A 57,671-nucleotide genomic window follows, 5' to 3' on the forward strand; every position below is an offset into this window, starting at 1 on the left:
CGGCTAACCGCACGAAAACATTTCCCCCACATCAGCCAACCAAACACATAAACTGCCTGGCCGCGCTGACCCCCGAATACATTACACACACCCCACCAAAGACACAAAACCCCAGGTAGATGGATATGAACTAGCGTTTTGCCTGTGGAGTAGAACGATTCATTAGGACCGACAGTCCCCACACCGTGACGAAAGCCGGGAGCTTTCGCTCATCGCTACCACCTTTGTTTCGGCTTCTATGCTCCCTTTAAAACAACCAAAGCTCCGGACTGACCAAGAGTCAATGATTCTGAAATCATCAATCCCCTAGCCTGCCCGGAGCCCTAGCCCAGCTACCTAAAAGGAATCAAGCTGCATAAACACCAATTAATCGAGAGATTAGCAGCGCGCCTACACAAAGACCAACCAGCACCTACACGAACTTCACACCAGCGAAGTTCTTCTTACCGCGGCGCAGCACGATCCACTTGCCGTGCAGCAGGTCCTCGGCAGCTGGCTCCCACGCTTCGTCCTCGATGCGCTGGTTATTAGCGTACGCGCCACCTTCCTTAATGGTGCGGCGTGCCTCGCCCTTCGACTTGGCAAGACCCGCAGCGACGAGAAGGTCGACAACAGTTCGCGGCTCGCCCTCAGCGATCTCCGCAACCTCAGTCTCGGAGACGGCACCTGCCAGGGTGGCCTCGTCCAGCTCGGTCAGCTCAGCGCGGCCAAACAGGGCCTGCGCTGCCAGCTCAACAGCCTTGGTGGCCTCTTCGCCGTGGACCAGGTTGGTCATCTCCTGCGCCAGACGACGCTGCGCCTCACGCTTGAACGGACGCTCCGCAACAGCAACCTCGTACTCCGCGATTTCCTCCTGAGACAGGAAGGTGAACCAACGCAGGTAGTCAATAACAACCGAGTCACCAGCGTTGAGGAAGTACTGGTACCAGGAGTACGGCGAGGTCTTTTCAGCGTCCAGCCACAGCTTGCCGCCACCGGTGGACTTACCGAACTTCTGACCCTGCGCATCGGTCACCAGTGGCACGGTCAGGCCGTGCACCTTGGCGCCGTCGATACGCCTGTTCAAATCGACGCCAGAGACGATGTTGCCCCACTGATCGCCGCCGCCAATCTGCAGCACGCAATCGTAGTTGCGGCGCAGCTGCACGTAGTCGTTGGACTGCAGCAGCATGTAGGAAAACTCGGTGTAGGAGATACCGTCAGACTCGAGGCGACGCTTCACAGTGTCGCGATCGAGCATGGTGTTGAGGGAGAAGTTCTTGCCGACATCGCGAAGGAAGTCAATGACGGACATGTTCATAGTCCAGTCCGCATTATTGACCATTGTCGCCGGGGCATCGCCCTCAAAGTCAATAAAACGACGCAGCTGGCCCTTGATGGCCTCCAGGTTGTGCTCAATGGCGTCTTGGCTGAGCATCGAACGCTCACCGACATCACGCGGATCGCCGATGAAGCCCGTAGCACCGCCTGCCAGTGCAATTGGGTGGTGACCGGCCAGCTGGAAACGACGCAACATAATCATCGGAACCAGGTGGCCCGCGTGCAGCGAATCGCCCGTTGGGTCAAAACCGCAATACAGAGTAATGGGGCTTTCGCACGCCTCGCGCAGCGCGTCAACATCGGTGGACTGATTAATCAGGCCACGCCACTGTAGTTCGTCGATAATGTTCTGTTCAGTCACGTCCCCTATCGTAACGTCTCGCTTGCCGACGTTCACCGCGAGGGTGACCTAGAACTCCTCAACGGCCTTCTTGTGGCGACGATAGGCTGAGACGGAATCGTCCGGAAGCCACAGCCGCCACGGCCGATTCGCCGCTCGCCGAACGCCCACACGCGGGCCTGCGTGGACATCTTTATCCGGGTTGATGCTCTCTGGCTGCGCCACGAACACGCGTGACGACGGATCCAGCGCATCTGCCCCATAGTCATTTAAGTCAAGGCCAAGCGCCTGACCAACATTGCCCGGACCACGTCCGAGACCCGCAACTGCTGGCTTTTCACCGCGGCGACGGCGCACCGCATCCAGGCCCTGCTCAATGCGTACGGAACGGACCAATACTCCCCCGCCCGTGCCGTCCGTAGCGCTGGTGATATTGGCACAAAAGTGGATGCCGTAGGAGCGGTAGATATACCAATGTCCCGCCGGGCCAAACATGGCGCGATTGCGTGCGGTTGGCCCCATGAAGCAGTGCGCGGCCGGGTCGGGATAGCGCTGGTCAACTGGGCCACCATAGGCCTCGACCTCCGTGATGGTGGCGATAACATGCTCAGCGGGGATGACAATTACGCGGCCGAGCAGTGTCTTCGCAGCCTCAATGGGAGCTCCCGACAGCACAGTGCGGTCGAGGGCGCTGTAGCCGTCGGGAAGCGGGAAAGGCAATTACTTGTCCCAGGCGATAGCTTCGTCGGAAAGCATGACCGGAATGCCTTCGTCGATGCGGTAGGCGATCTTCAGGCGAGGATTGACCAGCACCTGCTCATCTTCGAGGTATTCAAGCGGCCCCTTGTCACGCGGGCAAGCGAGGATATCAAGGAGTTTCGGATCAAGGCTCATAGTCCACTACCTTACCGAACTGAATTGCCAGGGTGTCACGCTGACCTTCCAAAGCAATCAGGTTGTCCTGACCGATTGCATCCTGGATCTTCTGAACCGCGGAATGCAGCAGGTCGATGGATTCCCGAGCCGGATTCTCGGCTTTGTGACGCAGACGCTCCGGGACCGCGAGGTAGGAGTTGACTGTCTGCGGCAAGTACTCCTGGATAATGCCGCCGATGACCACCTTCTGCTCGGGATAATCTTTGAGATACTTCCACTCGCTCAGGACGGATTCCAGCGTCGCACCCAGGTCATTTGCGGCGTTGCCAAGAGCTTCGCCAGGCTGGGCATCGAAAAGCCTGCCCAATGTCCGGTGAAGATTCCTACGCAGCTCAGATGGATTGAGCGGGCGACGCTGTGGGATCTCAGGCTTCGGCGCCGAACTAACGGACTTCTGAGCCCCTTTGCTCTGCCTCGGCAACAAAGCAACCGACGCGCCCCAGGCGGCAATCGCAACAACCGGCCACAGGAAACCAAGCCCCACGGTCAGGTGCAGCAGCACGACGGCGATGGCAAGGATGAGCCCGACAATGTTGGCGGGACTGTTGAGAAAGCCACCGCCAGAGGAAGTTCCGGAGGATTTACTGGTAGCCACGAATCTCCTTGAACACATCAGCAAGCTCGGTCTCACGGGATTCAAAGACCTTACCACCAGTCAGGTTCGCAAGTTCCTGCATTTCTCCCGGATCCGCCTCTCCATAGCGGATGACGAATACCGGCGGCAGATTCCCGCCCTTGGACTGGTAGAAATCACGGAATTCCGCAAAGCTCTTGCCCGACGTCACCTGACCATCGGTCAACACCACGATAGACGGGATGGAGTTCTTATCCGAGCTGCCGAGAAGGTCGAAGGCCTGAATCAGTGCGTCGTAAAGCGCCGTCTCGCCCTCTGCGTACAGACCATCGACGGCGGCGGTGAGCTGCGCGCGCGATTCCGGGCCGTCAATTGTTGTGGTCGTGGGCTCGCCGACGGTCGTGCTGAACGGCAGAATCGTCGCGATCTCACGGTTTCGCAATCCCACGCTTCCCGTTTCGGTGCGTGCACTGCCGTCGACGATTGCGCGCATCGTCGCCTGTAGATCGGCGATGCGCTCCCCGAACATTGAACCGGAAGTGTCGAGAACAAAGACCGACTCTCCGGGCACGCGCAGGTCATTGTCGTACGCCTCGATGAGACGATCCGTGACTGCGCGATCACCCGGGAACGGCAGCTCGATAATGACGCTGTTGGTCATACTTTCCGGCAGGTTGGCGTCATCGGAGACCGGGCGAAGGAAGTGGTCGGCGAGAACCTGCGAGTTCGCTTCCAGCCACTGCCCGAGTGCCTCCGTCTGCCGCGCGGCGAGATCATTAGCGGGCTGTGCTAGTGGCGTCAGCGGGTAATCCGCACTGATGACACCGTCGCTCGGAACAACAACTTCCAGGTCAGCGCCCTCTTTATTCATCTGCTGCAACACAGCTTCATAGTTGATGAGCGCATCGACGGAGTCCGACTCATCCAGGAACTTGTCACGCAGCCACCCCGACGAACCCGAGGTCATCTTCTGCCCCTCGAAGAACTTCTGCAGTTCAGGCGTGGTGCGGTTGATATCCCCCGTAGTCAGCGCCGATCCGGTGTCGGCGAACGCGGTCGCAACCGACACCACACCGGAAAAGCCCGAGTTCGATTCCGCGGGGTTGGTCATGCCGTAGGTCAATTTGCCTGACGACGCAGCCTCCGCGATCTCAGCCCACGTCGGCTGCTTGGTATCCCAACCGAGCTCCCGAGCCTTCGCCGAATGGATACCAAAGGCTACCGGCGAGGTGGCGACTTTCTTGGCTTCGCCCAGCTTGTCAGCCCCACCGAGCAGATCAACGTACCGGTTGGTAGCAAACCAAGTGGCATCAAATTGGTTGTCGAATTCGTCTGCGACAAGGGCGTGGCTGTTCTTCACGGTGCCGTCGACAAGCTCGAGGTTAATCGTAAAACCGAGGTCGTCGGAGGCCTTTTGCATCAGTGGCTGGAGCTCTGCAAGCTCCGTGGCCCCGGCGATACGCATGGTCGAGCCCTTGAGGTCAGAATCGACGTCGACTTTGTTGGTCTTCTCCTCGTCGGAGCCCAGCGGCAGGTTCAGGCCACCGTCGGAGCAGGCCGCGACAGCGAAGATGCCGAGCACACCGACGAGGCCAAGAAGCATTTTGCGGAGGGCAGTTAGTGCCTTATACATGTTCATTCGGCTTTACCCCTCTTCCGTTTCCGGCCTCGGCGGGCTCTGGTATCCACGGGAAACACCCTCAATAAGCTGCTCGAGGATGTCGAAACTCGGCGGATCAATGGAGTCCACAAAATCGGTGGAAACCTCCTGGCCCGTCTTCAACTGCGTCTGGAATTCCTCCATCGCCTCAGGCTGGCTGGAGCGGTAACCGTGCTTGGCCGCCAGCTTCTGAAGCTCAGGGTCTTCGGCGAGGAGCCGTGCGACCGCAGCTCCATTGTCGTTAAAACCCAGCGCCACGTGAGTACTCAGAATCGTCGGCGATGGATACGCCAGGCGCATTTCCGGCTTCAACCGGCTGTTCGGGGCACTGTTCTCCCCCAGGAACTGCGACTCGTAAACCATCACCATTGGCTTCGAACCGACACCCTGCGAGAGGTAGTCCGAAAATGGACCAGCCGACGAGGATTCCGTGTACCCCTGGCCGGTGAACAGAGGGGTGAGCTCCGGCAAGACCGCATTGACCTGCCCATTGTCAGACACAATCCGGCCTTCATTGGTAATCCAAGACATGAGCGACAAGTACATTGCGGCCGAGTTCGACGAACGAATGTCCGTTGTGGACATCTGCACCGTGCGCGGCGACGGATAATCGCTCTCCGCGAAGTCACGCCAGCGGACATTGTCGTGCTGCATCGTGGCCAGCGCTGCCATATCTACCTGCCACGTAGTGCCCTGTTGGCGAGCAACATTTTCCCGCGCCAATGCCTGCAAGATGTTGTCGAAAGTAGCGATCGCCATCGGTGTGTAGAAGACGTCGTACCGCTCAGCGCCGCTCATTTTCTCGGCAATTTTCTCCGCTGCCGGTGCCGACGACGGGAATGCCAAGTCGAAGGAATCCAGATCCACATCCGTGGCCATCCGACGCGAACCCGCCGTCTTTACTTCCACCACATAGCCGTGAGAGGCAAGAGCCTTCTGGACCTCTTTGTCTTCGAAGAAGGGCTTTTTCTCAGAGCCAACAATCGCCTTGACGACGGTCTTTTCACCACCGAAGAAATCACGGTTTCCTCCGGAGCTGCCACCAGAAAAACCTGGAATACTACCGCCGCGACCGACATAGACTGCAACAGCCGCGATGACAATCAAAATGACTGCAAGAATTGCCCCCGGGCCCATGCACCCTTTCTTGCTACCACTCTGATTTTTATTTTTATCTCGTGAGCTGCGATTTCCACCGCTCGACCGCGTACTTTCCGCCATGAAATTATGGTAAGAGACCCGGCCAAACCTGGCAACAGATATAGAAATAATCAGTAATCTGCGTCACTTCGGGGGGGGGGCACCCTGGCATTACAAGGTTACTGGTGGCGTCGGATCGATCCGAGTTACTGACTGCGTTTATGACTGGCGGCGGCGGGTCGAGCCGAGTTACTGACTACGTTTATGACAAAAATGGCCCGAAAAATGGCCTGAAAGTGTCATAAACTTACACAGTTTCACATTTGCAGCCCGTATTCGCACGTGGAGCCCGTGATTTTTCGGGTGGCCAGTTATCGGGTTGATAGTTACCGGGTCATCAGTTGTCGGGTTGCTGGTTTTTCTACTCCCCCCCCCCGGGCTGTAAAAAATCGGCGTGCGGTCGATTGACCGCACACCGATTAATTAGCTGCGTTAGCTGGGCTAGCAGGTTTGCTAGCTCTAGCAGCTTTAGCCGCGAACCGGCTTTTCAGCCCACTGCTTCAGCTCGGTATTCTTCTCGTCAACGCGAGCGAGCTGCTCTGCAACACGGACACCCGCGGTGCCGCCGCGAGTATCGCGGGAAGCCACAGCGCCGTCGATAGTCAGCACTTCACGGACCTTCGGAGTCAGTGCCGGGTGGACACCGGCGAGGTCCTCGTCGGAAAGCTCGTCCAGACCGATACCGCCCTTGGACTCTGCGATGCGGACACACTGGCCGGATGCCTCGTGAGCGTCGCGGAACGGTACGCCCTCGCGGACCAGCCACTCAGCCAAGTCCGTGGCCAGGGTGTAGCCAGCCGGAGCGAGCTCGCGCAGACGGTCTTCGTGGAAGGTCAGCGTTGCCACTAGACCGGTCAAAGCCGGAAGCAGTAGGGTTAGCTGCTCGACCGAGTCCACCAGAGGCTCCTTGTCCTCCTGGAGGTCGCGGTTGTAGGCCAGCGGCTGAGCCTTCAGCGTGGCCATGAGCCCTGCAAGATTACCGATCAGGCGACCGGTCTTACCGCGGGTCAGCTCTGCCACGTCCGGGTTCTTCTTCTGCGGCATGATGGAGGATCCAGTCGACCAGGCATCAGCCAGAGTGACGTAACCGTACTCCGGGGTGGCCCAGTAGATGATTTCCTCTGCCAGGCGAGACATGTCCACGGCAATCTGGGCGAAGACGAATGCCGCCTCAGAGGCGAAGTCACGCGAAGAAGTGCCGTCAATGGAGTTGTCCGTGGCAGAGTCGAAGCCGAGCTCCTCCGCGATGGCCTCCGGATCCAGGTGCAGCGAAGATCCCGCGAGCGCACCGGAACCGTACGGGGACACAGCCAGTCGACGGTCGAGATCGCGGATGCGGTCCAGATCGCGCAGCAGCGGATGCGCGTGAGCCAGCAACTGGTGGGCCAGCAATACCGGCTGCGCTGCCTGGGAGTGGGTCTTGCCCGGCATGATGGCATCCGGATGTGCCTTGGACTGAGCCACCAGGGCGGCAACCAGGTCAGTGACATCCAGTGCAACGCCGCGCACGGCATCGCGCAGCCACATGCGGAACAGAGTTGCCACCTGGTCATTGCGGGAACGACCAGCGCGCAGGCGACCGCCGACCTCCGGGCCGACGCGATCAATCAGACCGCGCTCCATGGCACCGTGGACGTCCTCATCTGTCGGCTCTGGACCAAATTCGCCGGAGGCAACGTCGCGACCGAGCTGATCAAGGCCTTCGATCATGGTGTCAAAGTCGGCATCGCTGAGCAGCCCACGGGCATGCAGCACTCGGGCGTGGGCCTTGGACGCAAGAACGTCGTAAGGCGCGAGCACCCAGTCAAAATGGGTGGACTTGCTCAATGCGGCCATCGCCTCGGACGGGCCACCGGCAAAGCGGCCGCCCCACAGGGAGCCTTCGTTGGTACCGTGCTTTTCGACCATTGTCTTTTCCAATAGGCCTTTCGCTCTAGTCGCTCTGGAGAAGCTTTACAGTTTGAAGTCGCGCTTTGCGGCCATCTTCGAGGACAGGCCGTGCAGCTCGACAAAACCGCGAGCCAGGGTCTGGTCGAAGGTGTCGCCCTCGTCGTAGGTAGCCAGGTTGAAGTCGTACAGCGAGGTGTTCGAACGACGACCGTTGACGTTGCAGTGACCTGCGTGCATGACCATGCGGATGTCACCGGAAACGCCCTTCTGGGACTCCTCGATGAAGGCATCCAGCGCGCGCTTCAGCGGCGAGAACCACAGGCCGTCGTAGACCAGGTTGGCCCACTCGCCCTCGACCTGACGCTTGTAACGAGCCAGCTCACGCTCAACGGTGACGTCCTCGAGCGCTGCGTGTGCGGTCATGATGGCAATTGCGCCCGGAGCCTCGTAAATCTCGCGGGACTTAATGCCGACCAGGCGGTCTTCAACCATGTCCAGACGACCGATGCCCTGAGCACCAGCGCGGCGGTTCATCTCTTCGATGGCCTCAAGCACGGAAACCTTCTTGCCGTCGATGGCAGTCGGCTTACCGTCCTCGAAGGAGATGATGACCTCGTCCGGGGAGCTGAAGTTCAGGGTCGGATCCTCGGTGTACGCGTAGACATCCTTGGTTGGTGCGTTCCACAGGTCCTCCAGGTAGCCGGTCTCAATGGCGCGACCGAAGAGGTTCTGGTCAATGGAGAACGGAGAGGACTTGGACTGCTCAATTGGCAGACCCTTCTCCTCAGCGAAGGCAATAGCCTTGTCGCGGGTCCAAGCGAAGTCACGAGCCGGTGCAATAATCTTCAGATCCGGGGCGGTGTTGGCGAAACCAACCTCGAAACGGACCTGGTCATTGCCCTTACCGGTGCAGCCGTGTGCGACGTGAGTGCCACCGAACTCCTCTGCGGCCTTCGCCATGTGCTTAACAATCAGCGGGCGAGACAGTGCAGAAACCAGCGGGTACTGCTTCATGTAGAGACCATTGGCCTTAATGGTCGGCAGGCAGTACTCCTCGGCGAACTCGTCCTTAGCGTCGACAACGACAGCTTCGACAGCGCCGGCGTCCAGAGCGCGCTGACGCACGGACTCCATGTCCTCGCCGCCCTGTCCGACATCGATGGAAACTGCGACGACCTCGCCGTCGGTCATTTCCTTGAGGTACGGAATAGCAACGGTGGTGTCGAGGCCACCAGAGTAAGCAAGAATAACCCGGTTGGTCATAGGGTAAGCGCTCCTTTAATCGGTGCTTTAAAGCATTTCGTGGAATAGTTTACTGGTTCGTTCCGGCGGCTAGACGCTGGGCTAGGTCAGCGCCGGAAAGTGGTTCTCTAGCCAGGCACATTACGGTGTCATCTCCCGCAATTGTGCCAACGATTTCTTTGAGTCCCGCACGGTCAATCACACTGGCTAGATACTGTGCGGCTCCCGGTGGTGTACGCACAACCGCGATGGTGCCCGAATGATCAATGGAGACCAGCAGCTCGTCTAAAACGCGCCGCATCCTGGCCACTGCCCCGCTGGAGACAGCGAGTGCATCTTCGACGATGGAATACCGCGAACCGTTGGCTCCATCGCGAATCTTTCGGGCTCCCAGCTCATCGAGGTCTCTGGACAACGTCGCCTGCGCAATCTCAATGCCTTCGTCGGCAAGCAGCTCGACGAGCTGAACCTGACTGGACACGTGATGCTGCGCCAGCAGGTCAGCGATGCGCGTCTGCCTAGCTGTGCGAGAACCTGGTTGTGCTGCGGTCATGACCTTACTGCCTCTCCACCAGCCAGGTCAGCAACGCCTTCTGAGCGTGCATGCGGTTTTCCGCCTCGTCAAAGACTACCGACTGCGGGCCATCGATGACCTCGGCAGTAACTTCGTTGCCGCGGTATGCCGGCAGGCAGTGCAGGAAGATGGCATCCTCATTTGCCTTCGCCATCAGCTCAGCGTTGACCTGGTACGGCAGAAACGGAGTGCGACGATCCAGGCCGTCGTTCTCCTGCCCCATGCTGACCCAGGTATCGGTGATGACAACGTCGGCACCGGCAATGGCCTCATCGACGTCTGCGGTTACGGCCACGGCCGCACCGGTCTGCTCCGCGACCTTCTTGGCGCGGTCGACGTAGACCTGCTCCGGCTGGAAGTTCTCCGGTGCACAGATGGTGACGTCCAGCCCTGCGGTGGCGAAGCCTACTAGGTAGGAGTTGGCCATGTTGTTGGCACCATCGCCAAAGTAGACAGCCTTCTTGCCACGCAGTCCCGCCTGGCCTTCTTCCGGGCATTTGTGCTCGATGATGGTCTGCAGGTCAGCGAGAATCTGGCACGGGTGGAACTCGTCGGAAAGCGCGTTGACAATCGGCACCGTCGCGGTCTCAGACATGGCCTCCAGCCCTGACTGTGCGTAGGTACGCCAGACGATTGCCGAGACAAAACGGCTGAGCACAGCAGCGGTGTCCTGGTAGGTCTCACCCTTGCCCATCTGCGAGTTTCCGGTTTCAACCACAATCGCGTTGCCGCCCAGAGCCGCAATGCCAGCGTCGAAGGAGAAACGGGTACGAGTCGAGGTCTTGTCGAACAGCACCGCAACCGACTGCGGCCCCTCAAACGGCCGGCGGGAGTACGGCGCTGCCTTCAGCTCTGCAGCCAACTGCAGCACCTCAGCCTGCTCCTGTGGAGTCAGGTCATCATCGGCGAGAAAATGACGGAGCATCAGTTCCTAATTCCTTCCATTGTTGGCGACAGCCTCAACGGCGTCGTTCAGGCAGGCATCAATCAACTCGACGGCGCGGTTGACTTCCTCATCGCTGAGGTTCAACGGCGGCACAATACGCAGCACATTCGCCTGCGGAGCGTTCAGAATGACACCACGTTCATAACCGGCGTTAACCGCTTCCTTCGCCAGGTTCTCGCGCAGCACCAGTCCAAGCATGAAGCCGCGACCACGCACGTGATCGACATGGCTTAACGACGCGAGCTTGCGAGCCAGGACCTTGCCCTTCTCGGTGACTCGATTGAGCAGCTTTTCTTCTTCCAGCGTCTCGATGACGGCCAGGCCGGCAGCGGCACAGACCGGATTGCCACCAAAGGTGGTACCGTGCGCACCAGGAGTAAACAGTTCCGCTGCGCGGCCGTTGGCGATGACAGCACCGAGCGGCAGGCCGCCGCCGAGGCCCTTGGCCAACGTCATGACATCCGGCACGATGCCATCGTGCTGGTGGGCAAACCACTGGCCGGTACGGCCGATGCCGGTCTGTACTTCGTCGACAATCATGAGAACGTCGAAGCGCTTGGTCAGTTCGCGGACGGCAGCGAGGTATCCCTCTGGCGGTGCGACCACACCGGTCTCACCCTGAATTGGTTCCAGAATCACCGCAGCGACACCCAACGGATCGGATTCGATGGTCTTGGTGAGGAAGTCAATGTCACCGTACGGCACGAACTCGACTCCACCCGGCATCGGTTCGAACGGGGTGCGCTTGTCGGGCTGACCGGTCATGGCAAGTGCGCCCATGGTACGGCCGTGGAACCCGTGGTGGGTAGCGATAATGCGATTGCGCCCCGTCAACCGCGCCAGCTTGAACGCGGCTTCATTGGCCTCAGTGCCGGAGTTGCAGAACATAACTCGGGTGTCATCAGTGTCCCAGCCAGTGAGCTCAATGAGCTTCTCGCCCAGTGCCAACGGTGGCTCAGAGGCGAAGATGTTGGACACGTGCCCCATCGTGGAAATCTGCTTGGACACAGCTTCCACGATGGCCGGATGTGCGTGACCCAACGCGTTGACTGCAATACCGGCGAGCAGGTCCAGGTATTCCTTGCCCTCGGAATCCGTGACAATAGCGCCCTTACCCTGCACAAGCTCAATGCGCGGCGTGCCGTAATTGTTCATCATCGTGTGTTGCCACTGCTGCTTGAAGTCGCTCATGTCGTCTTTCGACCTGCCTAACATGTATGTCGGTAAATTCTTGTCCGTCTTTTCTGCCTTATCCGGGCTCTACCATTGTGCCGATACCGCCGGAAGTCATCAGCTCCAGCAGCACCGAGTGTGGCTGGCGGCCGTCGATAACGTGGGCCGCAGGCACTCCCTGATCCACTGCGTTCAGGCAGGACTCCATCTTCGGAATCATTCCGGAATCCAGCGTCGGGAGGATTTCTCGCAGATGCGAAGTGGAAATCCTTGACACCAGCGAATCGCGGTTCGGCCAATCCGTGTAGAGACCCTCGACATTAGTCAGAATCACCAAACGGTTCGCGTTAATTGCCGATGCCAGTGCACCTGCTGCCGTGTCGGCGTTGATGTTGTAGACCTCTTTGCCATCAGCGGACGGCGCAATCGTAGAGACCACCGGAATACGTCCGGCATCAATCAGGTCCAATAGCGTTTCCGAGTGCACCTCGGTGATATTGCCGACCAGCCCGATATCTGTTTCCTTGCCGCCGACGTTTACCGTTCGTCGAGTACCAGTGAACAGGCCACCGTCCTCACCAGAGGTACCCACTGCATAGGGGCCGTAGGCGTTGATGAGGTTCACCAGTTCGCGGCCGACCTGCCCGAAGAGCACCATGCGGACAATTTCCATGACCTCCGGAGTCGTGACACGGAAACCGCCTCGGAACTCTCCCTCCAGCCCCAGGCGCTTGAGCATCGACGAAATCTGAGGGCCGCCACCGTGGACAACCACCGGCTTCACCCCCACGGTGCGCAGAAAAACCATGTCCTGCGCGAAGGCCTTCTTCAGTTTCAGGTCGGTCATCGCGTTACCGCCGTACTTGACCACCACAATCTTGTCGCGGTGGTGCTGCAGCCACGGCAGTGCTTCCGCCAGCACATGTGCCCGCTGTTCGAAGGACAGCCCTTCGGTCAACTGGTGAACCATTGCAGAGTCTCCTCAAAACCTTTACGACGAATATGCCGAGTTGATGTGAACGTAGTCGTGGGAAAGGTCAGTCGTACGAATCGTGGCCTCTTCCGGATTACCAGTACCGAGGTCAACCTCCACGGCAATGTCCTTGCCGGAGAGATCCACTTCACGAGCATCAGGCGTGCCACCGGTATCGCGACAGACTACATGACCGTTGAAGGAAACAGTGATGTGCTCCGGATCCATATCCACCGGTGCAGTGCCGACAGCCGCCAGCACACGACCCCAGTTCGGGTCCGAACCGAACATCGCACACTTGAAGAGGTTGTCGCGGCCGATGATTCGAGCAGCTACCAGAGCATCTTCAGCACCACCGGTGCCACGCACGGTCACGGACACACGCTTGGTCACGCCTTCGGCGTCCGACTGCATCTGGCGCGCGATGGAATCACACACACTGAGCACTGCCTGGTCGAGCTCCTCCTGCGAGGGCTTCACACCAGAGGCACCGTTGGCCAAAATGATGACGGTGTCATTGGTGGATGTGGAGCCATCAATATCTAGGCGGTTAAACGTAACCTCGCTCGCCTTGGCAATAGCCTCGTGCGCCATTTCTGCGCTTACCGACGCATCCGTCGTAATCACACCGAGCATCGTGGCCATCGACGGGCTAATCATGCCAACACCCTTGCCCATAGCGCCGACAGTGAATCCGTCACCATGCGCAACGGCCTGCTTTGCCACCAAGTCAGTGGTCAAGATGGCTTCTGCTGCAGCCGTACCTGCGGCGGCATCGCTGCCCAGATTCTCACAAAGCTTCGGCACACCTGCCAGAACAATGTCCATCGGCAGCCGGTCACCAATCAAGCCGGTGGAGCAGGTACCAATCTCGGTAACATCGACGCCGAGCTCATCTGCGACCTTCTGACAGACTTCGAGGGCGTCGGAAATACCCGGCTGACCATTGCAGGCGTTGGCATTGCCCGAGTTCAGCACCACAGCGGACAGCTTGCCGTCAGCGATGTGCTTCTTGGATACCGTCACCGGCGCAGCCTGGACACGGTTGGTAGTAAAGACAGCCGCAGCAGTCTTCTCCGGCCCCTGGTTTACGATGAGCGCCATGTCCGGGTTTCCGCTGACCTTGATGCCTGCAATGACACCACTGGCCACGAACCCCTGAGGTGCACATACGCCGCCTTCGTCACCAGCGACGTTGACGAGACCTTCTTTTTCTTCCTTCATCATGGGGCAACTCCTACCAATGGAAGTCCTGCAGTTTCATTCTGTCCAGTAACCAAATTCATGCACTGAACTGCGGCACCACCGGTGCCCTTTGTCAGATTGTCAATCGCCGAGGTCAGCACCAGACGCTTGGCGCGTTCATCTACCTCAACCTGAATCTGAACCAAGTTAGAGCCAATTACCGACTGCGTCTGCGGCTGCAGCCCTTCGGCCAACACCTGCACAAACGGCTCACCCTTGTAGAACTCGAGGTAGGCCTCCCGTGCGGTTGCCTCCGTCACCCCGTCGACAAGCGGAGCGGTGATGGTGGTGAGAATGCCGCGCGACGTCGGAGCGAGCACCGGCGTGAAGCTGACGGTGAGAGCCTCTGCGTACGGCTTGAGGTTTTGTAGGAACTCTGCGGTGTGGCGGTGCTTGCCCGCAGTGTTGTAGGCGCGGAGATTGCCCATAACCTCGGACCCGAGCAGGGGCACAGCTGCCTTCTTGCCCGCACCGGAGGTACCGGTGACGGAAACAACGGACAGATCCGGCTTGACCAGACCCTTTGCAACTGCCGGCAGTGCCGTAATGGTACCGCCAGTGGGGAAACAACCCGGCACAGCAATACGCTTGGAAGCAGCCACTACTTCCCTGTTGCCCGGCAGCTCCGGAATACCGTAAGTCCAGGTACCGGCGTGCTCCGAGCCGTAGTAGTGCTCCCACTCATCGGCATCCTGCAGGCGGAAATCCGCGCCGCAGTCAATAATCACCGTGTCATCGCCCAACTGCTCTGCAATCGCAGCCGAATGACCGTGGGGCAGGCCGAGGAACACCACGTCATGCCCGGCAAGTGTGTCACCATTAGTCGGCTCAATACGACGATCAGCCAAAGGTGCCACATGAGGCATAATGTCGCCCACACGGGCACCCGCGTTGGATGCTCCCGTTAGTGCGCCGATGGTCAGTTCGCCGGAAAGATACGCCGGGTGCGACAACAGGAGGCGGAGGATCTCTCCTCCTGCGTAACCGGTCGCACCAGCAATGGCAACGGAAATACTCATGCCAAACATTCAACACTTTTATTCACTGCGTTGCAAGATATTCATAGAATTCGTTGCCAAAGTGCTGGAATTCTATCGATGTGACGTGAGTGAATTATGAATATAACGCCGTCGTCGGTACATACATCTGGTTCGCCGAGCCGGCCATTCAATCAGCGCGCCGGATTACTCAACGCCGGACTATTCAACTACGACGCTTGGCTCCTGGCTCATCACGCCATCTGCCCACTGCGCCACCGATGACGTCGTGGTGTAGAGATAGTAACCCGATTCCTCCGGTGCCACGCTGCCATCAAAAGCCACCGCGCCCGAGAACACCGCCGCTAGCTGGCCGTCGATAAAAAGCGGTCCGCCCGAATCGCCTACCTGCAACGCCGCGGGGCGCTCCATGCGCGCCAACACGGAGTCTTCCCGCACGCATTGTTGATACTTCACCGGACACATCGAAGCGGTGACGGTCGCCGACGGCAGCGAGCCATCCGCAACATCGCCGAGCAGCGATCGCCCATAGACCGTGCCTGCCGTTTCTTGCTCCGAAAACGCTTGACGACGTTCCATTGCGGGATACCCCGGAAGAGCTGCGTCGCCCGCAAGGTGAACAAGCGCTACGTCACCGGTGGGCGCAATTTCCCAGCTATCGATAGGAACACGGTGGGAATCCTGACCGAAACCGACCTCTACTTCCCCAGCCTGCTGCGGGACATCACGCACGCAGTGGGCGGCGGTCATTACCCACTGCGGGGCGATTGCAGTTCCCGTGCAAAAGTTTCCGGTATGGGGACTGGTCTGGACCATGATTGACACCACGGAGTCCGCCGCCACACTAGGCGCAGCAGCCTCCCCGCCAACCAGCGCAGCCGCACTCGGCGCGCCGGTGAGCAACAGACCTGCCGTGACAGCAGCTGCAGCCACAGTCGCCGCAGGCTTCGCGCTGCTCACCGCGCGCACTCCAACGCGCTGCTCTCGTGCCTCTGCGCTATTCAGCCTGTTGCCGCGGTGCCGCAAGATGCCAATCATGGGTATCTCTCCCTGTGGTCTCCCCTTTTAGCCACGCAGCTGAGCGCCGTGACGGGTAGTGGCCAGCTCAATGGCCGCCTCGCGAGCCGCGGAAGCTTCCTCTTCCTTCAGCGTACGGTCCGGTGCGCGGAAACGCAGGGAGTACGCCAGTGAACGAACGCCTTCGCCCATCTGCTCGGAACGGTAAACATCGAAGATACGAATGGATTCGAGGAGCTCACCAGCACCCTCCACCAGAGTCTTCTCCACCTCTGCGGCGGAGACCTCATCGCTGACAACAAGCGCGACGTCCTGGTGGACAGCCGGGAACGGGCTGAGTACCGGCGCCGGCAGGTGCTCCGTCACTGGCAGTGCATCGAGATTAATCTCCATCGCGCAGGTGCGCTCCGGCAGACCAGCGTCCTTGCACACCTTCGGGTGCAGCTCACCGGCGTGGCCGACGACCTCGCCGTCGACAAGCAGCTCAGCGCAGCGGCCCGGGTGCCACGGCAGCACCTCAGCGTTACGGATCTCCAGCTCGACGTTGGCAGCGCGGGCAACAATGCGCGCGGCTTCGATGGCGTCGGCGACGGTGTACGCGGCCTCGTCACCCCACGGGCTATCCAGGCGGATACGACCGCAGGCGACAGTGGCGACGTGCAGCGGCTGCTCCGGCAGCGACTCCAGCAGCTCGGCGCGCTCGGCCTCGCTCGGCAGACCCGCGGTAGACGGCATCGGCGAGACACCGTTACCGCGCTCGATGGATACCTGCTCCACACCGTAGAGCGACAGGTCGACCTGGCCGCGAGCAACATTGCGCTTCAGCGATTCAAGCATGGACGGCAGCAGAGTCGTGCCCAGCTGAGCGTGGTCGGACTCCAACGGGTTGATGACCTTGACGGTGTTACGACGCGGGTCATCAGCGTCCAGGCCCCAGACGTCGAAGACATCGTTGGCAATGAACGGTGTCGGCAGAATCTCCAGGTAGCCATTGTGAGCCAGCGCGTGGCCGACGAAGCGGCGACGCAGCTGACGCTCGGTCAGACCGCGACCGGCCGGGGCGATTGGGAGGATAACCGGAATGTCTTCCAGGCCCTCCAGACGTAGGATCTCCTCAACCAGGTCAGCGGACATGGTCAGGTCCGAGCGCCAGGTTGGCGGAGTGACAGCCAGGCGGTCACCGTTGTCGACGACCTCGCAACCGACCTCGCGCAGGCGTCCAATGACGGTCTCACGCGGGTAATCAACGCCCGCAACTTCGCTGGCGCGGTTGACAGCAAAGTCAATAGTCGGCATGGTGGCAACCTCACCGAGCAGGGTGCGACCAGTGTCGATAGTGCCGCCGGCGATGTCAGCGAGCAGCTGGCAGGCCAGATCCAGAGCCGGCTCGACCAGAGCGGTGTCCACGCCGCGCTCGAAACGTCGTGAAGCCTCGGAGCTCAGCTTGTGGCGGCGACCACTGCGGAAGACATGCAGCGGCGACCAGTTGGCGGCCTCGAAGACCACATCGGTGGTGTCGTCGGCGATCTCGGAGGTGAGACCACCCATGATGCCGGCCAGCGACTGAATACCATTGTCGTCGCAGATGACAACGTCTGCCGGGTCGAGCTTGCGGTCCACGTGGTCGAGGGTGGTCAGAGTCTCGCCGGCCTTAGCGTTGCGGATGTGCAGGCCACCAGCGATCTTGGAACCGTCGAAAGCGTGCATCGGCTGACCGAGCAGTAGCATCACATAGTTGGTGACGTCCGTGGCCACGTTGACCGGACGCTGACCAGCCAGCAGCAGGCGGCGACGCATCCACCACGGGGTCTCGGCGTTCGGGTCGATGCCGGTGACTCGGCGCAGACCAAAGCGGCGGGTGTCGGTGTCCTCGTCGATAGTGACGTTCAGGACCTCACCTTCGACCGGCAGCTCGTTGACCTTGGCTGGATCGGCGAAGTCGAGGTTGAAGGCGGAGCAGATCTCGCGGCCCAGACCGCGGGCCGACAGCGCGTAACCGCGGTCCGGGGTGATGTTGACCTCGAACTTCTCGTCATCGAGACCGATGAATTCCTTGGCGCACGAACCCAGCTCAGCTGGGGCCGACGGCAGCGTCAGAATACCGGCGGAGGAATCGGTCATACCCAGCTCAGCTTCGGAGCAGAGCATGCCGTTGGAAATCTTGCCGTAAGTCTTCCGTGCGGAAATCTCGAACCCACCCGGCAGCACGCAGCCCGGCAGTGCGACGATAACAATGGAGCCCTCTTCAAAGTTGCGGGCACCACAGATGATCTCCTGCAGCTCGCCGGTGCCATTGACATCACCGACATTGACCTGACAGAAGCGAATTGGCTTCTTAAAGCCCTCGAGCTCCTCAATGTGGTCGACGCGACCGAAAACCAGCGGCCCCTCGACCTTCTCCAGCGGCTCGTGCCCCTCGGTTTCAAAACCAACGCGGACAAAGCCCTCATCCAACTCGTCCGGGGTAACGGACCAGTCCGGGTTGATGGTGTTCTCTGGGCCGCGAACGATTTCAGTGACCCACGACTGTGGAATGAACATGTAAGTAAAACTCCTATCTGTAGGTCAGTGAATTAGCCGCGGATACCGAACGGCTGCGTGAAGCGGACGTCGCCTTCGACCATGTCGCGCATGTCGGTCAGGCCGTTGCGGAACTGCAGGGTGCGCTCCAGGCCCATGCCGAACGCGAAGCCCGAGTACACCTCCGGGTCAATACCGGAGGCACGCAGCACGTTCGGGTTGACCATGCCGCAGCCACCCCACTCGATCCAGCCTGCGCCGCCCTTCTTATTCGGGAACCAGACGTCAACCTCAGCGGACGGCTCAGTGAACGGGAAGTAGTTGGTGCGCATGCGGGTCTTGGTCTCCGGACCGAACAGCGCCTTTGCCATGTGATCCAGCGTGCCGCGCAGGTGCCCCATGGTCAGCCCCTTGTCCACAGCGAGTCCCTCCACCTGGTGGAAGACCGGGGTGTGGGTGGCGTCGAGCTCATCGGTGCGGAAGGTACGGCCCGGGCAGATAACGTAAATCGGCAGGTCACGTGACTGCAGAGTGCGAACCTGGACCGGCGAGGTGTGCGTACGCAGCACCTGCTTGGATCCTTCCGGCGCAATGTGGAAAGTATCCTGCAGAGTACGAGCCGGGTGATCCGGCAGGAAGTTCAGCGCGTCAAAGTTGAAGTATTCGGCTTCCACCTCTGGGCCCTCGGCGATTTCCCAGCCCATGCCCACGAAGATGTCACCAATCTGCTCGGACAGGATGGTAATTGGGTGCATACCGCCACGCTGGCCCCGCGTGGTGTCCACCGACACGTCGATACGCTCCGCGACCAGACGACGCGCGTTTTCCTCTTCCTCCAGCACTGCAAGACGCTCAGCATAGTGCTTTTCGACGGCTCCGCGAACAACATTTACGCGACGACCAGCATCCTTGCGCTCAGCCTTCGGAATGGAGCCCAGCGCGCGGCGAGCCTGCGGAATGTAGCCTTCATCCCCCAAGTGCTCACGGCGGGCGGCAGAAAGCTCATCCAGGTTGCCGGCAGCATCAAAGGCATCCGTGGCCTTCTGCGCAGCCGCCTGGAGGGCGTCCTCGGAAAGATCGATAGGATTTGGCGAATCGCTCACGTGTCAACCACTTCTATATAGGACTATCAGTTCTTGTGATGGAACAATCATAGTCGAGGATAACTGCACACGTGCATGCACCTCACCATCGAGGTTTCCTACTTACCCCGGACTGTCTCCCACAGGCACATGGCCGCTGCGGTGGCGAGGTTCAACGACTCTGCCTCGCCCTTAATCGGGATGGACACATTTGCCCCCGCCGAGGCCGTAATCTCCTCCAACAGGCCATGGGCTTCGTTGCCGAAAAGCCAGGCGACGGGACCGTCGGGAAGCGTATCAACGCCGAGCGTGAGAGCGCCATCCATCGCCGTGGCGAGGGTGGTAAAGCCCGCTTCCCTAACTTTCTCCATAACGACGTCAATATCGCGCTCGCGTGCGACAGGGGTATGAAAAACAGAACCTGCCGAGGAACGCACGGCCTTAGAATTCAACGGGTCAACCGAATCGCCAGCAAGGATAACCGCGCCAGCGCCGAGAGCATCAGTCATACGCACAATCGTGCCGACATTACCCGGGTCATTGCACTCCACCGGAATCACCAAACAGCCGGACTGCTTTCCAACCTCAATGGCCTCTTCCAACGAAGTGGACACCGCATTGGTGTCGCAGACGGCGAAGAGTCCGGTGGTGGTGACAGTTTCGCTCAAAGAGCGGGCGGCGGAGTCGTCGATAAGCGAAACAGACTTACGCTGCGTCCCAGATTCGAGATACCCCGTGAGCAGCTCACGGAACTGCTCGGCGGCGGCTGCCGTGACGAAAACTTCCACGACAGCCTCTGCGCGGATAGCTGCATCGACGGAATTGAAGCCCTCAATGAGGAAGCGACCGGTCTTCTTCCGCTTGGCCGCACGGTGGAGCTGAATAGCCGCCGAGACTCGCGGAGTGCGAGGAGTAAACGGCTCGTCATTGAAGTACAGCGCAGAGTTCATAGTGATTAATCCTAGTGATGCGGCTCGAGATTCGTAACCGCCAGTGCGAACACGAAAAACCACCGCCGGGGTTATTCATAAACCCAATCGACGGTGGTTTTTCAAAGATGTTGGCAGGCGCACTGCCAGTAAGCAGACGCTCGCCGACGCTACGTACGAGTTACCTCGTAGCTGCTTTATTTAGCAGCAGGAGCGTTGACGTCCTCCGGCAGAGCGTCCTTAGCGACCTTGACCAGAGCAGCGAATGCCTGCGGGTCGTTGACAGCCAGCTCAGCCAGGTTCTTACGGTCAACCTCAACGCCAGCCAGGTTTAGGCCCTGGACGAAGCGGTTGTAGGTGATGTCGTTAGCGCGGGCAGCAGCGTTGATGCGCTGAATCCACAGACGACGGAACTGACCCTTACGGTGGCGGCGATCGCGGAACTCGTAGGTCTTGGAGTGGAGCATCTGCTCCTTGGCCTTGCGGTACAGGCGGGAGCGCTGACCACGGTAGCCCTTTGCGGAATCGAGAACTTCGCGACGCTTCTTCTTAGCGTTAACAGACCGCTTCACACGTGCCACGGTGATACTTCCTTTTCGTTGTCTTTAAGAACTAGTGAAATTAAGAGGGCGATTGCCCTGGGACGAGGCTTGAAAAATTAAGCCTTGCCCAGCAGACGCTTGACGCGCTTGACGTCCGACTTAGCAACGTCCGTGGTGCCCTTCAGGCGACGGGTACGAGTGGACGGCTTGCCCTCCAGGAGGTGGCGGCGGTTAGCCTGCTCGCGGCGCAGCTTGCCGGAACCGGTAACCTTGATGCGCTTTGCGGTGCCCTTGTGGGTCTTCTGCTTCATGTTAAAACTCTCCCCTACCGATCTTTGACGCTCGTGGCGCAAAGATCTCGTTTACAACCATTTCTGGTCAGGTCGGTTACTTCTTACCCTTATTCCGAACCGGCCCCAGGACCATAGTCATGTTGCGACCGTCCTGCTTCGGGCGAGACTCGACAATGCCGTACTCTTCGACATCGGCGGCCAGACGCTCCAACAGGCGGAATCCCAGTTCTGGACGAGACTGTTCGCGGCCACGGAACATAATCGTGACCTTGACCTTCGAACCCTTTTCCAAGAAACGAACAACGTTGTTCTTCTTGGTTTCGTAGTCGTGGTCATCAATCTTCGGACGGAACTTCTGCTCCTTGACCACAGTCTGCTGCTGGTTCTTTCGAGCCTCGCGTGCCTTCTGGGCTTGTTCGTACTTGAACTTGCCGTAGTCCATAATCTTGGCGACCGGCGGCTTTGCTCGCGGAGCAACCTCAACCAGATCAAGGTCTGCTTCGTAAGCGAGCTTGAGTGCGTCACCGGTGCGGACAACGCCCACCTGCTCACCATTCGGTCCTACAAGGCGGACTTCCGGTACTCGAATATCCTCGTTAATACGAGCTTCAGCGCTGATGTGGCCTCCTAGGTTGAACCTGAACAATCTTCGTTTCAAACCGCGATAGCAAGCGGGAAAGGAAGAAAAGCCACGCGTCTACAGCGGATTACTACACACTGTATAAGGACGCCTTCCAATCGTGCGATGTGACATCACCGATTAGGGTGGACCCCGGCGCTACCGTAATTCTTTGGCGCACCTAGGGTGGGACTTAAATCCTCTTCGCTGCCGAATGCAACTAAATACTCCCCGAAGGCAGCAAGCATCGCATTCTGGCGGTCGTAGACGAGATGTTAACACAGCTGTTCTCGCATACCAAAACCGGCTCTCACTCCGGGTTATTCACCATCGGCACCCCGGCGCGAAACCGAGCGCTAAAAAGTGCAATCCGAATTGTAATCAGATTGGTAGATTCTCTCCATAGTTTTTAGGCCAAAACCGATTAAAGTCGTCACCATGAATACTGGCTCCAACGGCTTTGGCCCTAAAGCCGAGAACACCAATCCTAATCAGCATTCCGCCCGATACGGCAAGCCACCGACCGGCGATTTTGTCCTGACCGGCGACTCCGTCTCAGAGCTTTCCCATGCTCTGGCAGATTTGGAGGCTAGCTCGCTTCGGCTGGCTCAGCTCACCCGTACTTGGCAGGTACGCCTCTCGCAGGCAAGCGAGCAGGCGCCGGCCGTACCGCACGCGCCTCACACTACGGGAGCGGAATCTGCGCCGGTACCTCAAGCGCCGCCCCATGCTGCACCTCAAGGGGCACATCAACACAATCCGCAACCGCCGCCAGCGCCCAGTCCGCCACTAGAGCAGGCACCTCCTCCCCGTTGGGAACCGCAGGCTGAGCAGACGCTCGCCACACCGCAGTATCCCCAGCAGTCTCAGCAGATACAGGTGCCACCACCGCCAACACAAGCGGACTGGCGGAATCAACCAGCTCCCCTGCCACAGAGCGACGCAGCTGCGCAGCCGATGTTTGGCTTCCCCTCTGCCCACCAATGGCGGCGGGATTCGAAGTCGCCGCAGTCTTCTCCCTCGCCACAGTCTTCTCCCACAGACTCCACCCCGCCACCGAAGCTGCCAGAGGCACCGCGTGAACCTCGCGAGCCCTGGTGGCGCAACGAGAAGGCAATCATCAGAATCATCGCCATCTTCGGCGGTCTCATCACCGCTGCCGGTATCGCATTTTTCGTCGCGGTCGCAATCCAATCCGGCCTGATCGGACCGGCCGGTCGTGTGGTCCTGGCTTACTTGTTGGCCGCCGTGCTCGCGGTCGCAGCTGTGCGAGCGCACCGTCGTCAAGCACCGCCTGCTGGCGTGACGGCGTTGATTGCGACATCACTAGCCGCTGCGCACCTGACAACGATGTCGATGTCCTACCTCCTCGACTGGATTCCGGTGGCGGCGACGCTGGTCATTATGTTGCCTTTCGCTGCAGTCGGTCTATACGGCGCGCGGTGGACGAAGTCGAGTGCAACCGCGGCGTGGACAATCACAATCAACACCGGATTAATGCTGTGGGCGACGATCGGCCTCGACTTCCACGCCCGCCCGCTGAGCTCCTCGCTCGCGCAAATCACCCTTCAACTGATGGTCATCGCCGCTATCGTCTGCCTCCTGAACGTCCCCTTCCGGAAGTACGTAGTCGCATTCCTGCTCGGCGCAAACGTTCTCATCGGCGTAATCACGACCAACAATGCACTGGTGATGCCCGCAATCGCCGCACTCACCATTGCCCTTTTCGTGTTTGCCCAGTTCGGCCCGCTGGCGATGGCTCGCCAACTCACTCCCGAGCTTGACGACGAGCCTTCGGAAACCAGCACCTGGGAAGACGATCTGGTCACCATCACGTCAGTAGTTGCCTTCTCGACTCCGGTTGTAGCTGCAGTCCCAACGGTCAACGCCACACAGTCCACCTCCAGCCTCTGGTTGCTGTTCTACGGCGGATTCGTGCTGTTCATCGCAATTGCTGCAGTATTCCTTTGGAACCGTGCCATCTTCCGCTATCTCGCACCATTGGCCTTGGCCACGGCAATTCTGCCCTGGCTAGCGCTCGCGGTGGCGGGCCCGGAAAGGAGCTCAGGAGCCGATACTGGAACCCACGCTTGGGGTCTCATCCCAATCTCCATCGGTGCCGCGCTCTTTGTCTGGGCGCTGGCCACAGCACCGAAGCACGGCGCAATTGGCGCACGACTACAGGCTCCTGAACCAACCCGGGATGCCGTCGCACCATATACAAAGATTGCGGCACTGACCTGGCTGCTCGGCGCAACGGTAGTACACCTCTACATCCTGCCCGCAGCGTTGAATGCCGGTGCTGCAGCTGATTACTCGGCAACGTGGGCAGAAATGCTTTCGCTGTTGTTCCTGCTGTGCGCCGACGTCGGCCTGGCCGTGACGGCAGCGAGGTCGCAGCTACCGCCAGCTTTTGCACTGATTGGCCTGGCTGCACTGGGTATGCCATTTATCGTGCTGCTCACGACTATTGGCGTGAGCTTCAACGTCGCACACATGTTGCTGAGTATTTTCTGGGCCACGATTGCCGGCATGCTGGTGCTATCGAAGAGGTTCCACCACATTCCGGCGCGACTGGCAGCGGGTTTGACGATTGCGGCGCTGTCTATCGTCAAGCTGATCTTCTACGACATGGCAACGCTCGATGGCGTTATCCGCGCCTTGGCGTTCCTCGGCTGTGGTCTGATTCTGCTGGCCATGGCGGTCTCCGGGGCGAAGCAGAAGAGTGCCGAGGAGCCGGCGGCACCGGAGCGTGACGGCACCGCCAGCGATACTGACGCTGCCGGCGCTGCTGCCGACGCTGCCGGTGCGAGCGGCGCAGCAGATGCCGACCCCGCTGCTGACAGAATGGAAGGCATCACCCGCACCGACGGTCCTGGAATTTCCGACGGAAACGAGCCGACTACCTAAGCTACTTAAGCAGCGGCTTCAGGTACTGCCCGGTGTGGGAGCCGGAACAGTTCGCGACATCCTCCGGCGTGCCCTCTACAACCACGGTGCCACCGCCGGAGCCGCCTTCCGGCCCCATGTCGATGATCCAATCCGCAGACTTGATGACATCCAAATTGTGCTCAATGACAATGACGGTGTTGCCCTTGTCCACCAGGCCCTGCAACACCAACATGAGCTTGCGGATGTCCTCAAAATGCAGCCCCGTGGTCGGCTCATCCAAGATGTAGACCGTCCGGCCATTGGAGCGCTTCTGCAGCTCACTGGCCAACTTCACGCGCTGAGCCTCACCACCCGAGAGCGTGGTTGCCGCCTGCCCGAGACGGACATAGCCCAGGCCGACGTCGACAAGCGTATTGAGATAACGCGCAATCGACTGAATCGGCTCGAAGAACTCCGCTGCCTCGGAGATGGGCATGTCCAGAACCTCAGCGATGGTCTTGCCCTTGTAACGAACCTCCAGCGTTTCGCGGTTGTAGCGCGCGCCGTGGCAAACCTCGCAAGGCACATAGACGTCCGGCAGGAAGTTCATCTCAATCTTGATGGTGCCGTCGCCCTTACACGCCTCACAGCGGCCGCCCTTGACGTTGAAGCTGAATCGACCGGGCTTATAGCCACGAACCTTGGCCTCTTGCGTCTCGGCGAAGAGGTTGCGGATCTTGTCGAACACACCGGTGTACGTCGCTGGGTTGGAACGCGGGGTGCGACCAATCGGCGACTGATCAACTTGCACCAGCTTGTCCAGCTGATCCAACCCCTCCACGCGGCTGTGTCGACCCGGCACCTGACGAGCACCGTTGAGCTCGTTGCTCATCACCTTGGCCAGGATTTCGTTGACCAAGGTGGACTTGCCGGACCCGGAAACACCCGTAACGCAGGTCAACACGCCGAGGGGGAACTTCACGTCAATCTTCTTCAGGTTGTTTTCGCGAGCGCCCTTGACCGTCACCATGCGCGACTTATCAATCGCACGACGGTTCTCCGGCACCGCCAATACCCGACGACCCGAGAGATACGCACCTGTCAGTGATTCCTCGCAGTCAACGATGCCAGACGGTTCACCCTGGTAGACGATTTGTCCACCGTATTCACCGGCCTTTGGCCCAATGTCGACCAGCCAATCGGCCTCGCGAATCGTGTCCTCATCATGCTCGACCACAATCAGGGTATTGCCCAGGTCTCGCAGGTTTTTCAGAGTCTTGATTAGACGGTTGTTATCACGCTGGTGAAGACCAATCGAGGGCTCATCCAAGACGTAGAGCACGCCAGCGAGCCCCGAACCAATCTGTGTGGCCAGACGAATTCGCTGCGCTTCACCACCGGACAGCGTGCCTGCCGAACGAGACAGGGACAGATAATCCAGGCCAACGTCAAGCAGGAATTTCAGACGAGCCTGCACCTCACGCAGAACACGCCCGGCAATCATTTCCTCGCGCTTGCCCAGAGTCAGCGAATTCAGGAATGCCGAGCCATCGTGAACCGATAGCTCTGTCAGCTCGGCAATATTCTTCTGCCCGAACTCCGCCGAATCCAACGTCACCGAAAGAATCTCCGGACGCAAACGAGTACCGCTACATGCCGGGCACGGCACCTCACGCATGTACCCCTGGAAACGCTCCTTCTGAGAGTCGCTCTCCGCCTGTGACAGCTTGCGGTGCAGGTACGGCATCACGCCTTCGAAAGGTGCGGTGTACTGGCGAGTACGGCCGTAGCGATTGCGGTAACGCACCGTGACCTTGTGGCTGGAACCATGCAGCAGGGCCTTGCGCTGCGGCGCTGTGAGGTCTTCGAAAGGCGTGGTCGGGTCGAAGCTCATCTCGGTGGCGAGGCCTTCAACCAGCTTTTCAAAGTACTTCTTGTTCAGCGTCTGCCGCCACGGCGCAATCGCCTCAATCGTCGGCAGCGACGGATCTGGAATCACCAGGTCCGTGTCCACCTCCAGCTTGGTACCGATACCGTCACACTCCGGGCACGCACCATACGGCGAGTTAAAGGAAAACGACCGTGGCTCCAACTCATCGATAGCAATACGGTGCCCATTCGGGCAGGCCATCTTCTCCGAGAACCGCTGGGTTCGACGCGGGTCGTCCGCCTCTAGCCCGACGGCGTCGATGACCACGACGCCGTCGGCAAGCAGAAGCGCCGTTTCGACGGAATCGGTGAGCCTGCGCTGCTGCGACTCCTTCACCTGGAGACGGTCAATGACCACGTCAATGTCATGCTTGACCTGCTTCTTCAGCTTCGGCGGATCCGTTAGACGGTGCATTTCACCATCGACGATGACACGCGCGTAGCCCTCGGATGCGAGGCGTTCAAACAGGTCGACGAATTCACCCTTGCGCGTGCGCACGACGGGTGCGAGGACCTGGAATTTGGTGCCCTCCGGCATTTCCATGACCTGATCGACGATCTGCTGTGGAGTCTGTGAGGAGATTACTTCCCCACAGGTCGGACAGTGCGGAGTACCGGTGCGCGCGTAGAGAAGACGCAGGTAGTCATACACTTCAGTGATGGTTCCGACGGTCGAGCGCGGGTTGCGGTTCGTCGACTTCTGGTCGATCGACACCGCCGGCGAGAGCCCCTCAATCATCTCTACATCGGGCTTTTCCATCTGCCCCAGGAACATGCGCGCATAGGAGCTCAGCGACTCCACGTAACGGCGCTGGCCCTCGGCGAAAATTGTGTCAAATGCCAGTGACGATTTACCCGACCCCGACAGACCTGTGAAAACCACCATCTTGTCTCTGGGCAAATCGATGTCAACACCCTGCAGGTTATGCTCGCGGGCGCCTCTGACCACTAGACGTTCAGCCACAGTGGGAAACCTCAATTCGTCGACGATTCACTGCCGACTAGTCTACAGTCCATAACCAATTTTTCGCACATGTGTTCAGAGACTCGTGGTTACGTTGCGCTCCTAGCGCGCCGACAGACACCTCATTACCCTGGGGCGCATGAACGACGACATTACAATCAGCCCTTACTCCAACTCGCCGAGAACGCGCGGCGTTGAGCGCATTGACTACGGCAATGTCACTATTTATAAGACCTCCGTCGGATCGATGGACAACAACGTCTACCTTTTGGTCGACTCCCGCGAGCCCGACAATTCCCTACTTATCGACGCCGCCACCGACGCCGACCATCTAATCCGCCTGGTTGAGCACGTCGGCGCGCAGGTCCGCACGATTGTCACCACGCACTCCCACGGCGATCACGTTCAGGCGCTCGGCGAGCTCCTGCAGTCATTCCCGGCCCGCCACATCACGTCCAGCCTCGACGCTGCCGACATTCCCGAGCCCGCCGACCAGCAGCTCGACGGCGGCGAGACCATCACGTTCGGCGAGGACATCACGCTGCCCACGTTCATCCTTCGCGGACACACCAAGGGCGGCCTCTGCCTCGACCTGTCCGCCAAGGAAGCCGGCGCGCTTTCCGACGACACCCCGTCACACCACCTCTTCGTCGGTGACAGCATCTTCCCAGGCGGTGTCGGCAAAACGTACTCGCCCGAGGATTTCACGCAGCTTATCGACGATGTCGAGAGCCGTGTCTTCCGCGTCTACCCCGCCGACTCGGTGATTCACCCCGGCCACGGCAAAGACACCACAGTTGGTGTCGAGAGCCCCGAGGTCGAGAACTGGCGCCAGCGTGGTTGGTAGCGCTGGATGAGCGTGGTCGGTAGTGCTGGATGGTGCCGCAGCTTCTGAAAAACTTGTCATTCCCGCGACATAAATAGGCCGGGCTGCGTAGGATTAATAGTGAATTACAGCGACCAGATGGCCAAAAACACGGTTTCACCTGGACGACAAAGGAGATGGAATTTAGATGATTCGCAAGTTTGCCCGACCAATGCTGGCCTCGGTTTTCGTTGCCGACGGTGTCGACACGCTGATGAACCAGAAGGATCATGAAGAGGGCGCACGCGACCTGATTGCCCGCGTCCGCTCCGTAACCCCGAACCAGTACAACAAGTACGTGCCAAATAGCGAGAAGCTGGTTGTCCAGGTCGTCGCTGGCACCAAGGTTGCTGCGGGTTCCCTCTACGCTCTGGGTAAGGCCCCACGCCTGTCCGCCACCGCTCTGGTCGCTGCACAAGTTCCGACGATGCTCGCTCGCCACGCATTCTGGGAAACCCAGGATTCGAAGGAGAAGGCGGCTCGCCGCACTGGTTTCCTGACCGACATCGGTTTGCTGGGCGGCCTCTTCCTGGCTACTGCTGACACCGACGGCAAGCCGGGTGTCGCTTGGCGCGCTGAGAAGGCAGGCAAGCAGCTGAACAAGAAGGTTCAGGCTGCCCTGCCGACCAAGTCTGAAACCGAGCAGCGCACTGAGGAAATCAGCGCAGCCTTCGCTTCCGCCGGCGAGAACGTCCGCGAAAAGGCCGGCCTGCTCCGCGACCGCGCTTCTGAGGCCACCGATGGCGCTCGTGAATACGTCGAGGACAACAAGGACGGCTGGCGCGCGCAGCTCACCGACGCCTTCGACACCGCTAAGAGCTACGTCGAGGACAACAAGGACGACTGGATTGCCAAGGCCACCGAGCTCGCTGAGGACGCGCGCGACTATGCCGAGGACCTGGGCAAGGATCTCAAGAAGGACACTCGCAAGCAGCGCAAGGAACTGCGCAAGCGCGCAGCCAAGGCTTCCAAGGAGGCCAAGAAGTCCGCAAAGAAGGCGCAGAAGCGCCTGCAGTAAGTTTGCTGCCGCAGTTAAAGCGGTATACTTAAACGCTCCCCACGCCACTACGCGTGCGGGAGCGTTTTCATATTTTTATATTCATTCAGCACATCAGTTAGCACTAATTTTGCGATTCGTTGAGGAGACCAGGTTGGCGTCGCGCGCATCCGAGCCCGGGCAGGACCAGACAGGCCGCATTGGCCACACTGGCCAGGCAGGTCTGCCGGACCAGGCAAGTTCAGCACCACAGCGAGAAGAAGAAAGCATCCTCGCTGCCGAACAGGCCTACGTCGACCGTGCGTTCAGCTTCCTCGACCGGGCACGCGAGCGCGACCAAGAGTACCTGCGCCAGGTCATGCTCATCGACGACCCAGACCCGCAAGCCCGCGTGGAACGCGAGGTGGAATACCACCGACTACAGGCTAATCTGGACCGCTACCGCTCAGCCGAGATCGGCCTGGTCTTTGGTCGAATCGATATCGATGACACAGACCCCGACAATCCTTTGTCAGAGGAAGGGCCGGGGGCGACCGTCGATAAGCGATACATCGGGCGAATCGGCCTGTCCGATGAAGACGACGACTACCGCACGGTCATCATGGATTGGCGTGCCGACGGCGCGCGCCCGTTTTACCTGGCCACGACCGCGCATCCCGAGGGAGTCAGTCTGCGTCGACACCTGCGCACTCACGGCCGGAAGGTCCGCAGCATTGACGACGAATGGCTCTCCGGCGAGGAAGCCGACAGCGCACACGAGACCGAAGTTGAAGCGGGCGTCGGTGGCGAATCGGTGCTGCGGGAGGTCATGAATCAAGCGCGCACCGGCCATATGCGCGGCATTGTGGAGACCATTCAGCGCGAGCAGGACCTCATCATCCGCGACTCCACCCGCGGCACCCTGGTCGTCCAGGGCGGTCCCGGCACAGGCAAGACGGCAGTGGCGCTGCATCGCGTCGCATGGCTTCTCTACACCTACCGCGATCAACTGGCGAAAACCGGTGTCCTCATCATCGGCCCGAACACAACCTTCCTCGACTACATCTCGCGCGTGCTGCCGAGCCTCGGCGAAACGGGCGTGGTACTGACCACCATTGCCGATCTCTACCCCGGCGTGCGCGGTTCCAACGCGCTTATCGACGGACACAACCCCGAACCCCTGGTTGCGCAGGAAGTTAAGGGCTCGATTGAGATGCTCACTATCCTGCGCGAAGCCGTGCGGGCCTACCAGGAGCTCCCCGCGGAACCTCTTGAAGTCCGGAACGACAACATCACCCTGACGATCACACCTGACATGGTGAAAGCTGCACGCACGCGTGCGCGGCGGACTCGGAAACCCCACAATCTGGCCCGGCCGATTTTCCGCGATCACGTGGTGGAGCTCCTGGCCGCGCAGATGGCCGAGGTCATCGGTGCCGATCCGCTGGGCGGCGAAAACCTCCTGTCCGTGACCGACATTGCCGATCTACGCGACGAAATCGACGAATCCGGAGCAGTTGCCGACATCCTCGATGAGCTGTGGCCTGCGCTTACGCCCGAGCGGGTGCTGTCGGAGCTGCTGAGCTCTCGCGAGGCCATCGACTACGCCGCCACCGATTACGACGAGCTGACGCGCGAGGCTCTCTACCGGCCGGAAGGCACCGACTGGATGCCTTCCGACGCCCCGCTTCTCGACGAGCTGGCGGAACTCCTCGGCCCAGTTGGTGACGCGGAGGCCGATGAAGAGGATTGGCAGGCCCGCGTCGAGGAAGCGCAGGGCGCGTTGGATACCCTGTCCAGTTCTGCGTCCCAGGATCTTGACGACGGCTTCGAGGCCGAGATCTTGTCAGCGTATGACGTCATCGATGCCGAGGCACTGGCCGAACGCCACCGTGAGCGCGACCTGCGATCCACCGCCGAGCGGGCGGCGGCGGATCGCCTGTGGGCCTACGGCCATGTCATCGTCGACGAGGCTCAGGAACTCTCCGCGATGGCCTGGCGAATGCTGCGCCGCCGCAGCCCCAACGGCTGGATGACCCTCGTCGGCGACGTGGCCCAGACGGGCTCCCCCGCAGGTGCCGCGACCTGGGATGATGTGCTGGAACCCATCATCGGCTCGAGGTGGCATCTCCACGAGCTGACCGTCAACTACCGCACCCCAGCTGAGGTGATGGAGGTCGCCGCCAGCGTCCTGGCCGAGATTGATCCGGAGCTGGAGGCACCGCAGTCGATCCGCGCGACCGGCCGCAAGCCTGTCCAGGCTCGCACCGTGACGGAGGCTCTGGCGCATGTGGAGCAGGTTGCGCAGCCGGACCGCCTGGTCGCTGTGATCGCGCCCGCCGAGTTGCTCGAAGCCACACGCGCGGAGGTGCGGGATTTTCTCGGTGGTGGAGCTGGTGCCGCTAATACTGCCGACGCGACTAGCTCCGATGCCACACCTGCTACTCGCCCCAGCAAACTCACCAACTGCGCGGTCTACGACATCACGACCTCAAAAGGCCTGGAATTCGACGAGGTCATCGTCGTTGCGCCCGACCAGATTGTGGCGCAATCCCCACAGGGGCTACAGGACCTGTACGTTGCACTGACTCGTGCGACCCAGGGGCTAATTGTTGTGGCGCCTCAGCAGTCGGGCGTTTTGCCGGAGCTGCAGTGGTTAGAATGACGAGGATAGTGCCGTACAGAATGAGTGAGACATTATGTCCCAAAACTATCTACCTCAGCTAGCTGAACTTCGCGCACGCCGTCTCATTGCCCAGGGGTTAGCTGCAAGTCAAGCACGCAGCGATTGGAATACAAACCTCAAGTCGCCTGCATTATCAGCAACGCATGGCATGGTTGCTCTGCAAGGGCAGAATTATTCGAACGGTGTTGATGCCATCGCCTTGCGCAGTGGCAGCACCACCGACGATGTTTTAGCAGCCATTTCTTCTTACGACATCGTTCGCTGTTGGTCGCAACGAGGCACCCTGCACTTTGTTTCAGCGCAAGACGCGGGAGCAATTATGAGGTTGACGAATCCGCGCATCGAAAAGGCAGCAGCAAGACGTCGTACGACACTCGGGCTTTCTCAAGATGATGTGCAGACCGCAAGGGCAGCATTTCATTCCGAATTGCGCTCACGTGGCCTGTCCGACCCGCTGACTCGGACTGAAGCCTATGAGGTTTTCGCAGATCATGGAATAGACCCCACGGAACAAAGAGGTCCTCACCTACTGCGCACATTCGGCGGCGAAGGCGCTGTCGTCCAAGGGCCACGAAGAGGATCCGAAGATACCTTCGTCCTGCTTGCCGACGTAACGTCCAAAGACGGCCTCTCAGCAAATACCACAGAGGGCTCCAGCACAGAACACTCAGCTGAATCCACGCTGGCCGACATTGCCTGGCGCTATGTTAATTCCCGCGGACCTATCTGTGTAGCTGACTTCGCGTGGTGGCTGGGGCTGACGAAAACTCAAGCGAAAAAGGCCCTTAAGCTTATCGATCACTTAATAGTTCCTTTCTCCCTCGATTCCTCTGCCTCTCCGGACGCGCCAACTGACACAGAATTCATCGGTGAAAATCTCGCGCAAAATGAGTACTTCATGCCGACATGGCAGCAGAACGTAACTGAAGCCGAGCTTGAAGCCGCGCTTTCACTGACGCTTCGACTGCCCGCTTTTGACGAGTACCTCATGGGCTATGGCAGCCGTACCGAAGTTCTTCCTGAATCCCTTCGCAATCAGGTCTTAACTAGAAATGGAATTAGCTGGCCTTTTGTAGTTGAAGAAGGAGTTATCACCGGCCGGCAATAGAAAAACCGGCACCTCAGCTCAGAGGCGCCGGTTTAAAGCGAAATCTAAATTCTTAGCTCACCGTTTTGTTAGCTCACGGTTTTATTAGCTCACAGTGTGAACGATCATGACATCACAGTCCGACTGACGAGCAACATCAGCCGGCACGGAGCCCAGCAGACGACCAGTCAGCGAGTTAATACCGCGGTTACCAACCACCAGCAGGTCAGCGCGACGGTCGGTGACCAGGGACATCAGAGCCTCAACCGGGGAGCCGGAGCGAATCTCGGTCTCAACCTTGGTCGCGCCGACGGCCTCTGCGGCCTCCTTAGCAGCAGCCAGGTTCTTCTGAGCCGGGTCATCACCGAGAACCTGAACCGAATCCTGGCGCAGGGTCTTGGACGCATCCTCTGCAGTCTCGTAGTAAGCGCAGCCGATAACCAGGGTCGCATCGAAAGCAGCAGCAATCGAAGCAGCGCGCTCTACTGCGAGCAGCGACGACTTAGAACCATCCGTGCCGACAACAATGGTCTTGTAATCACTCATGAAAACTATCCCTCACTGTGGAAGTTGCATTAAAACAGTTCATCGTGCGTAACGCCGTCATTGCCCCGAACCCACTGGCCAGAGGCACTTTCGCGAATACACTGTTTTACTTCCCACAACAGTAGCAAAAAACTACTCGACACCGGCCTCAATCATCCCCTTAAGTTCCTTCTTGAGGTCGAAAATCTCATCGCGCAAGCGCCCCGCGAGCTCGAACTTCAACTCTCGCGCAGCCGCGGCCATCTGCTCCGACAAATCCGCGATGAGCGCCTCGAGCTCCGCCCTCGGCATCTGCTTACCGCTAGCACCATCGGCCGCGCCCGAGCCGTCGGCACGCGAGAGCAGTGCATCAGCGGCCGCACCGGTCTTGCCTTCGTAATCGGTGTCAGCGTTGTCGTAGACCTGATCCAGAATGTCCGCGATCTTCTTGCGCAGCGGCTGCGGATCGATGCCATGCTCAGTGTTGTAAGCAATCTGCTTTTCGCGGCGGCGCTCCGTCTCGTCGATGGCGAACCGCATGGAATCGGTGATCTTGTCGGCGTACATGTGCACCTCGCCGGAGACGTTTCGCGCGGCACGACCAATCGTCTGAATCAACGAGCGCTCCGAACGCAGGAACCCCTCCTTGTCGGCGTCGAGGATTGCCACCAGCGAAACCTCGGGCAAGTCCAGCCCCTCGCGCAGCAGGTTAATACCGACCAGCACGTCGTACTCGCCGAGACGCAACTGCCGCAGCAACTCAACGCGCTTGAGCGTATCAACATCCGAGTGCATGTACCGCACCTGCACACCATTTTCGAGCAGGTAGTCGGTCAGATCCTCCGCCATCTTCTTCGTCAGGGTGGTCACAAGAACGCGCTCGTCACGCTCGGTGCGCTTTCGGATCTCGCCGATCAAATCATCGATCTGCCCCTCAGTAGGCTTAACGACGATCTTGGGGTCCACCAGCCCAGTCGGACGAATAACCTGCTCCACATACTCGCCACCGGTCTTTTCGAGCTCATAGTCACCCGGCGTTGCGGACATAAACACGACCTGGCCCACTCGGGCATCGAATTCGTCGAACGTCAGCGGGCGGTTATCCAACGCCGATGGGAGGCGGAAACCGAAGTCGACGAGGTTGCGCTTACGGGAGGCATCGCCCTCGAACATGCCGCCAATCTGCGGCACGGTGACGTGCGACTCATCGATGATGGTGAGGAAGTCCTCCGGGAAATAGTCGATGAGTGTCGCGGGGGCCGAGCCCGGCGCGCGACCATCGATGTGGCGCGAGTAGTTCTCGATGCCGGAGCAGAAGCCGACCTGTTCAATCATTTCGAGGTCGTACTCCGTGCGCATGCGCAGACGCTGTGCTTCCAGCAACTTGCCCCGGTTTTCCAGATCCGCCAGGCGTTCGGCGAGTTCGGCCTTGATGTCCGCGACGGCGCGTTCCATGCGCTCCGGGCCGGCGACGTAGTGCGTAGCTGGGAAGATGCGCAGCTCCGGGACTTGGTCGATGACGTCGCCTGTGACTGGATTGAGGTAGTACAGCGAATCAATCTCGTCGCCGAAGAACTCCACCCGCACGGCCTTTTCTTCGTAGGCCGGGATGATGTCGACCACGTCACCTTTTACTCGGAAGGTGCCGCGGGTAAAGGCGATGTCATTGCGGGCGTACTGAATGTCCACCAAAAGGCGCAGGAACTGGTCGCGGTCGACTTCCTCGCCCTCCTTCAGCCACACCGAACGGTCGAGGTAGGACTGCGGGGTACCCAGGCCATAGATGCAAGAAACAGAGCTGACGACGACTACGTCGCGACGCGACAGCAGCGCTGAAGTAGCCGAGTGGCGCAGGCGCTCCACGTCCTCGTTGATGGAGGAATCCTTTTCAATATAGGTATCGGTCTGCGCGATGTAGGCCTCGGGTTGGTAGTAGTCGTAGTACGAAACGAAGTACTCGACCGCGTTGTTTGGCAGCAGGCTGCGGAGCTCATTGGCCAGCTGGGCCGCAAGCGTCTTGTTCGGTGCCATGACGAGGGTTGGCCGCTGCACCTTTTCGATCAACCACGCTGCGGTGGCTGACTTACCGGTGCCCGTGGCACCCATCAGGACTACCTCGCGCTCGCCTCTATCTAGGCGCTCCGACAGTTCCGCGATTGCCTGCGGCTGGTCGCCCGAGGGCTCGAACTCGCTGATGACCTCGAAGTTTCCCTCAGCGCGCTCGACTTCACCGACGGGACGGAACTCCGAGTGCGCGAGGACGGGTTGCTCTGCTGCAAATGCCATAGTTCCCAGCGTAGCGAAGGCTGTCTTGAAAGCGGCTGGTTACGTTACTTCCTGGGGCTTTGGGCTGTCCAGGGCTGGGGCCCAGGGGCTTAGGAGCGGCTGTCGAGTTCCGGACCAACATTAAAATCGGCACAGATTTGGACAAGGCTGGCATAAAGTCGCTGCCAGGCCAGCAAAGGCGGGTTCCGCTTCACCAGCTGGCCCTTAGTGCGCATGGACTGACTCCTGGTGAAGCGCAAGCCGTCTTATCGATGGTCCGCGGCTGCGGCTGCGAGGCTGCAAGGCTGCAAGGCTGCGGGAGGCCTGGGTTATCCACACCCTGAAAGTTGTCCACAGATTGGACGTGGAGCCTCTCTCACAGAAAATCCCCTGGGCCGAAAAAGCTTAGAGTCCCGACCATGGGAAGTTTCACCACGGCCGAGTTGCGTGCACTCGGCATCGGAGAGAAAAAGACCAGAGCCCTCCTACAACAAGGCAGGCTAATTAAATTGGTACGTGGCCTCTACATTGACGACCACTCTCCCGCCTCAGTCGCCCGAGCAATCACGGGGCATTACAAAAGCATTGCGCTAACCGGTAAAAGCGCAGCTCAAATCCACTTGAGACTTCCCCTGACACTTCCTATCCAGGCAGAAGGCGCGGGATCAGTTCAGGCCGAGACCTTCTCCATTAGGCACAGCCGCCTACCGTCCTACACCAGCATCAATGGCCTCCCAGTTGTCGAAGCACTCTGGGCAGCACGAGCTTCAAAAGACTATGCACGCAGAATCCTGGAAACACACTACGCCGGCCGGGACGGCGAGAAGCGACTCAACCACGACCTCAGCCGGATGCGGAAAGTTCCCGCCTGGCTGCGTGAAACCATCGCCACCACGCCAATCGGCTCATGCAGCGAACTCGAGCGCAAGCTGGCCCGTCCACTAATCAAGCGCGGGTACCGCATCCGAATGAACCAGTACATCGGCCCCTACTGCTTCGACATCCTGCTTGACCAGTGGAAAATAGCCATCGAAGTTGACTCAGAGAAGTACCACGCCAACGAGGACTCGTTCATCACAGATCGCTGGAAGACCAACTCCGGCACGCTGCACGGCTGGATAGTCCTGCGGTTCACGGACTCATGCATCAATTGGAATCTCGACAGCGTCCTCGACGAGATCGAGCAGGCAATCCGATGGGTACAAAAGCGCCGTCCCCGCATGGACTATAAACCAGGATGGCCTGCCTGTCAGAAAGTTTGGGAATGGAATCCAACGGTTGGCTACGCCAATAAGCAGCGATAAACAGCCGATATTGCGAGATAAACCGCGATCCATTTGCCGAATTGTTATTTATTTTGTAATGAAAACTGCCCGCACAGCAACTAGCCTGGCGCCTATGAACACTTCGCGCCGCACACCAGTCCACACGCCCGCTACGACTCGCCCAGGTTCCACCACTCGAAAAGCAACCTCACACCGAGCCCTTGTGGCCGGCATCCTCGCTACCACCGCATTGGCTTTCACCGCCTGCTCAACACAGGAAACTGAAGCAGCGCCCGAATCTGCTGCTCCGGTTGAAACCACTACCGTTACTCAGACCGAGGATGGCGTGTCTGACAAGAGTTCGGGCAACACGCCAAACCCAACCGGTTCTGCACCGGACCAGGGAGGCGATACATCGACGGCGGAGACTGGTGGCGCGTCGACGTCGTCAAGCGAAAGAGGCGACAACGGCGACGGGAGCCGGCTTCGTCAGGACATGACCGCTGAGATCTACAACAACCCCTCGCCGGGATCCACCTTCACGGCGGCGGGCGAACAGGCAACCACCTGCATCTACGGCGATGGGTACGGCCTCAACCTCATCGCGGCGGGGCCAAACACCAGCTGCGACTTTGCGAAGGCCGTATTCAACCAGCAGACCGAGGGGCTTAACGCCTCGGAGGACAATATCCGCGACCGCCTGCAGCCAAACATCAAGGCCAAGAGCCCCGCGACCGGGAAGACCTACGACCTCAGCTGCAGCACACAAGACGACGTTGTCGTGTGCACCGGCGGCAACAACGCGAAGATTTACATGTACTAGCGCACCAGGTGGCGGTCGGCAGGCGGTGCAACTGCTGGCCGCCAGCCGCGATTCGCCGATGGGGAATCGCAACAAGCCCGCAAACTCCCGCCTACAGTGAAACCATGACCGTTTCCCGCTTGCGCCCCTTCGGCGAGACCATCTTCGCCACCATGTCCCACCTCGCTACCGAGCACGAGGCAATCAATCTTGGGCAGGGCTTCCCGGATTGGGATGGGCCGGACGAGGTGCTCGCGGAGGCGCGACATCAGATAGCTGGAGGAAACAACCAGTACGGCCCCGGCCGCGGTATGAAGGTGCTCCGTGATGCCATCGTCGCCGATCGCGCCCGCCGCACGGGGCAGGTCTACGACGCCGACGCCGAATGCCTCGTCACGGTCGGCGCCACGGAGTCGATTGCCGCCACCGCCTTGGGGCATCTCGAACCCGGCAGCCACGTCATCCTCATCGAGCCGTACTACGACTCGTACAAAGCCGCCATCGCACTGGCTAACTGCACATATACCGCGGTGCCGCTCATCCCCGCAGCTTCCAGTACGGCGCGCTCCTGGTCGCTCGACCGCAGCGCGCTTGCCGATGCCGTCACCGCTAAAACGGCCATGATCATCATCAATTCGCCGCACAACCCCACCGGCACCGTCCTCGCGGACGAGGACTTGCAGGCCATCGCCGATGTCGCCATCGCAAACCATCTACTCGTGCTTGCCGACGAAGTCTACGAACGCCTGTACTTCAACGGATTGTCACACTCTTCCATCAGCGCTCTGCCCGGCATGCGCGAGCGAACCATTGTCGTGTCCAGCGCCGCAAAAACCTTCAACGTCACCGGATGGAAGATCGGCTGGGCGCTGGCCCCGACCGAACTACTCGATGGCGTCGTCAAGGCCAAGCAGTTCTTGAGCTATGTCGGCGCCACTCCCCTTCAGCCCGCAGTCGCCCGTGGCCTGCAGGAATGTGCCCCATGGGTGGACGAGCTGGCGGGTCAGCTCGAGGGCAACATGCGGCTCCTCGCCGATGGGTTGGAGGGCCTTGGCGCCGACGTCTTCACGCCGCAGGCAGGGTATTTTGTCGTCGCCGATGTCTCGAGCTGGGGGCTTGGCGACGCCCTGGAGACCTGCACCCGCCTGGTCAAGGAATGCCGCGTCGCAGCCATCCCCGTCACCGCTTTTGTGGATGACCCAGAGTCAGAAAAGTACCGCTACCTGGTGCGGTTCGCTTTCTGCAAGCGCGCCGAGGTGATTGAGGAGGCTATCATCCGGCTGCGGGATTATCTTGCTGCCCGGCCTGCAGCTGACGAATCTGATTCAGCGGCTGAATAATCCGCTCCCAAATCCGGTCGACCTGGCGCACGAGGTCCTCCTCGGTGCCTGAGTTTTCCAGAACTACGTCGGCGAACTGCAGGCGCTTATCATCGCTGATTTGCTTAGCGATGCGCTGCTTCGCATCCTCTCGGTCTACACCGCGGCTTTCCACCAGACGGTCGAGACGGACCTCCACCGGGGTATGCACAACTACGACGAGGTCCTGTGCTTCCGACTGCCCCATTTCAATCAACAGCGGAGAGTCAAAAACAATGATGGCGTCACCTGCCGCGTTGAACTGCTCTTCGGTGCGCTGCTCAATACGCGGATGGGTGATGGAGTTCAGCAGCTCCGTCTTCTCCGCGGATACGAAGGCCCGCTTCGCAAGTTCGCCGCGGTTGAGGGAGCCGTCGTCAAGCAAAATGCCCTCGCCGAAAGCTTCGGCGAGTTCGGCCAGCGCCGGTTCCCCGGGTTCGACGACATCGCGAGCGATCTGATCAGCGTCGATGATGACAGCACCGAGCTCGGCAAACCTACGGGCGACCGTAGATTTCCCACTGCCCATGCCACCGGTTAGTCCTGCTTTGAGCATGTCTCTAAGGGTACGTGGACACGCCCCCGCACGTTAGTGCTTTACGACGAGATCCTCGATGCGGTGACCCTCTTCAACGGGATCTGGGTTGACTGGGGCCGGGGCGGTGCCGTTACCGAATGGGCTGCCACCAAGGGCCTCACGGCCGTGCGGCTGGAGCAGGTCAGAGAGCTCCGGCCCCTTCGGGACAATCCCTAAAGGATTGAGGTCGCGGTGGACCTCGTAGTAATGGCGCTTGATATCGACGAGGTCAGTGGTGTCGCCGAAGCCCGGAGTCTGGAAGAGATCACGCAGGTAGTTGTATAGAACCGGCATCTCGGAAATCTTGCTCCGGTTGCACTTGAAGTGGCCGTGGTAGACGGCATCGAAGCGGATCAGGGTCGTGTAAAGGCGAATGTCGGCCTCAGTGATGTGGTCGCCCATGAGGTAACGGCGGGTCTCTAAGCGCTCAGAAACCTTGTCTAGGGCATCGAACAGCCGGTCGTAAGCCTTGTCGTAGGAGTCCTGCGAGCCTGCGAAACCACAGCGGTAGACGCCGTTGTTGATCTCGGTGTAGATGAACTGCATAAGCTCATCCATTTCCTCGCGCATCTCCACCGGGTAAAGATCCGGGGCGCCTTCGCGGTGGAACTCGGTCCACTCGGTAATGAAGTCCAAGGTGATCCGGGGGAAGTCATTGGTCACGACCTCGCCCGACTCGATCTCGACGATGGCCGGAACAGTAATACCGCGCTGGTAGTCCGGGAAACGCTTGAGGAATGCCTCCTGCAGGCGCTCGTAGCCTAGTACTTCGTCACGGCCACCTGGTCCCTTGTCGAATGCCCAGGAGCGGGCATCGTGCACTGGCCCTGGAATTCCGACTGAAATTGCATCTTCCAAGCCGAGCAACCTGCGAACAATAAGCGTGCGGTGTGCCCATGGGCACGCGCGAGCCGCGATGAGGCGGTAGCGACCGGCTTCAACGGGCCACGTCTTAATTCCGTCGCCTACCTCGCGACCGTTCTTAACAATGCGGTCGTTGATATAGCGGGTGTCGCGGTTAAAGTCCTTACCCTCCTGCGAGTACACACCGCCTGTGGAGTGGGAGGAATCCTCTACGTGATTAGCGTTATCTACCTGTTTGGCTTCGTCCTTTGTTGTCATGTCACCAATCATATGGGTAGAGAGACGGGCTGTCAACGGCAGTAAGGGCAGCCAGAGCCACCGAAATCGACAAGGCCACCAGGACATTAGGGCCCTTAGGGCCAATAGGACGGCTTGCGCTTCGCCAGTAGCCGGTTACTGTGCAGCAAACTACTTCTGGTGAAGCGTAAGCCCGCCCTAGACAACAGCGGCACCACCCTCATGGCCCAAAGCCCCATCACCCGGACCAAGGATGCAGCAAGCCCTCAAGCCGCCGATATAAGAACAAGGCCGAGCAGGTGCCCGTCGTAAAGCAAAGAAGGCACGAAAAAGCCCCAGCGAGGAAAACCTCGCCGGGGCGATTTCTCAAAGGGACGTGTAAGCCCTTAGCGGCCTAGCTTAGTTGCCAGCCAGCTTCTCGCGCAGAGCAGCGAGCTGCTCGTCGGAAGCCAGGGTGCCGCCTGCATTGTCTGCAGCCGGTGCGGCCGGAGCAGCCGGGGCTGCCTCGCCGGACTCGGAAGAGTAGTTCGAAGCGGTCTCTGCAGCCTCGGCAGCTGCAGCGCGGTGACGCTCGATCTGGGCAGCGTGCAGCTGGTGGTGACGCTCTGCCTCTGCGTAGCGAGCCTCCCACTCGGCGCGCTGAGTCTCGAAGCCCTCCATCCACTCGTTGGTCTCCGGGTCGAAGCCCTCCGGGAAGATGTAGTTGCCCTGCTCGTCGTAGGAGTCGCCCATGCCGTACTTGGTCGGGTCGAACTCTTCGGTGAAGTCCTCGTCAGCCTGCTTGAGGGACAGGGAGATACGACGACGCTCGAGGTCGATGTCGATGACCTTGACCATGACCTGCTCGTCGACGGAGACGATCTGGTCCGGAACGTCGATGTGGCGGGAAGCCAGCTCGGAGATGTGAACCAGGCCCTCGATGCCCTCCTCGACGCGGACGAACGCACCGAACGGAACCAGCTTGGTGACCTTGCCCGGAACAATCTGGCCGATTGCGTGAGTGCGGGCGAAGACGCGCCACGGATCTTCCTGAGTAGCCTTCAGGGACAGGGAAACGCGCTCGCGGTTCAGGTCGACCTCGAGAACCTCGACGGTGACCTCGTCGCCAACCTGGACAACCTCGGACGGGTGGTCGATGTGCTTCCAGGACAGCTCGGAAACGTGAACCAGGCCGTCAACACCGCCGAGATCGACGAATGCGCCGAAGTTGACGATGGAGGAAACGACACCCTTGCGGACCTGGCCCTTCTGCAGCTGGTGCAGGAACTCGGAGCGGACCTCAGACTGGGTCTGCTCGAGCCATGCACGGCGGGACAGAACGACGTTGTTGCGGTTCTTGTCGAGCTCGATGATCTTGGCCTCGATCTCCTGGCCGATGTACGGCTGGAGGTCGCGGACACGACGCATCTCGACGAGGGAAGCCGGCAGGAAGCCGCGCAGGCCGATGTCGAGGATCAGGCCGCCCTTGACGACCTCGATGACGGTACCGGTAACCGGCTCGTCGTTCTCCTTGAGCTGCTCGATGGTGCCCCAAGCACGCTCGTACTGAGCGCGCTTCTTGGACAGGATGAGGCGGCCTTCCTTGTCTTCCTTGGTCAGGACCAGCGCGTCGATCTCATCGCCAACTTCGACCACTTCGTCAGGGTCGACATCGTGCTTGATGGACAGTTCGCGGGAAGGAATGACACCTTCAGTCTTGTAGCCGATGTCGAGAAGAACCTCGTCGCGGTCAACCTTAACGACGGTGCCCTCAACGATGTCACCATCGTTGAAGTACTTCATCGTCGAGTCGACAGCGGCCAGGAAATCCTCAGCGGTGCCAATGTCGTTGATGGCAACCTGAGGGACGTTAGAAGTGGACATATAAGATGTGCTCCGAAGCGGATAGAAATCGAAAAACGGACAATTTCGGCCTTGCCCCTCAAAGAAACTCCTGGACAACCGGGCCAAATCCGCTTTCGGCGAATCTCGCCATTGGCAATTAGTTAACCCGGTATCCCCGAAGCTCGAGGCTGCAAAGTCGGCACGCTAATGCATACCTAGCGAACAATACCGATTTGAGCTGCGACATTCAAGTCCGCAACACATCCGCGGCAAGCCCGCAACAAGTCCGCCGACCAGCACTACGGCCCGACCTTCGCACCACTAATGCGCAGCAGTATCCCAGTTCACACCAGCACCGATAGAAACATCCAACGGCACCAACAATTCAGCCGCCGAGTCCATCTCCCGATGCAGCAGCTCCTTGATGGCTTCCTCTTCCCCATCTGCAACTTCCACAACCAGTTCGTCATGAACCTGCAGGAGGACACGTGAGCGCAACCCGCCCCGTCGTAAAGCATCGTCGACCCGGAGCATTGCAATCTTAATAATGTCTGCCGCCGAGCCCTGGATCGGCGAGTTCAAAGCCGCACGTTCCGCGTTATCGCGAGCGATGCGGTTGTCGGCGTTGAGTTCCGGCAGGTAGCGACGACGATCGAACATCGTGGCCGTAAAGCCGTCCTTGCGCGCCCGCTCAACAACCTTGTGCAGATAATCGCGCACACCACCGAAGCGCTCGAAGTAGTCCTCCATGAGCTTCTTCGCCTCGCGCTGCGGAATGTCGAGCTGCTGAGCCAGACCAAAAGCGCTCAGACCATAAGCCAATCCGTAGCTCATCGCCTTTACACGACGACGCAGCTCAGGCGTAACCTCATCGATGCCGACGCCGAAGACCTTCGAGCCGACGTAGTTATGCAGGTCCTCGCCCTGGCGGTAGGCCTCAATCAGCCCCGGATCCTGCGATAGGTGCGCCATCACGCGCATCTCAATCTGCGAGTAGTCCGCGGTGATCAGCTGCTCATAGCCATCGCCGACCACGAACGCCTCACGAATCCGTCGCCCGAACTCCGTGCGCACCGGGATGTTCTGCAGATTCGGCTCCGTCGACGACAGACGCCCCGTCGCCGCGACCGCCTGATTAAAAGTCGTATGAATACGGCCATCATCAGCGACAGCCTTAATCAGCCCCTCCACGGTCGACTTCATCTTCTGCGACTCGCGGAACTTCAACAGGTAATCCAGGAACGGATGCGGGTTGACCTTCGCCAGCCCCTCAATTTCCTTCGCCGCCGTGGAATAGCCCGTCTTCGTCTTCTTTGTCTTGGGCATTCCCAGCTGGTCAAACAGGACCTCTTGCAACTGCTTCGGCGATCCGAGATTCAGCTCAGGCTTATCGACGAGGTTGCGAGCCTCACTCTCCGCCTCATCGGTAGCCGCCTGCGCCTGCTTTCGGAGCTCCTCGAGCGCATCAACATCGACAGCGATACCGGCACGCTCCATCCGACCCAGCACTGGGGCGAGCGGGACTTCCAGGTCGGCGTACACACTGTAGAGCCCGGCCTCGTCGAGTTCGACAGCCAATCGCTCAGCCAGGTCGATGACGGCGGCGACATGGGAAGCGTCTTCGGCCGGGCCATCGAGCAGGGTCATCTGGCCCTCGGCCTGCGAAAGAGTCTGGCCCAGGTGACGCTGGACGACGTTGTCCAAGCTGTAGCTGCGCTGGCTTGGGCGCAGCAGATACGCAGCCAGGAAGGTGTCGTGGATGACCCCGGCCAGCTCGAAGTCGTAGTTCCAGAGTGCATGCATGGCCGTTTTAGAGTCATGCACCAGCTTCGGATGGTCGCCAGCGAGCCACTCGCGCAGTGCGTCGGCATCTTCGGCGGAAAGATCACCCAAGTCGAGAGAAACAGCCTGGCCGGAGGTCTTGCCCTTCTCATCTGCGGAGCCAATCATCAGGGTGTGCTCCCCGACCTGCAACGCGGCCGGCTCGTGCAGATTATCGAGCCAGGCAGCCAGGGCGCCGTCGTCAAGCGAAACAGCCTCGAGCTTTGTCGCACTGTCGCTGGTGGAGGCGGTGACGCCCGCGCCTTCGATGGAAAGGGTGCGGAACACGCGCTCGCGAAGGTTGTCGCCGAATTCGAGGCGGTCGAAGAAGTCGATGATTCCCTGGGCGTCGGCGGGACGGAGCTCGAGCTCGTTCGGACCGTATGGCAAGGGCAGGTCCTTGACCATTTCGGTGATGTCGCGGTTCAGCTGGACGTTTGCGACGCGCTCGCGGAAGTTATCGCCGACTTTGCCGCGGATTTCGTCAGCGTGGTCGATGAGGTTTGCCAGTGTGCCGTACTGAACGATCCACTTCGTCGCGGTCTTCTCGCCGACACCCGGAATGCCCGGGAGATTGTCGGAGGGGTCGCCGCGAAGAGCCGCGAAGTCCGGGTACTGAGTCGGCGTCAGACCGTACTTCTTCTCGATAGCAGCAGGCGTGAAGCGATGCAGCGTGGTGACGCCGCGCATTGGATAAAGCACCGTGGTGGTGTCGTTGACCAACTGGAACGAGTCACGGTCACCGGTGACGATGAGCGTTTCGAAGCCCTCAGGCTTGGCTTGGGTAGCCAAAGTCGCGATAATGTCGTCGGCCTCATAGTTGTCCTTTTCCAGCGTGACGATGCCCATCTCTTTCAGCACCTGCTGAATAAGCGGCACCTGACCACGGAATTCCTCAGGAGTCTTCTCACGCTGAGCCTTATACTCCGGGAAGATCTCGTTGCGGAAGGTCTCGCGGGCGACATCGAAGGCGACCGCCACGTGCGTGGGCGTTTCCTCGCTGAGGATATTGGACAGCATAGAAAGGAAGCCGTACACCGCGTTCGTTGTCTGACCACCGGTAGTTGAGAAATTATCCACCGGAAGGGCAAAGAACGCGCGGAAGGCCATGGAATGACCGTCGATAAGCATGAGGGTCTTCTTCATGACATCCCAGTGTAGGAAAATATTGAACAGCGTAGGAAAACTGAGATACGCGCTGAGGAATCGCGAGCTGCGGAGGATGAGCTGTTGGCCAGTCAGCTTCAGTGAACAATAATTACGGTAATCAGGCTGTATTTTGAAACGAGTTCAGCAGCCCCTTAGTCCACCTGAACAGTGATTCGCAAGAGTGAGCCTCTCGAGCGTCGCTTGGCACCTGGTTTCAGTTTCCGAAATGCTGTAATCCAACTTTAATATTCGCCTTATTTTCCTGGAGTTTTTCCATATTTTCCAGCGATTGTTCAACAGCATGCACGGAACCTGCCCCAAATGAGGCACCTAGAAATTACCCCCTCTTTGAGGTGGCCGCGAAAACATATCACCACGTCCTGCGCATGCCTCTGAAATCAATTGGCGTAGTTACGCTTTCATGGCTTTAGACTCTTCAGCATGAGTGAGTTCGATTCGACCGATTTCCAACGGAGCGCCCAGTCCACCCGCGAGCGCATCATCGCGGCTGCAGCTCGGCACTTCGCGCGCAAGCCTTTGCGAAGCGTGCCGCTGAAGGAAATTGCCAGCGATGCGGGCGTTAGCGCGCCGCTCATCATCAAGTACTTCGGCTCCAAAGAAGGTCTCATGGCCGAACTGATTGACTTCAGCCAGTTCAAAGGCACACTCAGCCGAGCTCCCTTCAATGAACTTGGCCAGCGGATGGCCAGCGCTATTTTGACTGGTCAAGGAATGGCCGGACAGTCCATGATTCCACTGATTGTCGGATCCCTCGACTCCGAGGAAACCGCAAAAGTCATTGCCGAGCGGTTCAATGAAGCTGTTGCAGATGACCTAATTCGCCGCGTCGAAGCGGACGGACCGGAAGACGTTAGCTACGACACTGCTGTGCACCGCAGCCAGATGGCTATTTCCCTCTGCGTCGGATACCTAGTTCTTTCCGACACCGGCCTAATCGATGAGGCCAACGCGCCGAGGATTTCGGTTGAGGCCCTGGGCAGCTGCCTGCAGCAAATCATCGAACACGGCTAAGAACCGAGCACGGCTAAGAAAGCAGCTCCACTGCCCACTGCCACCACCCACTACCACCGACTACTCCTGCGTAACTCACTGAATCAGCAGCGCCACCCCAGGCGCTGCTTTTTTGTTTTGTGTCCTTAATCGCACCCCGAAGCCACTAATACACACACGGAAATACGCTTCTTCTCAGGTGGAAGACATACAATGGCCTGCGATGTCTACTGAAAATACGAGCGCTCCTGGCGCAGAGTCGACCACGCTGCCGACCACGAGCCCCTACTCTGAAATCCCGAAGCCGACCCCGCTGGGTGTCATCGCCAACGCAGTTCGCGGTGGCCTCATTGGTCTCGCCGAGACGATTCCGGGGGTCTCCGGCGGCACCCTTGCGCTGATCACGGGCATCTACGGACGCCTGATTGAATCGGCAAAGCGCATCACCGACCTGCCGCGGGCAACTTCGAAGGGCACCTTCAAGGAGGACCTTCGCAGAATCGACTGGTGGCTGCTCATCCCGGTGGCTATCGGCATGGTTGCCGTGGTCTTCTCCATGGCAGGCATCATGGAGAACTTCGTCACCAACCAACCAGTCGCTTCCCGAGCACTGTTCATGGGCATGATCGCCGCCTCGATCACCATGCCGCTGAACGAGCTACAGCCAGGCGCTCTGCGTCAGCCGGGCATGCGCGGCAAGGCCATCGCAGTCTTCCTGTTCTTCAGCATCGCCCTGTTCGCGCTGACCTCCCTCCCCCAGGCCGCACCGACGCAGCCGCCTCTCTGGCTCGTACTCATCGCCGCCTCGATTGCCGTGTGCGCACTGGTTCTGCCGGGCGTTTCGGGCTCTTTCTTCCTGCTGGTCATCGGACTCTACGCACCGACCATGGGCGCAATTCACGACCGTGACTTCGCCTACATCGGCACGTTCTTCGTCGGCGCGCTGATTGGCATCGTCCTGTTCATCCGCCTCCTCGAATGGCTGCTGAGTACGCACCAGGCGCTCACGTTGGTCGCCATGTCCGGCCTCATGCTCGGTTCACTGCGCGCTCTCTGGCCGTGGCAGACCGAAAACAACGAGCTCCAGGGCATCGGCTCCGACTGGGGACTCGCCCTCGGACTGTTCATTCTCGGCGCCGCAATCGTCAGCGTCGTCGCTTATGCGCAGCGCCGTTTTTCTAATTCGGGGTCGATGGACTAAACTAGTCAAAGTCGCTTCGATAGAGCATTTTCGCTTATCGACGACTTTGCGCCCCTGTAGCCCAATTGGCAGAGGCAACGGATTCAAAACCCGTCCAGTGTGAGTTCGAGTCTCACCGGGGGCACGATTTTAAAACCCGCTTTCACCTGGCTTTTAGCCTGGTGGGGGCGGGTTTTTACTTGTCTGAGTATTCACTATCTTTCACTCTTTTTCACGCACTTTCACGTACTTTCACGGGTATTTTGCACCAAAAATGAGCCAAAAAAGAGCCACGTATTGCCTGCTGAATCCTGCGTTAACTCCTGGGTGAATCTGTTTTTGGGCATAAGAAAACCCCGCCACTACCGATTGAGTGAACGGGGCAGTGCCATGGCGGGGACTCGCACCCCGCGAATGTGGCTACTCCATGGCTTTTGAGTCCGTTGATTTCAACAGGCGAGCATACGCTCTGAAAACTTCTTCATCGCCATCGACGTACTCGGACATCCCACTCAACAAAGCTTGCCGCTGCTCTTCTATGATGGAGACTCGAAACTCAGCGATGTCTTCTGCAAGATAGGTGGCTGCGACTGCGTAGCGGCGCAGTGCCGCGGTTACTTCTGATTTGCCGCCGCGGTCGCCGATGCGGGCGCGGTTGATAAACGGCACGAATTGTACCGCGCCGAAGTTGTGCTGCAGACACTCGCTCAACTGCCCGGTCACGCATTAAAAACTGCCGAGACGGTTTCCGCTTCACCAACAGCCGTTCAGTGTGCAGCAAATGCATTCTGGTGAAGCGGAAGCCGTTCTTTTGCAGCAGGCATCCAACTGGACTCTGGCCAATTGGCGTCATCAACAAACGAAGCCCGCTGCTACAGGTTATCCACCGCGTACTGAGCTTCCTCCGGAGTAAACTGCTCGCCGTATTCCGACGTCAGCTGCTCGTAAACCGCATCCGGGGACATCGCCATCGAATCCTGGTAGATTCTCGCCTTTTCCAGTGCGTTCTTATTCCAGTCCGCATCGAGATTGTCCATTGCATACTGGGCTGCCTCCGGTGAGAACTTCTCGCCGTACTCCGAGGTCAGCTGATCATAAATACCGGCCTTCGACATGTGCATGCGATTCGCGTAAATCTCTGCCTTGCGGAGAGCATTCTTGTATTCGGTCGGGACCTTCTCATCCTGCTTTTGCTGCTCCCCCGTCTGACCTTGCTGCTCATCTGCACCTGCCTCGGGTGCCTCAGCGAAATCGGCATTCTCAACAGTCCCAGAATCAGCCGCAACGGCAGTCTCCGAGCCAAAGAGAGACGCAGCTTCAGAATCGGAACCCGCGTCAGTGTCACCGCCACCAGTCAAGCTGGCCGCCACAGCTAGAACGACGACAGCGCCCGCGGCGATACCACCCCATTTGAAGCAGCCACCCTTCTTCTTTTCTTTCGGAGCCGGAGGCACCTGCCCCGCTGCCGACGGACCCTGCGGGTAGGACTGCTGGCCGAGCGGATCCTGCGGGTTGTGCTGGTAGTACTGCCGCCCCAGCGAAGCCTGCGGATCCTGGGATATATACGGATTCTGGGAGCCATACGGGTTCTGTGGGCTCTGCGGGTTCTGGGGGAAAGTGGAATCGGACATCGTAAAAAGCCTCCTGCGTAGAAGTTGCAATAAACGAACAGCTCTCTGTCGTCAGTTGGAACTATCCCAGGAACCCCGGATTCAACTTTCCTCACTACACAAATATTTTCGATTCGCGAACCATAAGGCACCACTGAAGGTAAGAAAAAACCAGGCCTCTACCCCATAGAACAGGGCTTGGAACTGGTTAATCTCTTTAAAACTAACCTTCAACCCTGGCCAGCGCTTGCTCAATATCGGCAAATAATATCGCCAACATTTTCCAAACCAATAGAAGGCCAAAAGCGGCCAAGGCATGGAGCCCCTCCAACGACAGCCGCCCATATGGAACCCGACAGCACATAGACACCCCACCGAAGGCACTTCCTAACAAAGATGCTTCCGAGCAAGCTCGATGCACACCTTCATCACAAACGACGCAGCTGAGTAGCCCTTAACACAAACGATGCCATGGCAGGACTCGTCGAACTCGGCAAAAGCCGGGGTTCCGGCATCACGCCCGCGGCCGCCAGCCCCACGACACTTCCCAAATCCCCGCTCCCCCAACCGCAAAGATTTTATTTTCCACCCCACTGTCCATATAATGAGATACCAATCCCGTATAGCAAGACTGGTTTAGTTTTTACGCACACCACTACGTATCACCTGCCAAGCTTTGCTCCCGGCTTTACGCACTGCCCACCAGCAGCTCACGCCGCGGTCGAGTTTTCTCAAAGTACAAAGTACTCAGTACTCAACACGTTTTGGACTGTCATCATGCCTGCTGCGAATTCCCCCTCTAGCTCCTCCGCCCACACTGCGAACGCGAACTCCGCTAAGACGCCACTTCACGCAGTACCGGAGGACACCGCCCCCACAGATCCGTCGACCATCACCGATGCGGAAATCTTTGAGGCACACCGAGGCGGCAAGCTCCGCTCCCACTCCACCATGAAGCTCGAGACAATTCGCGACCTCTCCATCGGCTACACCCCAGGTGTCGCTCGCGTCTGTGAGGCCATCCACGAAGATCCGGCTCTGGCCCGCACCTACACCTGGACCGGCCAGAACGTCGCAGTGGTTTCCGACGGCACCGCCGTGCTTGGCCTTGGCGACATCGGGCCCAAGGCCGCGCTACCGGTGATGGAAGGAAAAGCCCAGCTCTTCGAGCAGTTCGCCGGCATCTCCGCTGTGCCAATCGTCCTGGATACCCTCAATACAGAGGAAATCATCCAGACGGTCAAGGCGCTGGCGCCGTCGTTTGGCGGAGTGAACCTCGAAGACATCTCCGCGCCTCGCTGCTTCGAGATCGAGCAGCGTCTCGACCAAGAGCTCGACATCCCCATCTTCCACGACGACCAGCACGGCACCGCCATCGTCATCGCCGCCGGCCTGATCAACGCCTGCAAGCTGACAGGTCGCAGCTTCCAGGATCTCCGCGTGGTCATCTCCGGCGCTGGTGCCGCTGGTGTCGCTGCGACGAAGATGCTGCTGTCCGCTGGCATGTCCGACATCGTCGTCGTCGATTCGCGCGGCATCATCCACCCAGACCGCGAGCCACTGAGCGACATCAAGCAGTGGGTCGCCGGCATGACTAACCCGCGCGGTATCACCGGCTCGATCAACGATGCGCTTGTCGACGCTAACGTGTTCATCGGCGTCTCTGCCGGCCGTATCGGCGAGGATGCGATTAGCCAGATGGCCGCTGACCCGATTCTGTTCTCGCTGGCCAACCCGATTCCGGAGATTCCGATGGAAGTCGCCCGCAAGTACGGAGCCGTCGTGGCCACTGGCCGCTCGGATCATCCGAACCAGATTAATAATGTGCTGGCCTTCCCGGGTCTGTTCCGTGGCGCACTGGAGGCGGGTGCCAAACGGATCACCGAGGCCATGAAGCTGGCTGCTACTCAGGCCATTGCAAATGTTGGCGTAGAAGACCTGAGTGCCGACCGCATTATCCCGTCGGCGCTGGATTCGCGCGTCATGCCGGCCGTGGCGAAGGCTGTCCGCGATGCTGCGCTGAGCGACCCGGCCTCCGGCGCGGTCGGCCCGCTCGACGTCACTGGCAATGGCTTTGCTGCAGCTGAAGCGAACTAGAAAACCGGCGCTGACTATTCCCCGGGAAGTCTGAAAAGTGTGCGGTTTTCCTGCAGCAGCCTAAGACGCAGCTGAATAGGGGTACCGAATTTAAGGTATTCCTGTGCCTAGGTAACATATTCAGATATGAAAAGACCCATCGCATTGGCGGCTGCCACGCTGACTGCGACCTTGTTCTTAGGGCTTACAGGCTGCGTCACCAATGACGAAAGCGGTAACCCCGAGGGCTGGTCAGAGATCAAACCGGCAGCGGTCCCCGAACTGGCGAAACAGGTCCCAGCAGATCTTCGTAAGCGCGAAGTATTGCGCATCGGCACCAACCCAACATTCGCCCCGGCAGAGTTTAAGGATTCCGCCGGTTCCATCATCGGCTTCGACATCGATCTCATCCGAGCCATGGCCAGTGTCTTGGACATGAAGATTGAAATCCAAGAACAGGATTTCGCACTGATTCTTCCGGCCCTGTCGGCCGGCGCAGTTGATGTTGGCGCTTCCGGCTTCACCTCAAATGAGGAGCGCCGCAAGACCTACGACTTCGTCGACTACCTGGATACCGGCCTGCAGTGGGCACGTCGCCCGGGCAGCGACGCCAGCTCCGACAACTACTGTGGCAAAACTGTTGCCGTTCAGCGCAATACCGTCGCTGACATGGAGGACCTGCCGGTAAAGAATCAGGATTGTCTGAATCGCGGTTTGCCACCAATTAACAAGTTGGCCTACCAGGATGCTGGTACCGCAGCTACCACCGTGGTGCTGGGGCGTGCTGACGCGCTGGCAGCTGACTCACCAGTCAGTGCCTACGCGGTCAATCGTTCTGAGGGCAAACTCGAACTTGCCGGAGATATCTACGATGGTGCCCCGTTCGGCTTCGCTATTCCGAAGGATTCAGAACTCGGCCCAGTACTCCAGCAGGCGCTGCAGTACCTCATCGACAACGGCCAGTACAAGCAAATCCTGACCACATGGGGTTTGGAAGACGGTGCTTTGGAACGCGCCACTATTAACGGAGAGGAACTTTAAGTGAGCGACTCATCTGCGTCTGGCGCCCGCTACGAGGCCACACAGGCGGAACTCAACGAAGAAATTAAGGCCAAACCGCTGCCGCACCCGGGTCGCTGGATCACCGCAGCAGTGCTGCTTGTGCTCTTCCTGTGGTTCATCATCGGTGCCGCCCGCAACGAGGCCTACCACTGGGATGTTTACTTCCAGTACCTGTTCGACACACGAATCGCCGCTGCCGCTGGCTGGACCATTGCACTGACGGTCTTGGCCATGCTCATCGGTATCGTCGGCGGTGCTATCGTCGCCGTACTCCGCATGTCGGACAACCCCGTGCTGTCCACTGTTGCTTGGTTCTACCTGTGGGTTTTCCGAGGAACTCCGGTCTACGTGCAGCTGGTCTTTTGGGGCCTCCTCGGCACTATCTACTCGACGATTGACCTGGGCGTTGCCGAGGTTGATCTCAGCACCGTCCTGTCCAATACCTTTGTGTTGGCGTTCGTCGGTCTCGGCTTGAATGAGTCCGCATACATGGCTGAAATTGTCCGTGCCGGCATCCAGGCTGTCCCGGAGGGCCAGACCGAAGCATCGAAGGCACTGGGTATGAGCTGGTGGCAGACTGTCCGCCGCGCCATCTTGCCACAGGCTATGCGCATCATCATCCCGCCGACGGGCAACGAGTTCATCTCCCTGCTGAAGACCACTTCGCTGGTCATCGCAGTGCCGTTCTCGCTGGAACTCTACGGCCGCTCCACGGACATCGCCAATGCGCTGTTCCTGCCGGTGCCGATGCTGCTTGTCGCCGCCACCTGGTACTTGGTCATCACATCAATTCTGATGGTCGGACAGTTCTACCTTGAGCGCTACTTCGCCCGCGGCGCTACCCGTCAGCTCACCGCCCGCCAGCTGGCCGCGCTTGCCGACGCCGAAGGTGTGCCGCTTGCAAATGCTCGCGTTGTCGATAAGGACGAAGAGCACTTCTACCGAGAGGATCCGCAGTAAATGACTACCAAAGATTTGATGGTTGAGGCGCAAAAGGTTCGGAAGAACTTCGGCCGTCTCGAGGTCCTCAAGGGCATCGACCTGGAAGTTCCACGCGGTACGGTTACCTGCCTCATTGGTCCTTCGGGCTCCGGTAAGTCCACGCTGCTGCGCTGTATCAACCACCTGGAGAAGGTCAATGCCGGCCGTCTCTACGTCGATGGTTCCCTGATTGGCTACCGCGAAAAGAACGGCAGCCTCTACGAGATTTCCGCCGCAGAAGCTGCCCGTCAGCGTCGCGATATCGGTATGGTTTTCCAGAACTTCAATCTGTTCCCGCACCGCACGGTGCTGGGAAATATCACCGAGGCACCGGTGCTGGTAAAGGGTGTCTCTCAGGAGCAGGCTGAAAAGCGTGCCATGGAGCTGCTGGAGACTGTTGGTCTGGCGCACAAGGCCGATGCCTACCCTGTTCAGCTCTCGGGCGGTCAGCAACAGCGTGTTGCCATTGCTCGAGCCCTGGCCATGGAGCCGAAGCTAATGCTCTTCGATGAGCCGACTTCCGCTCTTGACCCCGAGCTCGTCGGTGAGGTTCTCAACGTCATGCGTGGTCTGGCCGATAAGGGCATGACCATGGTCGTCGTGACGCACGAGATGGGCTTTGCCCGTGAAGTCGCCGACCAGGTCGTGTTTATGGCTGACGGCGTGGTCGTGGAAAAGGGCACCCCGGATGAGGTGCTGGGTAATCCGCAGCACGAGCGCACCCGCAACTTCCTGTCTTCGCTGTTGAAGTAACAGCAAGGAGAGGCTGGCAAGCGGAACAGCAAGCCTAAGCGCCAAAAGTTGCGGAGATTCCGCGAAACATAGTGACTGCCGCGCCGGTAGTCGCCAGAATGACCGCGAGCTTTCGGGCTTGCACAATGGGCACTCGTCGGGAAACGCGAGTGCCCAAAAATATACCCACAATCATGGCAACCAAACACAGCGGCCAGAGGATAACCGGTGTGGTGGCGAAGACAGATACGTCACCGCTGATTTCCTTGAACAGCAAGGACAACGCGCCGGAAACAAAGAAGAGCGGTTGCAGGGTGGCTGCAAATGTCTGCGCTGGCCAACGGGAAGCCTGTGCGTAAACGGTAATGGCTGGGCCCGCAATGCCGGCCAGGGTATTCATAAAACCGCCGGCCACGCCTGAGGCAACGGCGTATTGTGGGCCGTCGACACGCATGCGCTGAGGCATAACGGATGTCACTAGCAGCGCGAGTAGCACGAGCCCGCCGACCAGCACCTGGAGTGGACCGCTGGGCGTGTTGTGAACCACCCAAGCGCCGGGGAGCGCGCCGAGAGCCATCACCGGGCCAATCAGCCAGAACTTCTTCCAATCGACGTTTTCTCGCACCGAGATGGTCTGCATGATCGCATTGACCGATGCGAGCACGTTAATAATCAAAATTCCTGCTACGGGACCTGCAACCAGTGAGAGGACCGGACCTCCCAACAGTCCGAGCCCCATACCGGCTATTCGCTGCATCAGGGCCCCGACAAAAATCGTTGCCACGATAAAGACAAAAGCCCACACTGATAACTCCATGGGAGGGAGTTTACAGCGTGGGCTTTTCGGCTATTCGACGGGCGGGGTCGCCGAGGATCCGTCGTAAAGCGGAAACGTTAGCAGACTAGATGACGCCCTGAGCCAGCATTGCGTTAGCGACCTTCTTGAAGCCTGCGATGTTGGCACCGAGCACGTAGTTACCCTCGTGATCGTACTCAGCGGCGGTGGTTTCGCAGTTCTTGAAGATGTTGGTCATGATGCGCTTCAGGCGCTCATCGGTGTAGGAGAAGGACCAGGAATCGCGGGTAGCGTTCTGCTGCATCTCCAGAGCGGAGGTAGCAACACCACCGGCATTGGCAGCCTTGCCCGGCGCAAAGTGGACACCGTTGGCCTTGAAGACCTCGATAGCCTCCGGGGTGGACGGCATGTTTGCGCCCTCAGCAACGAAGCGGCAGCCGTTGTCGACCAGCAGCTTGGCGGACTCGCCATTGAGCTCATTCTGAGTTGCACACGGCAGTGCGACATCAGCCTTGAGCTCCCAGATGTTGCCACCCTCGTGGAACTCAGCGCCCTCAGCCTCAGCGACGTACTCGGAGACGCGAGCACGACGAACTTCCTTGATTTCCTTCAGCAGCTCGACGTCGACACCGTTCGGGGTGGAGACGTAACCGGAAGAGTCAGAGAAACCGACGACGGTAGCGCCGAGCTCCTGAGCCTTCTTAATGGCGTAGATGGCGACGTTACCGGAACCGGAAACGATGACCTTGGCACCGTTGATGTCAGCACCGTTGGCCTTCATCATCTCTTCAGTGAAGTAGACACAGCCGTAACCGGTGGCCTCGGTACGAACCAGGGAACCGCCCCAGGTCAGGCCCTTACCGGTGAGAACGCCGGACTCGTGCTGGTTGGCCATACGGCGGTACTGACCGAACAGGTAGCCAATCTCGCGGCCGCCGACGCCGATGTCACCGGCCGGGACGTCACGGTACTCACCGATGTGGCGGTGCAGCTCAGTCATGAACGACTGGCAGAAGCGCATGATTTCTAGCTCGGACTTGCCCTTCGGATCAAAGTCGGAGCCACCCTTGCCGCCACCGATCGGCAGGCCGGTCAGGGAGTTCTTGAAGATCTGCTCGAAGCCCAGGAACTTAATGATGCCGAGGTTCACGCTCGGGTGGAAGCGCAGACCACCCTTGTACGGGCCCAGCACAGAGTTGAATTGAACACGGAAGCCACGGTTGACCTGGACCTTCCCCTGGTCATCGACCCACGGCACGCGGAAAATGATCTGACGCTCCGGCTCACACAGACGCTGAACCAAGCCGTAGTCACCGTAGTGTGGGTCCTTTTCCAGGACGACCTTCAGCGACTCCAGAACTTCTGCCACTGCCTGGTGGAACTCCGGCTCACCGGCGTTTCGGGTGAGAATCTGGTCATAGAGTCCCGAAACCTTCTGCTCGATATTCAAAATAAACCTCTCTGCGAAACCATTATGGCGCCCACGAAGAACAAACCGTCAGCGGTTGTAAACCACTTTCCGGTTGCCGTAACTCGGTGGCACAGGTTGTGTGCACAAGGACTGGGCAACTGTAGATATTGAAGCGGACATAATTATACAACGGCATATTGCTGGGAAAACTCGTAGCGATTCGCGCTACACCCGTTGGCCAAGCCAATCACTGACTCTGTGGAGGCTTACACTTTTCACGAATTAGGTAGGATATTACCTAAATACGGCAACATTCCAGGGATACGTCGCAACAGATTCGAGCATTTCGTCGAACTCACGCAGCACTGGGTCCGGGGGCAATTCTGCACGCGGAGTCAGTAGCTCAGAGAGGTCCATAGCGAGTTCATTGAGAGAACCGCCGTGCTGATCGAAGCTCAAGAGATAACGGAATACCTTCCTATCCCCCAACGGCTCCTTCGGGTTCTCACGCTCCCACTGCTCCACCAACTGCGCGTCAGTGTCCGCCGACGCCACCGAAACATCCACGTCACTAATTCGCCCGGCGCGGTCAAACTCACTCAACTTGGTACGAAATGCCTCGGCCAGCGCCTCCGATTCGGTCGGCTTCACCAGGCAGTGAAAAACAATCTTCG

At 59.4% G+C, this 57,671-nt stretch carries 47 protein-coding genes and 1 tRNA gene (1 of these 48 running past the window's edge); 15 read left to right on the forward strand and 33 right to left on the reverse strand.

The window, feature by feature from the left end; all coding sequences use genetic code 11:
• Positions 1–412: 412 nt before the first annotated feature.
• From tyrS to infC, 21 genes are all read right to left on the reverse strand, one after another.
• The gene (gene tyrS / locus HMPREF2920_RS00010; protein WP_070549327.1) at positions 413–1,717 is read right to left on the reverse strand and encodes a tyrosine--tRNA ligase; all 1,305 of its coding nucleotides are present in this window, start codon (positions 1,715–1,717) and stop codon (positions 413–415) included.
• A 12-nt stretch (positions 1,718–1,729) separates the two neighbouring features.
• The gene (locus HMPREF2920_RS00015; protein WP_049193935.1) at positions 1,730–2,380 is read right to left on the reverse strand and encodes a DNA-3-methyladenine glycosylase; all 651 of its coding nucleotides are present in this window, start codon (positions 2,378–2,380) and stop codon (positions 1,730–1,732) included.
• Positions 2,381–2,554, reverse strand: a complete 174-nt coding sequence (locus HMPREF2920_RS00020; RefSeq protein ID WP_005511714.1) for a Trm112 family protein — start codon at positions 2,552–2,554, stop codon at positions 2,381–2,383.
• Positions 2,544–3,191, reverse strand: a complete 648-nt coding sequence (locus HMPREF2920_RS00025) for a hypothetical protein (protein ID WP_049193936.1) — start codon at positions 3,189–3,191, stop codon at positions 2,544–2,546. The genes HMPREF2920_RS00020 and HMPREF2920_RS00025 overlap by 11 nt, the downstream gene beginning before the upstream one ends.
• A complete protein-coding gene (locus HMPREF2920_RS00030) occupies positions 3,178–4,809 on the reverse strand; it encodes a VWA domain-containing protein (RefSeq protein ID WP_049170384.1) in 1,632 nt (543 codons plus the stop codon). The genes HMPREF2920_RS00025 and HMPREF2920_RS00030 overlap by 14 nt, the downstream gene beginning before the upstream one ends.
• Before the next feature lie 6 nt (positions 4,810–4,815).
• Entirely contained in the window at positions 4,816–5,967 is a 1,152-nt protein-coding gene (locus HMPREF2920_RS00035; RefSeq protein WP_070600854.1) for a hypothetical protein, read from the reverse strand.
• 531 nt (positions 5,968–6,498) lie between these two features.
• Positions 6,499–7,938: an argininosuccinate lyase gene (gene argH, locus HMPREF2920_RS00040; RefSeq protein ID WP_016422893.1), complete on the reverse strand. Its 1,440-nt coding sequence runs from the start codon at positions 7,936–7,938 to the stop codon at positions 6,499–6,501.
• Positions 7,939–7,983: 45 nt separating this feature from the next.
• The gene (locus HMPREF2920_RS00045) at positions 7,984–9,183 is read right to left on the reverse strand and encodes an argininosuccinate synthase (protein WP_016422894.1); all 1,200 of its coding nucleotides are present in this window, start codon (positions 9,181–9,183) and stop codon (positions 7,984–7,986) included.
• A 49-nt stretch (positions 9,184–9,232) separates the two neighbouring features.
• Entirely contained in the window at positions 9,233–9,715 is a 483-nt protein-coding gene (locus tag HMPREF2920_RS00050) for an arginine repressor (RefSeq protein ID WP_005511719.1), read from the reverse strand.
• A gap of 4 nt (positions 9,716–9,719) precedes the next feature.
• Complete coding sequence (gene argF / locus HMPREF2920_RS10820; protein WP_038625624.1) at positions 9,720–10,661, reverse strand: ornithine carbamoyltransferase; 942 nt, start codon at positions 10,659–10,661, stop codon at positions 9,720–9,722.
• Positions 10,662–10,667: 6 nt separating this feature from the next.
• Positions 10,668–11,873 carry an acetylornithine transaminase gene (locus HMPREF2920_RS10825; RefSeq protein WP_070853953.1) on the reverse strand — a complete coding sequence of 402 codons (1,206 nt, stop codon included), beginning with the start codon at positions 11,871–11,873 and terminating at the stop codon, positions 10,668–10,670.
• Between the two features lie 58 nt (positions 11,874–11,931).
• A complete protein-coding gene (gene argB, locus HMPREF2920_RS00065) occupies positions 11,932–12,825 on the reverse strand; it encodes an acetylglutamate kinase (RefSeq protein WP_016422897.1) in 894 nt (297 codons plus the stop codon).
• A 21-nt stretch (positions 12,826–12,846) separates the two neighbouring features.
• Positions 12,847–14,055: a bifunctional glutamate N-acetyltransferase/amino-acid acetyltransferase ArgJ gene (gene argJ, locus HMPREF2920_RS00070; protein ID WP_016422898.1), complete on the reverse strand. Its 1,209-nt coding sequence runs from the start codon at positions 14,053–14,055 to the stop codon at positions 12,847–12,849.
• Complete coding sequence (gene argC / locus HMPREF2920_RS00075) at positions 14,052–15,092, reverse strand: N-acetyl-gamma-glutamyl-phosphate reductase (RefSeq protein ID WP_172620236.1); 1,041 nt, start codon at positions 15,090–15,092, stop codon at positions 14,052–14,054. Before argC ends, argJ begins: the two co-directional genes overlap by 4 nt.
• A gap of 180 nt (positions 15,093–15,272) precedes the next feature.
• Entirely contained in the window at positions 15,273–16,109 is an 837-nt protein-coding gene (locus tag HMPREF2920_RS00080; RefSeq protein WP_016422900.1) for a trypsin-like serine protease, read from the reverse strand.
• 27 nt (positions 16,110–16,136) lie between these two features.
• Entirely contained in the window at positions 16,137–18,629 is a 2,493-nt protein-coding gene (gene pheT, locus HMPREF2920_RS00085; RefSeq protein WP_070437620.1) for a phenylalanine--tRNA ligase subunit beta, read from the reverse strand.
• 32 nt (positions 18,630–18,661) lie between these two features.
• Positions 18,662–19,711, reverse strand: coding sequence for a phenylalanine--tRNA ligase subunit alpha (pheS, locus tag HMPREF2920_RS00090; protein WP_070853954.1), 1,050 nt, complete (start codon positions 19,709–19,711; stop codon positions 18,662–18,664).
• Positions 19,712–19,809: 98 nt separating this feature from the next.
• Positions 19,810–20,640: a TrmH family RNA methyltransferase gene (locus tag HMPREF2920_RS00095; protein WP_069359783.1), complete on the reverse strand. Its 831-nt coding sequence runs from the start codon at positions 20,638–20,640 to the stop codon at positions 19,810–19,812.
• Positions 20,641–20,816: 176 nt separating this feature from the next.
• Positions 20,817–21,200, reverse strand: a complete 384-nt coding sequence (gene rplT, locus HMPREF2920_RS00100) for a 50S ribosomal protein L20 (protein ID WP_005511721.1) — start codon at positions 21,198–21,200, stop codon at positions 20,817–20,819.
• Positions 21,201–21,277: 77 nt separating this feature from the next.
• Positions 21,278–21,472, reverse strand: a complete 195-nt coding sequence (gene rpmI / locus HMPREF2920_RS00105; protein WP_005511726.1) for a 50S ribosomal protein L35 — start codon at positions 21,470–21,472, stop codon at positions 21,278–21,280.
• Positions 21,473–21,548: 76 nt separating this feature from the next.
• Positions 21,549–22,100: a translation initiation factor IF-3 gene (gene infC / locus HMPREF2920_RS00110; RefSeq protein ID WP_172954614.1), complete on the reverse strand. Its 552-nt coding sequence runs from the start codon at positions 22,098–22,100 to the stop codon at positions 21,549–21,551.
• A 411-nt stretch (positions 22,101–22,511) separates the two neighbouring features.
• On the opposite strand from infC, the gene HMPREF2920_RS00115 reads away from it, so the two are divergent.
• Positions 22,512–24,983 (forward strand): DUF2339 domain-containing protein, encoded by a 2,472-nt coding sequence (locus tag HMPREF2920_RS00115; protein WP_070853955.1) that lies wholly within the window; start codon positions 22,512–22,514, stop codon positions 24,981–24,983.
• A gap of 1 nt (position 24,984) precedes the next feature.
• Here the strand turns inward: HMPREF2920_RS00115 and uvrA are convergent, their stop codons facing one another.
• Positions 24,985–27,837: an excinuclease ABC subunit UvrA gene (gene uvrA, locus HMPREF2920_RS00120; protein ID WP_070437626.1), complete on the reverse strand. Its 2,853-nt coding sequence runs from the start codon at positions 27,835–27,837 to the stop codon at positions 24,985–24,987.
• A gap of 139 nt (positions 27,838–27,976) precedes the next feature.
• Here uvrA and HMPREF2920_RS00125 point away from each other — a divergent pair, with 139 nt between their 5' ends.
• From HMPREF2920_RS00125 to HMPREF2920_RS00140, 4 genes are all read left to right on the forward strand, one after another.
• The gene (locus HMPREF2920_RS00125; protein ID WP_070437629.1) at positions 27,977–28,684 is read left to right on the forward strand and encodes an MBL fold metallo-hydrolase; all 708 of its coding nucleotides are present in this window, start codon (positions 27,977–27,979) and stop codon (positions 28,682–28,684) included.
• Positions 28,685–28,850: 166 nt separating this feature from the next.
• Positions 28,851–29,720 (forward strand): DoxX family protein, encoded by an 870-nt coding sequence (locus HMPREF2920_RS00130; protein ID WP_070853956.1) that lies wholly within the window; start codon positions 28,851–28,853, stop codon positions 29,718–29,720.
• 133 nt (positions 29,721–29,853) lie between these two features.
• Positions 29,854–32,343 carry a HelD family protein gene (locus HMPREF2920_RS00135; RefSeq protein WP_070853957.1) on the forward strand — a complete coding sequence of 830 codons (2,490 nt, stop codon included), beginning with the start codon at positions 29,854–29,856 and terminating at the stop codon, positions 32,341–32,343.
• Between the two features lie 34 nt (positions 32,344–32,377).
• The gene (locus HMPREF2920_RS00140; protein ID WP_070853958.1) at positions 32,378–33,472 is read left to right on the forward strand and encodes a DNA glycosylase AlkZ-like family protein; all 1,095 of its coding nucleotides are present in this window, start codon (positions 32,378–32,380) and stop codon (positions 33,470–33,472) included.
• An 84-nt stretch (positions 33,473–33,556) separates the two neighbouring features.
• Here HMPREF2920_RS00140 and HMPREF2920_RS00145 read toward each other — a convergent pair whose 3' ends face one another.
• Together HMPREF2920_RS00145 and uvrB are read right to left on the reverse strand one after the other, a co-directional pair.
• Positions 33,557–33,997: a universal stress protein gene (locus tag HMPREF2920_RS00145; RefSeq protein ID WP_070853959.1), complete on the reverse strand. Its 441-nt coding sequence runs from the start codon at positions 33,995–33,997 to the stop codon at positions 33,557–33,559.
• Between the two features lie 132 nt (positions 33,998–34,129).
• Positions 34,130–36,262: an excinuclease ABC subunit UvrB gene (uvrB, locus tag HMPREF2920_RS00150; RefSeq protein ID WP_016422912.1), complete on the reverse strand. Its 2,133-nt coding sequence runs from the start codon at positions 36,260–36,262 to the stop codon at positions 34,130–34,132.
• Between the two features lie 398 nt (positions 36,263–36,660).
• On the opposite strand from uvrB, the gene HMPREF2920_RS00155 reads away from it, so the two are divergent.
• The 3 genes from HMPREF2920_RS00155 to HMPREF2920_RS00165 all read left to right on the forward strand — a co-directional run bounded on the left by HMPREF2920_RS00155 (position 36,661) and on the right by HMPREF2920_RS00165 (position 39,648).
• Positions 36,661–37,545, forward strand: coding sequence for a type IV toxin-antitoxin system AbiEi family antitoxin domain-containing protein (locus HMPREF2920_RS00155; protein WP_070853960.1), 885 nt, complete (start codon positions 36,661–36,663; stop codon positions 37,543–37,545).
• Positions 37,546–37,639: 94 nt separating this feature from the next.
• The gene (locus tag HMPREF2920_RS00160) at positions 37,640–38,329 is read left to right on the forward strand and encodes a hypothetical protein (protein ID WP_246821087.1); all 690 of its coding nucleotides are present in this window, start codon (positions 37,640–37,642) and stop codon (positions 38,327–38,329) included.
• 104 nt (positions 38,330–38,433) lie between these two features.
• On the forward strand, positions 38,434–39,648 hold the full coding sequence (locus tag HMPREF2920_RS00165) for an aminotransferase class I/II-fold pyridoxal phosphate-dependent enzyme (RefSeq protein WP_070853962.1): 1,215 nt from the start codon (positions 38,434–38,436) through the stop codon (positions 39,646–39,648).
• Here the strand turns inward: HMPREF2920_RS00165 and coaE are convergent.
• From coaE to polA, 4 genes are all read right to left on the reverse strand, one after another.
• Positions 39,581–40,222 (reverse strand): dephospho-CoA kinase, encoded by a 642-nt coding sequence (coaE, locus tag HMPREF2920_RS00170; protein WP_070853963.1) that lies wholly within the window; start codon positions 40,220–40,222, stop codon positions 39,581–39,583. The two genes, HMPREF2920_RS00165 and coaE, sit on opposite strands and share 68 nt — an antisense overlap.
• Before the next feature lie 33 nt (positions 40,223–40,255).
• Entirely contained in the window at positions 40,256–41,365 is a 1,110-nt protein-coding gene (locus tag HMPREF2920_RS00175) for a glutathione S-transferase family protein (RefSeq protein WP_371326366.1), read from the reverse strand.
• Positions 41,366–41,743: 378 nt separating this feature from the next.
• Positions 41,744–43,207 (reverse strand): 30S ribosomal protein S1, encoded by a 1,464-nt coding sequence (gene rpsA / locus HMPREF2920_RS00180; protein WP_005510285.1) that lies wholly within the window; start codon positions 43,205–43,207, stop codon positions 41,744–41,746.
• A 282-nt stretch (positions 43,208–43,489) separates the two neighbouring features.
• Positions 43,490–46,120, reverse strand: coding sequence for a DNA polymerase I (polA, locus tag HMPREF2920_RS00185; protein ID WP_070767289.1), 2,631 nt, complete (start codon positions 46,118–46,120; stop codon positions 43,490–43,492).
• Between the two features lie 459 nt (positions 46,121–46,579).
• Between polA and HMPREF2920_RS00190 the strand changes: the two genes are divergently transcribed.
• The 3 genes from HMPREF2920_RS00190 to HMPREF2920_RS00200 all read left to right on the forward strand — a co-directional run bounded on the left by HMPREF2920_RS00190 (position 46,580) and on the right by HMPREF2920_RS00200 (position 48,474).
• Complete coding sequence (locus tag HMPREF2920_RS00190) at positions 46,580–47,170, forward strand: TetR/AcrR family transcriptional regulator (RefSeq protein ID WP_049190009.1); 591 nt, start codon at positions 46,580–46,582, stop codon at positions 47,168–47,170.
• A 202-nt stretch (positions 47,171–47,372) separates the two neighbouring features.
• A complete protein-coding gene (locus HMPREF2920_RS00195; RefSeq protein WP_049190011.1) occupies positions 47,373–48,350 on the forward strand; it encodes a DUF368 domain-containing protein in 978 nt (325 codons plus the stop codon).
• Positions 48,351–48,400: 50 nt separating this feature from the next.
• A tRNA-Leu gene (locus tag HMPREF2920_RS00200) sits at positions 48,401–48,474 on the forward strand.
• Positions 48,475–48,749: 275 nt separating this feature from the next.
• Here the strand turns inward: HMPREF2920_RS00200 and HMPREF2920_RS00205 are convergent.
• Both HMPREF2920_RS00205 and HMPREF2920_RS00210 read right to left on the reverse strand, forming a co-directional pair.
• Positions 48,750–49,052, reverse strand: coding sequence for a hypothetical protein (locus HMPREF2920_RS00205; RefSeq protein WP_053087298.1), 303 nt, complete (start codon positions 49,050–49,052; stop codon positions 48,750–48,752).
• 149 nt (positions 49,053–49,201) lie between these two features.
• Positions 49,202–49,960: an Ltp family lipoprotein gene (locus tag HMPREF2920_RS00210; RefSeq protein WP_083308198.1), complete on the reverse strand. Its 759-nt coding sequence runs from the start codon at positions 49,958–49,960 to the stop codon at positions 49,202–49,204.
• Between the two features lie 756 nt (positions 49,961–50,716).
• On the opposite strand from HMPREF2920_RS00210, the gene HMPREF2920_RS00215 reads away from it, so the two are divergent.
• The 4 genes from HMPREF2920_RS00215 (at position 50,717) to ehuA (ending at position 54,811) form a co-directional block, all read left to right on the forward strand.
• The gene (locus HMPREF2920_RS00215; protein WP_049190014.1) at positions 50,717–52,036 is read left to right on the forward strand and encodes an NAD(P)-dependent malic enzyme; all 1,320 of its coding nucleotides are present in this window, start codon (positions 50,717–50,719) and stop codon (positions 52,034–52,036) included.
• Positions 52,037–52,162: 126 nt separating this feature from the next.
• The gene (locus HMPREF2920_RS00220) at positions 52,163–53,056 is read left to right on the forward strand and encodes an ABC transporter substrate-binding protein (protein WP_070853965.1); all 894 of its coding nucleotides are present in this window, start codon (positions 52,163–52,165) and stop codon (positions 53,054–53,056) included.
• A 63-nt stretch (positions 53,057–53,119) separates the two neighbouring features.
• Entirely contained in the window at positions 53,120–54,037 is a 918-nt protein-coding gene (locus HMPREF2920_RS00225; protein WP_370550222.1) for an amino acid ABC transporter permease, read from the forward strand.
• Positions 54,038–54,811: an ectoine/hydroxyectoine ABC transporter ATP-binding protein EhuA gene (gene ehuA / locus HMPREF2920_RS00230; protein ID WP_016422932.1), complete on the forward strand. Its 774-nt coding sequence runs from the start codon at positions 54,038–54,040 to the stop codon at positions 54,809–54,811. It abuts the gene before it with no gap.
• Between the two features lie 34 nt (positions 54,812–54,845).
• Here the strand turns inward: ehuA and HMPREF2920_RS00235 are convergent, their stop codons facing one another.
• From HMPREF2920_RS00235 to HMPREF2920_RS00245, 3 genes are all read right to left on the reverse strand, one after another.
• Positions 54,846–55,607, reverse strand: coding sequence for a sulfite exporter TauE/SafE family protein (locus tag HMPREF2920_RS00235; RefSeq protein WP_049170334.1), 762 nt, complete (start codon positions 55,605–55,607; stop codon positions 54,846–54,848).
• 85 nt (positions 55,608–55,692) lie between these two features.
• Positions 55,693–57,036: an NADP-specific glutamate dehydrogenase gene (gene gdhA, locus HMPREF2920_RS00240; protein WP_016422934.1), complete on the reverse strand. Its 1,344-nt coding sequence runs from the start codon at positions 57,034–57,036 to the stop codon at positions 55,693–55,695.
• Positions 57,037–57,291: 255 nt separating this feature from the next.
• Positions 57,292–57,671: the 3' portion of a hypothetical protein gene (locus tag HMPREF2920_RS00245; protein ID WP_042388759.1), read on the reverse strand. 4 nt of this gene lie beyond the right edge of the window; the window shows 380 of its 384 coding nt (coding positions 5–384); the start codon falls outside the window, past its right edge — the gene reads right to left on this strand; the stop codon is at positions 57,292–57,294.

Source organism: Corynebacterium sp. HMSC075F02, from assembly GCF_001838335.1.
Classification (GTDB): Bacteria; Actinomycetota; Actinomycetes; order Mycobacteriales; family Mycobacteriaceae; genus Corynebacterium; species Corynebacterium jeikeium_D.

Coding starts and splice junctions, on each gene's coding strand:
- HMPREF2920_RS00020 (WP_005511714.1), bottom strand. CDS start 2,554: ATGAGCCTTGATCCGAAACTCCTTGATATCCTCGCTTGCCCGCGTGAC.
- HMPREF2920_RS00030 (WP_049170384.1), bottom strand. CDS start 4,809: ATGAACATGTATAAGGCACTAACTGCCCTCCGCAAAATGCTTCTTGGC.
- HMPREF2920_RS00035 (WP_070600854.1), bottom strand. CDS start 5,967: ATGGGCCCGGGGGCAATTCTTGCAGTCATTTTGATTGTCATCGCGGCT.
- argH (WP_016422893.1), bottom strand. CDS start 7,938: ATGGTCGAAAAGCACGGTACCAACGAAGGCTCCCTGTGGGGCGGCCGC.
- HMPREF2920_RS00045 (WP_016422894.1), bottom strand. CDS start 9,183: ATGACCAACCGGGTTATTCTTGCTTACTCTGGTGGCCTCGACACCACC.
- HMPREF2920_RS00050 (WP_005511719.1), bottom strand. CDS start 9,715: ATGACCGCAGCACAACCAGGTTCTCGCACAGCTAGGCAGACGCGCATC.
- argF (WP_038625624.1), bottom strand. CDS start 10,661: ATGCTCCGTCATTTTCTCGCCGATGATGACCTGACTCCACAGGAGCAG.
- HMPREF2920_RS10825 (WP_070853953.1), bottom strand. CDS start 11,873: ATGAGCGACTTCAAGCAGCAGTGGCAACACACGATGATGAACAATTAC.
- argB (WP_016422897.1), bottom strand. CDS start 12,825: ATGGTTCACCAGTTGACCGAAGGGCTGTCCTTCGAACAGCGGGCACAT.
- argJ (WP_016422898.1), bottom strand. CDS start 14,055: ATGATGAAGGAAGAAAAAGAAGGTCTCGTCAACGTCGCTGGTGACGAA.
- argC (WP_172620236.1), bottom strand. CDS start 15,092: ATGAGTATTTCCGTTGCCATTGCTGGTGCGACCGGTTACGCAGGAGGA.
- HMPREF2920_RS00080 (WP_016422900.1), bottom strand. CDS start 16,109: ATGATTGGCATCTTGCGGCACCGCGGCAACAGGCTGAATAGCGCAGAG.
- pheT (WP_070437620.1), bottom strand. CDS start 18,629: ATGTTCATTCCACAGTCGTGGGTCACTGAAATCGTTCGCGGCCCAGAG.
- HMPREF2920_RS00095 (WP_069359783.1), bottom strand. CDS start 20,640: ATGAACTCTGCGCTGTACTTCAATGACGAGCCGTTTACTCCTCGCACT.
- rpmI (WP_005511726.1), bottom strand. CDS start 21,472: ATGAAGCAGAAGACCCACAAGGGCACCGCAAAGCGCATCAAGGTTACC.
- HMPREF2920_RS00115 (WP_070853955.1), top strand. CDS start 22,512: ATGAATACTGGCTCCAACGGCTTTGGCCCTAAAGCCGAGAACACCAAT.
- HMPREF2920_RS00125 (WP_070437629.1), top strand. CDS start 27,977: ATGAACGACGACATTACAATCAGCCCTTACTCCAACTCGCCGAGAACG.
- HMPREF2920_RS00130 (WP_070853956.1), top strand. CDS start 28,851: ATGATTCGCAAGTTTGCCCGACCAATGCTGGCCTCGGTTTTCGTTGCC.
- HMPREF2920_RS00140 (WP_070853958.1), top strand. CDS start 32,378: ATGTCCCAAAACTATCTACCTCAGCTAGCTGAACTTCGCGCACGCCGT.
- HMPREF2920_RS00145 (WP_070853959.1), bottom strand. CDS start 33,997: ATGAGTGATTACAAGACCATTGTTGTCGGCACGGATGGTTCTAAGTCG.
- uvrB (WP_016422912.1), bottom strand. CDS start 36,262: ATGGCATTTGCAGCAGAGCAACCCGTCCTCGCGCACTCGGAGTTCCGT.
- HMPREF2920_RS00155 (WP_070853960.1), top strand. CDS start 36,661: ATGGGAAGTTTCACCACGGCCGAGTTGCGTGCACTCGGCATCGGAGAG.
- HMPREF2920_RS00160 (WP_246821087.1), top strand. CDS start 37,640: ATGAACACTTCGCGCCGCACACCAGTCCACACGCCCGCTACGACTCGC.
- HMPREF2920_RS00165 (WP_070853962.1), top strand. CDS start 38,434: ATGACCGTTTCCCGCTTGCGCCCCTTCGGCGAGACCATCTTCGCCACC.
- coaE (WP_070853963.1), bottom strand. CDS start 40,222: ATGCTCAAAGCAGGACTAACCGGTGGCATGGGCAGTGGGAAATCTACG.
- HMPREF2920_RS00175 (WP_371326366.1), bottom strand. CDS start 41,365: ATGACAACAAAGGACGAAGCCAAACAGGTAGATAACGCTAATCACGTA.
- rpsA (WP_005510285.1), bottom strand. CDS start 43,207: ATGTCCACTTCTAACGTCCCTCAGGTTGCCATCAACGACATTGGCACC.
- polA (WP_070767289.1), bottom strand. CDS start 46,120: ATGCTTATCGACGGTCATTCCATGGCCTTCCGCGCGTTCTTTGCCCTT.
- HMPREF2920_RS00190 (WP_049190009.1), top strand. CDS start 46,580: ATGAGTGAGTTCGATTCGACCGATTTCCAACGGAGCGCCCAGTCCACC.
- HMPREF2920_RS00195 (WP_049190011.1), top strand. CDS start 47,373: ATGTCTACTGAAAATACGAGCGCTCCTGGCGCAGAGTCGACCACGCTG.
- HMPREF2920_RS00210 (WP_083308198.1), bottom strand. CDS start 49,960: ATGTCCGATTCCACTTTCCCCCAGAACCCGCAGAGCCCACAGAACCCG.
- HMPREF2920_RS00215 (WP_049190014.1), top strand. CDS start 50,717: ATGCCTGCTGCGAATTCCCCCTCTAGCTCCTCCGCCCACACTGCGAAC.
- HMPREF2920_RS00220 (WP_070853965.1), top strand. CDS start 52,163: ATGAAAAGACCCATCGCATTGGCGGCTGCCACGCTGACTGCGACCTTG.
- ehuA (WP_016422932.1), top strand. CDS start 54,038: ATGACTACCAAAGATTTGATGGTTGAGGCGCAAAAGGTTCGGAAGAAC.
- HMPREF2920_RS00235 (WP_049170334.1), bottom strand. CDS start 55,607: ATGGAGTTATCAGTGTGGGCTTTTGTCTTTATCGTGGCAACGATTTTT.